This window comes from Streptomyces sp. NPDC039423, from assembly GCF_055598725.1.
Map to the genome: position 1 here is coordinate 960,683 of NZ_JBVKAH010000002.1, position 56,085 is coordinate 1,016,767.

General features: G+C 72.9%; 44 protein-coding genes. 31 read left to right on the forward strand and 13 right to left on the reverse strand.

The genetic code is table 11. The annotated features are described in order from the left end of the window. The first annotated feature begins 123 nt into the window (after nucleotides 1-123). Together ACZ7LK_RS10370 and ACZ7LK_RS10375 are read left to right on the forward strand one after the other, a co-directional pair. Nucleotides 124-309 carry a hypothetical protein gene (locus tag ACZ7LK_RS10370; protein ID WP_392271880.1) on the forward strand — a complete coding sequence of 62 codons (186 nt, stop codon included), beginning with the start codon at nucleotides 124-126 and terminating at the stop codon, nucleotides 307-309. A 69-nt stretch (nucleotides 310-378) separates the two neighbouring features. Further along, nucleotides 379-3,426 (forward strand): helix-turn-helix transcriptional regulator, encoded by a 3,048-nt coding sequence (locus ACZ7LK_RS10375; RefSeq protein WP_469464460.1) that lies wholly within the window; start codon nucleotides 379-381, stop codon nucleotides 3,424-3,426. Nucleotides 3,427-3,498: 72 nt separating this feature from the next. Here the strand turns inward: ACZ7LK_RS10375 and ACZ7LK_RS10380 are convergent, their stop codons facing one another. The 3 genes from ACZ7LK_RS10380 to ACZ7LK_RS10390 all read right to left on the reverse strand — a co-directional run bounded on the left by ACZ7LK_RS10380 (nucleotide 3,499) and on the right by ACZ7LK_RS10390 (nucleotide 5,979). Continuing rightward, nucleotides 3,499-3,663, reverse strand: a complete 165-nt coding sequence (locus tag ACZ7LK_RS10380; RefSeq protein WP_392271878.1) for a DUF6191 domain-containing protein — start codon at nucleotides 3,661-3,663, stop codon at nucleotides 3,499-3,501. A 22-nt stretch (nucleotides 3,664-3,685) separates the two neighbouring features. Continuing rightward, nucleotides 3,686-4,852 (reverse strand): PQQ-dependent sugar dehydrogenase, encoded by a 1,167-nt coding sequence (locus ACZ7LK_RS10385; RefSeq protein WP_471139485.1) that lies wholly within the window; start codon nucleotides 4,850-4,852, stop codon nucleotides 3,686-3,688. A gap of 104 nt (nucleotides 4,853-4,956) precedes the next feature. Continuing rightward, nucleotides 4,957-5,979, reverse strand: a complete 1,023-nt coding sequence (locus ACZ7LK_RS10390; protein ID WP_392271876.1) for an aldo/keto reductase — start codon at nucleotides 5,977-5,979, stop codon at nucleotides 4,957-4,959. Between the two features lie 47 nt (nucleotides 5,980-6,026). Between ACZ7LK_RS10390 and ACZ7LK_RS10395 the strand changes: the two genes are divergently transcribed. From ACZ7LK_RS10395 to serA, 6 genes are all read left to right on the forward strand, one after another. Further along, nucleotides 6,027-6,977 (forward strand): 2-hydroxyacid dehydrogenase, encoded by a 951-nt coding sequence (locus ACZ7LK_RS10395; RefSeq protein WP_392271875.1) that lies wholly within the window; start codon nucleotides 6,027-6,029, stop codon nucleotides 6,975-6,977. Nucleotides 6,978-7,304: 327 nt separating this feature from the next. Continuing rightward, a complete protein-coding gene (locus ACZ7LK_RS10400; protein ID WP_471139489.1) occupies nucleotides 7,305-10,553 on the forward strand; it encodes a putative bifunctional diguanylate cyclase/phosphodiesterase in 3,249 nt (1,082 codons plus the stop codon). A gap of 213 nt (nucleotides 10,554-10,766) precedes the next feature. Beyond that, complete coding sequence (locus tag ACZ7LK_RS10405) at nucleotides 10,767-12,626, forward strand: acetolactate synthase large subunit (RefSeq protein WP_392271873.1); 1,860 nt, start codon at nucleotides 10,767-10,769, stop codon at nucleotides 12,624-12,626. A gap of 21 nt (nucleotides 12,627-12,647) precedes the next feature. Next, complete coding sequence (ilvN, locus tag ACZ7LK_RS10410; RefSeq protein WP_019889675.1) at nucleotides 12,648-13,172, forward strand: acetolactate synthase small subunit; 525 nt, start codon at nucleotides 12,648-12,650, stop codon at nucleotides 13,170-13,172. 74 nt (nucleotides 13,173-13,246) lie between these two features. Then, a complete protein-coding gene (ilvC, locus tag ACZ7LK_RS10415; RefSeq protein ID WP_392271872.1) occupies nucleotides 13,247-14,248 on the forward strand; it encodes a ketol-acid reductoisomerase in 1,002 nt (333 codons plus the stop codon). 238 nt (nucleotides 14,249-14,486) lie between these two features. Continuing rightward, complete coding sequence (serA, locus tag ACZ7LK_RS10420; RefSeq protein ID WP_471139494.1) at nucleotides 14,487-16,088, forward strand: phosphoglycerate dehydrogenase; 1,602 nt, start codon at nucleotides 14,487-14,489, stop codon at nucleotides 16,086-16,088. Between the two features lie 135 nt (nucleotides 16,089-16,223). On the opposite strand, the gene ACZ7LK_RS10425 is transcribed toward serA, so the two are convergent. Then, complete coding sequence (locus ACZ7LK_RS10425) at nucleotides 16,224-17,582, reverse strand: PucR family transcriptional regulator (protein ID WP_471139496.1); 1,359 nt, start codon at nucleotides 17,580-17,582, stop codon at nucleotides 16,224-16,226. Nucleotides 17,583-17,754: 172 nt separating this feature from the next. On the opposite strand from ACZ7LK_RS10425, the gene ACZ7LK_RS10430 reads away from it, so the two are divergent. The 7 genes from ACZ7LK_RS10430 (at nucleotide 17,755) to ACZ7LK_RS10460 (ending at nucleotide 24,355) form a co-directional block, all read left to right on the forward strand. Continuing rightward, a complete protein-coding gene (locus ACZ7LK_RS10430) occupies nucleotides 17,755-18,681 on the forward strand; it encodes a proline dehydrogenase family protein (RefSeq protein ID WP_392271869.1) in 927 nt (308 codons plus the stop codon). 16 nt (nucleotides 18,682-18,697) lie between these two features. Continuing rightward, nucleotides 18,698-20,329, forward strand: coding sequence for an L-glutamate gamma-semialdehyde dehydrogenase (gene pruA, locus ACZ7LK_RS10435; RefSeq protein ID WP_471139498.1), 1,632 nt, complete (start codon nucleotides 18,698-18,700; stop codon nucleotides 20,327-20,329). A gap of 135 nt (nucleotides 20,330-20,464) precedes the next feature. Then, nucleotides 20,465-20,854: a hypothetical protein gene (locus ACZ7LK_RS10440; protein ID WP_392271867.1), complete on the forward strand. Its 390-nt coding sequence runs from the start codon at nucleotides 20,465-20,467 to the stop codon at nucleotides 20,852-20,854. 139 nt (nucleotides 20,855-20,993) lie between these two features. Continuing rightward, a complete protein-coding gene (locus ACZ7LK_RS10445; protein WP_392271866.1) occupies nucleotides 20,994-21,539 on the forward strand; it encodes a GNAT family N-acetyltransferase in 546 nt (181 codons plus the stop codon). 236 nt (nucleotides 21,540-21,775) lie between these two features. Continuing rightward, on the forward strand, nucleotides 21,776-21,916 hold the full coding sequence (locus ACZ7LK_RS10450) for a hypothetical protein (protein ID WP_392271865.1): 141 nt from the start codon (nucleotides 21,776-21,778) through the stop codon (nucleotides 21,914-21,916). Between the two features lie 63 nt (nucleotides 21,917-21,979). Continuing rightward, the gene (locus tag ACZ7LK_RS10455; RefSeq protein ID WP_392271864.1) at nucleotides 21,980-23,023 is read left to right on the forward strand and encodes a 3-isopropylmalate dehydrogenase; all 1,044 of its coding nucleotides are present in this window, start codon (nucleotides 21,980-21,982) and stop codon (nucleotides 23,021-23,023) included. A gap of 240 nt (nucleotides 23,024-23,263) precedes the next feature. Further along, a complete protein-coding gene (locus tag ACZ7LK_RS10460) occupies nucleotides 23,264-24,355 on the forward strand; it encodes a branched-chain amino acid aminotransferase (protein WP_392271863.1) in 1,092 nt (363 codons plus the stop codon). Nucleotides 24,356-24,423: 68 nt separating this feature from the next. Here ACZ7LK_RS10460 and ACZ7LK_RS10465 read toward each other — a convergent pair whose 3' ends face one another. Continuing rightward, a complete protein-coding gene (locus ACZ7LK_RS10465; protein ID WP_471139504.1) occupies nucleotides 24,424-25,854 on the reverse strand; it encodes a cytosine permease in 1,431 nt (476 codons plus the stop codon). Nucleotides 25,855-25,985: 131 nt separating this feature from the next. Between ACZ7LK_RS10465 and ureA the strand changes: the two genes are divergently transcribed. The 6 genes from ureA to cimA all read left to right on the forward strand — a co-directional run bounded on the left by ureA (nucleotide 25,986) and on the right by cimA (nucleotide 32,567). Further along, nucleotides 25,986-26,690, forward strand: coding sequence for an urease subunit gamma (ureA, locus tag ACZ7LK_RS10470; RefSeq protein ID WP_392271861.1), 705 nt, complete (start codon nucleotides 25,986-25,988; stop codon nucleotides 26,688-26,690). After that, entirely contained in the window at nucleotides 26,687-28,408 is a 1,722-nt protein-coding gene (locus tag ACZ7LK_RS10475) for an urease subunit alpha (protein WP_469464465.1), read from the forward strand. Before ureA ends, ACZ7LK_RS10475 begins: the two co-directional genes overlap by 4 nt. A 13-nt stretch (nucleotides 28,409-28,421) precedes the next feature. Next, nucleotides 28,422-29,441: an agmatine deiminase family protein gene (locus ACZ7LK_RS10480; protein WP_392271859.1), complete on the forward strand. Its 1,020-nt coding sequence runs from the start codon at nucleotides 28,422-28,424 to the stop codon at nucleotides 29,439-29,441. Nucleotides 29,442-29,481: 40 nt separating this feature from the next. Then, nucleotides 29,482-30,009 carry a hypothetical protein gene (locus ACZ7LK_RS10485; RefSeq protein WP_471139507.1) on the forward strand — a complete coding sequence of 176 codons (528 nt, stop codon included), beginning with the start codon at nucleotides 29,482-29,484 and terminating at the stop codon, nucleotides 30,007-30,009. Continuing rightward, the gene (locus ACZ7LK_RS10490; protein ID WP_471139510.1) at nucleotides 30,006-30,653 is read left to right on the forward strand and encodes a TetR/AcrR family transcriptional regulator; all 648 of its coding nucleotides are present in this window, start codon (nucleotides 30,006-30,008) and stop codon (nucleotides 30,651-30,653) included. Before ACZ7LK_RS10485 ends, ACZ7LK_RS10490 begins: the two co-directional genes overlap by 4 nt. Nucleotides 30,654-30,932: 279 nt before the next feature. Then, nucleotides 30,933-32,567, forward strand: coding sequence for a citramalate synthase (gene cimA, locus ACZ7LK_RS10495; RefSeq protein WP_392271856.1), 1,635 nt, complete (start codon nucleotides 30,933-30,935; stop codon nucleotides 32,565-32,567). A gap of 102 nt (nucleotides 32,568-32,669) precedes the next feature. On the opposite strand, the gene ACZ7LK_RS10500 is transcribed toward cimA, so the two are convergent. Genes ACZ7LK_RS10500 through ACZ7LK_RS10510 form a run of 3 tightly spaced genes read right to left on the reverse strand, consistent with a single transcriptional unit; the run spans nucleotide 32,670 to nucleotide 35,157 of the window. Beyond that, nucleotides 32,670-33,074, reverse strand: a complete 405-nt coding sequence (locus ACZ7LK_RS10500; protein WP_392271855.1) for an STAS domain-containing protein — start codon at nucleotides 33,072-33,074, stop codon at nucleotides 32,670-32,672. Beyond that, the gene (locus ACZ7LK_RS10505; protein ID WP_392271854.1) at nucleotides 33,068-34,354 is read right to left on the reverse strand and encodes a PP2C family protein-serine/threonine phosphatase; all 1,287 of its coding nucleotides are present in this window, start codon (nucleotides 34,352-34,354) and stop codon (nucleotides 33,068-33,070) included. Before ACZ7LK_RS10505 ends, ACZ7LK_RS10500 begins: the two co-directional genes overlap by 7 nt. Further along, nucleotides 34,351-35,157, reverse strand: coding sequence for an alpha/beta fold hydrolase (locus ACZ7LK_RS10510; protein ID WP_471139515.1), 807 nt, complete (start codon nucleotides 35,155-35,157; stop codon nucleotides 34,351-34,353). The genes ACZ7LK_RS10505 and ACZ7LK_RS10510 overlap by 4 nt, the downstream gene beginning before the upstream one ends. An 84-nt stretch (nucleotides 35,158-35,241) precedes the next feature. On the opposite strand from ACZ7LK_RS10510, the gene ACZ7LK_RS10515 reads away from it, so the two are divergent. Further along, nucleotides 35,242-36,579 carry a hypothetical protein gene (locus ACZ7LK_RS10515; RefSeq protein WP_471139517.1) on the forward strand — a complete coding sequence of 446 codons (1,338 nt, stop codon included), beginning with the start codon at nucleotides 35,242-35,244 and terminating at the stop codon, nucleotides 36,577-36,579. 21 nt (nucleotides 36,580-36,600) lie between these two features. On the opposite strand, the gene ACZ7LK_RS10520 is transcribed toward ACZ7LK_RS10515, so the two are convergent. After that, nucleotides 36,601-37,353, reverse strand: a complete 753-nt coding sequence (locus ACZ7LK_RS10520; protein WP_471139520.1) for a transglutaminase domain-containing protein — start codon at nucleotides 37,351-37,353, stop codon at nucleotides 36,601-36,603. Between the two features lie 32 nt (nucleotides 37,354-37,385). Here ACZ7LK_RS10520 and ACZ7LK_RS10525 point away from each other — a divergent pair, with 32 nt between their 5' ends. Beyond that, nucleotides 37,386-38,534 carry an acyltransferase family protein gene (locus tag ACZ7LK_RS10525; RefSeq protein WP_471139523.1) on the forward strand — a complete coding sequence of 383 codons (1,149 nt, stop codon included), beginning with the start codon at nucleotides 37,386-37,388 and terminating at the stop codon, nucleotides 38,532-38,534. Here ACZ7LK_RS10525 and ACZ7LK_RS10530 read toward each other — a convergent pair. Both ACZ7LK_RS10530 and ACZ7LK_RS10535 read right to left on the reverse strand, forming a co-directional pair. Further along, complete coding sequence (locus tag ACZ7LK_RS10530) at nucleotides 38,518-40,233, reverse strand: D-glucuronyl C5-epimerase family protein (protein ID WP_392271849.1); 1,716 nt, start codon at nucleotides 40,231-40,233, stop codon at nucleotides 38,518-38,520. The two genes, ACZ7LK_RS10525 and ACZ7LK_RS10530, sit on opposite strands and share 17 nt — an antisense overlap. 249 nt (nucleotides 40,234-40,482) lie before the next feature. Beyond that, nucleotides 40,483-42,246, reverse strand: a complete 1,764-nt coding sequence (locus ACZ7LK_RS10535) for a D-glucuronyl C5-epimerase family protein (protein ID WP_471139526.1) — start codon at nucleotides 42,244-42,246, stop codon at nucleotides 40,483-40,485. 343 nt (nucleotides 42,247-42,589) lie between these two features. Between ACZ7LK_RS10535 and ACZ7LK_RS10540 the strand changes: the two genes are divergently transcribed. Next, nucleotides 42,590-43,351: a class I SAM-dependent methyltransferase gene (locus ACZ7LK_RS10540; protein WP_471139529.1), complete on the forward strand. Its 762-nt coding sequence runs from the start codon at nucleotides 42,590-42,592 to the stop codon at nucleotides 43,349-43,351. A 4-nt stretch (nucleotides 43,352-43,355) separates the two neighbouring features. On the opposite strand, the gene ACZ7LK_RS10545 is transcribed toward ACZ7LK_RS10540, so the two are convergent. Further along, the gene (locus tag ACZ7LK_RS10545) at nucleotides 43,356-43,964 is read right to left on the reverse strand and encodes a YceI family protein (protein ID WP_392271846.1); all 609 of its coding nucleotides are present in this window, start codon (nucleotides 43,962-43,964) and stop codon (nucleotides 43,356-43,358) included. Nucleotides 43,965-44,153: 189 nt separating this feature from the next. On the opposite strand from ACZ7LK_RS10545, the gene ACZ7LK_RS10550 reads away from it, so the two are divergent. The 5 genes from ACZ7LK_RS10550 (at nucleotide 44,154) to ACZ7LK_RS10570 (ending at nucleotide 50,617) form a co-directional block, all read left to right on the forward strand. After that, nucleotides 44,154-44,663, forward strand: coding sequence for a hypothetical protein (locus ACZ7LK_RS10550; RefSeq protein ID WP_392271845.1), 510 nt, complete (start codon nucleotides 44,154-44,156; stop codon nucleotides 44,661-44,663). Between the two features lie 107 nt (nucleotides 44,664-44,770). After that, nucleotides 44,771-46,120: a hypothetical protein gene (locus ACZ7LK_RS10555; protein ID WP_471139533.1), complete on the forward strand. Its 1,350-nt coding sequence runs from the start codon at nucleotides 44,771-44,773 to the stop codon at nucleotides 46,118-46,120. 235 nt (nucleotides 46,121-46,355) lie between these two features. Continuing rightward, nucleotides 46,356-47,597, forward strand: coding sequence for an AAA family ATPase (locus ACZ7LK_RS10560; protein ID WP_471139535.1), 1,242 nt, complete (start codon nucleotides 46,356-46,358; stop codon nucleotides 47,595-47,597). Next, nucleotides 47,594-49,069 (forward strand): vWA domain-containing protein, encoded by a 1,476-nt coding sequence (locus ACZ7LK_RS10565; protein ID WP_471139538.1) that lies wholly within the window; start codon nucleotides 47,594-47,596, stop codon nucleotides 49,067-49,069. The genes ACZ7LK_RS10560 and ACZ7LK_RS10565 overlap by 4 nt, the downstream gene beginning before the upstream one ends. Nucleotides 49,070-49,186: 117 nt before the next feature. Beyond that, nucleotides 49,187-50,617 carry a WD40 repeat domain-containing protein gene (locus ACZ7LK_RS10570; protein ID WP_392271841.1) on the forward strand — a complete coding sequence of 477 codons (1,431 nt, stop codon included), beginning with the start codon at nucleotides 49,187-49,189 and terminating at the stop codon, nucleotides 50,615-50,617. A 162-nt stretch (nucleotides 50,618-50,779) separates the two neighbouring features. On the opposite strand, the gene ACZ7LK_RS10575 is transcribed toward ACZ7LK_RS10570, so the two are convergent. Further along, nucleotides 50,780-52,018, reverse strand: a complete 1,239-nt coding sequence (locus ACZ7LK_RS10575; protein WP_471139541.1) for a glycoside hydrolase family 64 protein — start codon at nucleotides 52,016-52,018, stop codon at nucleotides 50,780-50,782. A 569-nt stretch (nucleotides 52,019-52,587) separates the two neighbouring features. Here ACZ7LK_RS10575 and ACZ7LK_RS10580 point away from each other — a divergent pair. Beyond that, nucleotides 52,588-54,894: a polysaccharide lyase 8 family protein gene (locus tag ACZ7LK_RS10580; RefSeq protein ID WP_471139592.1), complete on the forward strand. Its 2,307-nt coding sequence runs from the start codon at nucleotides 52,588-52,590 to the stop codon at nucleotides 54,892-54,894. A 153-nt stretch (nucleotides 54,895-55,047) separates the two neighbouring features. Then, the coding region (locus ACZ7LK_RS10585; RefSeq protein ID WP_471139543.1) for an acyl-CoA carboxylase subunit beta at nucleotides 55,048-56,085 on the forward strand (1,038 nt) is incomplete at its 3' end.

Sequence of the window (56,085 nt, forward strand, 5' to 3'; positions counted from 1 at the left end):
TCAGGACGCGCCTAAGGAGCCCCCGCCACCCACAATGCGGCACTCTCCCGATGTGGCCGGACCCCCTGGGGAACGAGACTCGAGGCATCAAGGGAACGCCCCGAACACACCAGGGAGAGAACGATGTTCGCGTACGAACTCCAGCAGGCCCGTCACGCCGAGCTCATCCGCCGGGCCGACGCCCAGCGGCTCGCCAACCGCGCCCGGGCCGCCCACAAGGCCGGCCGGCTCCTCGGCCGCCGGTCCGGGCGCCACGCCGCCGAAGGGCAGGTGAACACCGACCCCGGCCGCTTCACCACGGCGGCCTGACGGCCGGCCGGCACCCACGCCATGGCCGTCGTGCCGAAATCCGGTGCCCCGCTGTCGGAAGGCTGTGCGATGCTCGGCCACGTGGAGAACAGGTCCGTCAGCCCCGTGTTCGTCGGCAGAGCCGGTGAACTGACCACCCTCACCGAAGCGCTCTCCCGCGCCACCGCGGGAGAGCCACAGGCGTTGCTCGTCGGAGGCGAGGCGGGGGTCGGCAAGACCCGCCTGCTGGAGGAGTTCCTCGGCGAGGCGTGCGCCCAGGGGGCCGTGGTCGCGGTCGGAGGATGCGTCGAGATCGGCGCCGACGGACTGCCGTTCGCGCCGTTCTCCACCGCGCTGCGCGCCCTGCGCCGCACCCTCCCCGACGAGCTCGCCGCCGCCGCGGAGGGCCAGGAGGGCGAACTGGCCCGGCTGCTGCCCGAACTGGGCGACGCGGCCGGGCCCGAGCCGTACAACGAGGACAGCACCGCCCGGCTGTTCGAGCTGACCGTCCGCCTCCTGGAGCGCATCGCCGCCGACCGCACGGTCGTCCTCGCCCTGGAGGACCTGCACTGGGCCGACACCTCCACCCGCCACCTGCTCGCGTACCTCTTCCGCACCCTGCACCGCGGCCGGCTCGTGGTCGTCGCCACCTACCGCGCCGACGACATCCACCGCCGCCACCCGCTGCGTCCGCTGCTCGCCGAGCTGGACCGGCTGCGCACGGTCCGCCGCATCGAGCTGCCCCGGTTCAACCGCACCGAGGTGCACCGCCAGTTGACCGGCATCCTGGCCGCCGAACCCACCGCCGCGCTCGTCGACGACGTCTTCCGCCGCTCCGACGGCAACGCCTTCTTCGTCGAGGAGCTCGTCGTCTGCCAGGAGGGCGGCGGCGAGCCGGGCGGGCTGAGCGAGTCCCTCCGCGACCTGCTCCTCGTGCGCGTGGAACGGCTCTCCGAGGACGCCCAACGGGTCGTCAGGACCGTTGCGGAGGGCGGCTCCACCGTCGAGTACGGCCTGCTCGCCGCCGTCGCCCGGCTGCCCGAGGACGACCTCATCGAGGCGCTGCGCGCCGCCGTCAACGCCAACATCCTGCTCGCCGTGCCCGACGGCGAGGGTTACCGCTTCCGCCACTCCCTGGTGCGCGAGGCCGTCAGCGACGACCTGCTGCCCGGCGAGCGCTCCCGCCTCAACCGGCGCTACGCCGAGGCGCTGGAGGCCGACCCCGGTCTCGTGCGGGCCGACGAACGCACCACCCGGCTCGCCAGCTACTGGTACCACGCGCACGACGCCGCCAAGGCCCTGCCCGTCGTCCTGCGGGCCGCCGTCGAGGCCCGCAAGCGGCACGCCCACGCCGAGCAGATGCGCCTGCTGGAGCGGGCCATGGAGCTCTGGGACGACGTGCCCGAGGACGTCCGCGCCTCCCTGCGGCCCATCGACTACGCCGAGGCGTACCCGGCGTGCGGCTGCCCCGAGACCACCCCGCTGCGCTACCTGGACCTGCTGGCCGAGGCGGCGGTGGCCGCGCGGCTGTGCGGCGAACGCGAACGGGCCCTGAAGATCGTCAAGCGGGCGCTGCGGCTGCTGGACGAGGAGGGCGACCCGGCCGCCGGCTCCGCCGACAAGGACCCCCAGCGCGCGGCCTGGTTCTGGACCGAGCGCTCCCGGCTGATGTCCAACCTCGGGCGCGGCGACGGCTGGACCGAGATCGCCACCGCCCAGGAGCTGGTGCGCGGTCTCCCGCCGTCCGCCGTCCACGCGCAGGTCCTGGCGGTGGCCGCCGGCTGGGGCATGCTGCACGCGCCCGGCCTGGAGAGCCTGGCCGCCGCCGAACGGGCCGTCGAGTACGCCCGGCTGGTCAAGGCCGAGCCCATCGAGCTGAACGCCCGGCTCACCCTCGGCGGCCTCATGGTCGACTCGGGCGACGTCGAAGCGGGCTTCGCCGAGATGTACGCGGTGCTGGAGCGGACCCTCGACCTGTGCCTGCGCACCGAGTCCGGACGCGCCTACGTCAACATCTCCTCCTGCCTGGAGGGCGTCGGCCGCTCCCGGGAGGCGGTCCGGATCGCCACCGAGGGCGTGGAGTTCTCCCGGAAGCGGGGGCTCCTGGACAACAAGGCCTGGGTCCTCGGCAACCTCGTCGAGTCCCAGATCTCGCTGGGCCACTGGGACGAGGCCGCCGAGGGCGCCCAGCGGCTCCAGCGCGTCGCCTACAGCTCCAGGCCGCGCGCCGGGGCGCAGTTGCGGCGGGCCCAGCTCGCCGGGCTCCGGGGCGAGCTGGAGGTCTGCGCCGAGTACGCGGCCCGGGCCCGGGAGACGTACGGCACGCACGATCCGATGCACCAGTACCTGCTGCCCCTGGCGCAGACGGAGCTGGGGATCGCCGCCGCGCAGGGCCGTCTCGCCGACGTGCGGACGGGCCTGGTCGAGGCGGCGGGACGCGGCTTCCCGATCGGCAGCCAGCGGTACGCCTGGCCGCTGCTGCTCACCGCCGCCACGGCCGAGGCGGAGGCCCGCGGGCTGCCCGCGGCGGCGGAGGGCCGCGCCGAGGCGGTGGCGCTGATCCGCTCGTACGCGCGGCAGCTCGCCACCCCGGTCCCGGTGTGGCGGGCCCACGCGCTGTTCACGGCCGCCGAGCTGGCCCGCGCCGAGGGCCGGGACGACGCCGACCGGTGGGCGGAGGTGGTGGACGCCTTCGGCCCCCTGGAGCGCCCCTACGAGCTGGCCCGCGCCCGGCACCGCTGGGCGGACGCCCTGCTCGCCCGGGGCGGCAACCGGGACCGGGCCGCGGAGCTGGCCCGCGAGGCGCACCAGGTCGCCGTGCACCTGGGTGCCCGTCCCCTGCGCGAGGAGCTGGAACTGCTGGCGGCCCGGGCCCGCCTGTCCCTCACGGCCCCGGCGGCCGTCCCGGCACCGGAGCCGGACGGCGAGGGCTTCGGGCTCACACCCCGCGAGCAGGACGTGCTCCGGCTGGTCGCGGTGGGCCGCACCAACCGGCAGATAGCCGAGGAGCTGTTCATCTCACCGAAGACGGCGAGCGTGCACGTCTCCAACATCCTGGCCAAGCTCCGCGTCTCGGGCCGCGGCGAGGCCGCCGCCCTCGCCCACCGCCTCCGCCTGCTCCCCGAGGTTCCCGTCTGACACCGCCGGCCCCGCCGCACGCGCCCGGCGTGCACCCGCACCCGGCCCACCGGCCCGGCGCCCCCGAGGGGCTCAGGAGCCGGAGGGGCGGGGCGCGCGGATGGTGACCGTGCCGGACGCGAGGTCTATGGGGCCGCGGGCGGGGTCGCCGTCATTCTGGTCCTCCCGCGTCAGCTCCAGCCGCCGTTGCTCGTCGTCCGTGTGCTTGCGGCCCGGCGCGAAGAGTTGCTCCATCATGTTGAACACTGGCTGCCACCTCTCAGGTCACCTCCAGGCGGAGGATCCGGTCGTCTCCCGCCTCCGGTGTGCCCCGGCCGTCCGTCTCGCTGGTGACCAGCCACACCGCGCCGCCGCCCGCCGCCAGGACCGTGCGCAGCCGGCCGTACCGCTCCTGGAGGAACGGCTGGGGGGCCGCCGAAGGTTCCGCCCCCGCCAGCGGGACCCGCCACAGCCGCTCGCCCCGCAGTCCGGCCACCCAGACCGAGCCCTCCACGACGGCGATGCCGCTCGGGGAGGCGTCGGCGGTCTTCCACTGGGCCACCGGGTCGGCGAAGCCGGGCCGGCCCTCCTCGCCCTCCACCTTGGGCCAGCCGTAGTTGCCGCCCGGCCGGATCAGGTTCAGCTCGTCCCAGGTGTTCTGCCCGAACTCGGCCGCCCACAGCCGCTTCTCGGAGTCCCAGGCCAGCCCCTGCACATTGCGGTGGCCGTACGAGTAGACGACCGAGTCGGCGGAGGGGTTGCCGTGCACCGGCCGGCCGTCCGGGGTCATCCGCAGGATCTTCCCGCCCAGGGAGGCCTTGTCCTGGGCCAGGCCGGTGTCACCGGTCTCGCCCGTGCCCGCGTACAGCATCCCGTCCGGGCCGAAGGCGATCCGCCCGCCGTTGTGGATCGACCCCTTGGGGATGCCCCGCAGGACCGTGTCGGGCGCCCCGAGCTGCTGGCCGGGCGGTCTCTTCTCGTCGTACAGCATGCGGGCGATGCGGTTGTCGGACTCGGTGGTGAAGTACGCGTACACCAGGTGGTCCGAGGCGTACGACGGCGACAGCGCCAGCCCCAGCAGCCCGCCCTCGCCCGCGGGGGCCACCCCCGGCACCGAGCCGATCACGGTTTTGGCGCCGCTCTCCCCGTCGACCCGGGTGATCGTCCCCTCGTCGCGCGAGGAGACCAGCAGGTCGCCCTCCGGCAGGGCGGCCAGGCCCCACGGCGACTTCAGCCCCCCGGTGAGCGTGGACACGACCTTCACCATGCCCTTCGCGGGCGGACCGGAGGGCCCGGAGGGGGACGGCGACCCCGACGGCGATCCCGACGGCGGGGCGGAGGCGGCGGGCGGCGACCCCGGGCTCCTCGCGCCCGCGGGGCGCCCGCCCCCGTCCGCCGAGCACCCGGTCGCGAGGAGCAGGGCGCCGGCGGCCAACACGGCCGTCACAGCAGGACGTTGCACAGTTCCGATCCCTTCAACGGCGTGTGAGCTGCGTGCCCACCCTTGATACACCGCCCGGGCCGGTCACCGCCGAGGGTCCGGCGGGGGAGTCAGTCCCACGATCCGCGGGCCGGCGGCAGCGCGGCGATCTCCGCGAGGTCCTCGGCGGTCAGCGACAGCTCCGCCGCCCGCGCGTTCTCCACCGCCCACCGCTCGTGCTTCGTCCCCGGCACCGGTACGACGTGCCGACCCCGTCCCAGTACCCAGGCCAGCGCCACCTGTGCCGGCGTGACCCCCGCCGCCGCACCGCCGTGCCGCTCCGCCACCCGGCGCAGGCCCACCACGAGCGGCTGGTTCGCGGCCATCATCTCGGCCGTGAAGCGGGGGTGCCGGGCCCGCAGGTCCTCGGGCTCGAACCCGCTGCCCGGGGTCAGCGTCCCGGTGAGGAAGCCGTTGCCGAGCGGCATCGCCGCCAGGAACCCCACGCCCCGCGACGCGCACCACGGCAGCAGCCGGCGCAGCGCCTCGGGCGACCACACCGACAGCTCGGCCTGCACGGCGCTCACCGGGAACACCTGCTGCACCCGCTCGAGCTGCTGAATCGTTCCGTCGTACAGGTCCGCCCGGGACGCCCCCGCCGCGCCCCGGCGCGGCGCCCTGACGGCCATCGCGCACAGCCCCAGGGCCCGTACCTTGCCCGCCGTCACCAGCTCCGCCATCGCGCCCCAGGTCTCCTCCACGGGCACCTCGGGGTCGGCGCGGTGGAGCTGGTAGAGGTCGATCACGTCCGTCTGGAGCCGCCGCAGCGAGGCGTCGCACGCCCGGCGCACGTACCCGGGCCGCCCGTTGGCCACGATGTGCTGCTCCCCGACGAGCAGCCCGCACTTGGTGGACACGAACGCCTCCGCCCGCCGCTCCTTGAGCACCCGGCCCAGCAGCAGCTCGTTGGTGAACGGCCCGTACATGTCGGCGGTGTCGAGCAGGGACACCCCGGCGTCGAGCGCGGCGTGCACGGTGCGCAAGGAGCGGTCACCACGCTGTCGCGAAGCGCTGTAGGCCCAGCTCATCGGCATGCAGCCGAGGCCGACCGCACCTACTTCGAGCGCCGTCGCCCCGATCGTCCTGCGCTCCAACTCCCCGTACCCCTCCTCGTGCCGCTCCCCAAACTAACCTCCTGACCATGACTGCTGACGTGTGGCTCCCCATTCCGGCCGACGAGATGGACGGGCTCCCCGCCCCTGCCGAGTCGGGCCTGACCTACCGCTTCTGGGACGGCGGCCCGGACTTCCCGGCCGATCCGGCCGACTGCGTGTTCTACGTGGTGCCGTACATGAAGGGCAGCGAGATCGCGGTGCGCCCGATGGCCGCCATGACCTCCGTACGCGTCGTCCAGACGCTCTCGGCCGGGATCGACCATGTGACGCCGGGGCTCGGCGTCCTGCCGTCCGGGGTGACGCTGTGCAACGCCAAGGGCGTCCACGAGGCCAGCACGGCCGAGCTGACGATCGCGCTGACCCTGGCCTCCCTCCGGGGCATCCCCGGCTTCGTGCGCGGCCAGGACGCGGAGGAGTGGCGGGCCGGCTTCTACCCGGCGCTGGCCGACAGGTCCGTGCTCATCGTGGGCTACGGATCGATCGGCGCGGCCATAGAGGACCGGCTCGCGCCCTTCGAGTGCGCGCGGGTGGCGCGCGTCGCGCGCTCCGAGCGCACCACTGCGCGCGGTCCAGTGCAGCCGCTCACCGATCTGCCCGCCCTCCTGCCCCGGGCGGACGTCGTCATCCTGTCCACGCCCCTCACCCCCGACACCCACCACCTCGTGGACGCCGCATTCCTGGCCCGGATGAAGGACGGCGCCCTGCTGGTGAACGTCGCCCGCGGCCCCGTCGTCGACACGGAGGCGCTGCTGGCCGAGACACGGACCGGCCGGATCACCGCCGCGCTCGACGTCACCGACCCCGAGCCGCTGCCCCCCGGTCACCCGCTGTGGCACGCGCCGGGCGTACTGATCAGTCCTCACGTCGGCGGTTCGACATCGGCGTTCATGCCCCGCGCGAAGCGTCTCGTCGTGGGTCAGGTCACCCGGTTCGCCGAGCGCGCGGAGATGCGGAACATCGTCCTCACCACCCCCTGACCACGCTCTGAAGCGAAATGGGCGCCCTCCGTGCCCATTAGCCTGATGATCGTCACGGAGCGTAGAGCACCCCTGTCCCTGAGTGACGATCCTGGTGTATCGTCCCGATCTGGGGGCCGCGTCGAGCATCAACCGGCGCTGGGGAGCGACGTGATGGCCGATCAGAATCCGAGGGGGGCGACGGGCGATGCACGGTCGATGGATGAACGAACCGGCGCGACGGGGCGGCCGACTGCGAGGCGTGACCGCCTCCCGGCCACCGGAGCCGACGCGGACGCGGCGGCAGCCGTCGCCGCACCACTTCGAGCCGCACACCGAGGTGTCCCCGTGAGCGCCCCGGGCGTGCTCATCGAGCGGCCGCCCGTCACCGGTGCGAGCACCGGCGGCACCACGAGCGGCAGTGCGGCGGGCGGTGGCGCGGCCGGCCGCGGCGCGGGCGGCTCCGGCGGCCTGGCGTGCCAGCTCCTCCTCGCCGCGCTGTGCGCGAGCTACGCGGCCGGTGCCGCCGTCGGCTGGGGCTCCGAGGAACTGGCGCTGATCATGGGCGACTTCGGCCTCAGCGCCGCCGCCCTGCTCGCCGCCGTCTCCTGCTTCGTGTACGCACGCACGCGTGGCAGCCGGTTCCGGCCCGCCTGGCTGCTGTTCGCCTTCTCCTCCGCGATGGCGGCCGGCGGCAACACCGTCTGGGGCTGGTACGAGGTCGTGCTCGAGCGCGAGGTGCCACAGCCGTCCTTCGCCGACCTGTTCTTCCTGCTCTTCGCACCGCCCGCCATCGTCGGGCTGCTCGTCCTCGCCAAGCGGCCGGTCACCCGCGCCGGATGGACCTGCCTCGCGCTGGACTCCTGGCTGATCGGCGGGTCGCTGCTCACGCTGTCCTGGAGCCTCGCCCTCGCCCACACCGCCCGCTTCGAGGGCGAGAGCGTCGCGCGGGCCGCGCTGTCGCTCGCGTACCCGCTCCTGGACATCGTGCTGGTGAGCATGGTGCTGGCGCTGCACTTCCGGCGCTCCCAGACCAACCGCTCCGCCGTCCACACCGCGATCGCCGCCCTGGCGCTGACCGTGCTGTGCGACGCCCTGTTCACCTCACCGCTGCTGCGCGAGCACTACCGCTCGGGCCAGCTCCTCGACGCGGGCTGGTTCGCCGGCTCGCTGCTCCTGGCCTACGCCCCCTGGGGCGCCAACCGCCTGGCCGAGAGCCAGGCCCCGGCGCGCGGGCCCCGTCAGGCCAGTCGTCCCATCGCCGGGTCGCTGGCAGCCCTCACGCCGTACCTGGCGGCGGCGGTCTGCACGCTCGGCATCCTCTACAACGTCATCGAGGACCGCACGGTGGACCGCGTCGTCGTCTTCACCGGATGCACGGTCGTGCTCGCCCTGGTCGTGCGCCAGGGGATCATGCTCCTCGACAACATCGCCCTGACCCACGAACTGGCCCAGAAGGAGAACCACTTCCGGTCCCTGGTGCAGGGCTCCAGCGACGTGATCATGATCGCCGCCCCCGACGGGGTGCTGCGGTACGTCAGCCCGGCGGCCTCCGGCGTCTACGGGCGGGACGCCGACGAGCTCATCGGCTCGGAACTCGCGGCCCTCATCCACCCCGAAGACCTCGGCGGCGTGGTCCACGAGGTCCGGCGCTTCCTGACGGCGCCCCCCTCCGAGGAGCCCACGACCCGCATCGAGTGCCGCTTCAGGTCCGGCAGGGGGGAGTGGCTCAACGTCGAGTCGACAGTCAACCGCCACCAGGGCGGGCTGATCTTCAACAGCCGGGACGTCACCGAGCGGGTCCGCCTCCAGGCGCAGCTCCAGCACAACGCGGAACACGACCCGCTCACCGACCTGCCCAACCGCGCGCTGTTCACCCGGCGCGTGCGCCAGGCCCTCAGCGGCCGCCGCGCGGGCGACGCGGGCACGGCCGTGCTCTTCATCGACCTGGACGGCTTCAAGGGCGTCAACGACCGGCTCGGCCACCAGGCCGGCGACGAGCTGCTCATCCAGGCCGCCCGCCGGCTCCAGGACTCGGTGCGGGCCGGGGACACCGCGGCCCGTCTCGGCGGTGACGAGTTCGCCGCCCTGATCCTCGGGGACGGCAGCCGCGACCCGTCGGCCCGCGAGCCGCAGGTCCAGGAGATCGCCGACCGGCTGCGGCTCACGCTCTCGCAGCCGTACCGGATCGAGGGCCAGGAGGTCCGGGTCGCCGCGTCCATCGGCGTGGCCTTCGCCGAGGCGGGCATCAGCGCCGGGGACCTCCTCCGCAACGCGGACCTCGCCATGTACCGCGCCAAGGCGGGCGGCAAGAACCGCGTCGAGCTGTACGCGCCCCAGATGCAGTCCGACGTCGTGCGCCGCACGGACCTGGCCCGCCGCAGCCGCCCCCCGTCACCGGACGGCGAGTTCGTGCTGCTCCACCAGCCCGTGGTGGACCTCGCCACCGGCCGGATCACCGCCGTCGCCGCCCAGGCCCGCTGGCGGTCCGCCCAGGGCATCCTGTTCACCCCGGGGGAGTACCACCGGGTCGCCGAGGACGCCGAGCGCACCGCCGAGGTGAGCGGCCGGCTCCTGGAGGAGGCCGTCGAGCAGGCCGCGGAGCGCGGCCGGCTCGGCCACCGGGTGCCCGTCACGGTCCGCTTCCCGGCGCGCCGGCTGGTGGACCGGTCCATGCCGCTCGGCACCGTCGAAGCCCTGCTCACCAAGTACGAACTCCCCTCCGGGTCGCTGATCATCGAGCTGGCCGACAGCGACCCCCGGATCTCCTTCGACGAACTGGAACAGCGCCTGGCCGGCCTGCGCAGGCTCGGGGTGCGCATCGCGCTCGACGGATTCGGCAGCGGATATGCCGCGATCAACGCGCTCCGGCGGCTCCCGGTGGACATACTGAAACTGGACAGGGGCCTGGTCGAGGGTGTCGTCGAATCGGCCCGGCTGCACAAGATCACGAGTGGGCTGCTCCGCATCGCCCGTGACCTCGGCATGCAGTGTGTGGCCGACGGGGTCGACATGCCGGAGCAGGTCCTGGCGCTACGCGCGATGGGGTGCACGCATGGGCAGGGAACGGCCTTCTCGGGCCCCCTGGACGAGTACCGGCTCCGCCGTGCCCTGGTGCGGGACGCGTTCCCGGTGCCCGGCGGGACCGTCCTGCCCGCGGTCTCCGGGGGCACCCGTCAGGGCACCCTCCCGGGCGTCCTGCCCGCCACCTTCCGCGGCACCCTCGTCGCGGGCGCCCGCCCGAGCGCCGTCCCCAGTGCCGTCCCGAGCGCCGCGCCCGGCGGCCCCCCGCCCGGCCCCGCGTCACCCGGCGCCGTGTCCGGCGGCACCCCGGCCGCCGGCACCCCGGCCGCCGGCACCCCGGCCGCCGGCACCCCGCCCGGCGGTACCCCCGGCGGCGTGCCCGGGGCCGGGTCCGGTGCCCGCCCCGGTGCCCTGCCGGGCGCCCTCGCCGGCACCGTGCCCCACGTCCTCCCGGCGCCCCTCCCGGTCGCCCTTCCCGGCAGCCTCCCGACCACCCTGCCGGGTGTCCTCCCGGGCATGCGTTCCCCCCACCCGTCCCGCTCACATAGTGAGACTCGCGTCCCACCCACTTGACACTGACGGTGCGCCGGAGGGAGGGTCATTGCCATGCGCACCCGAATTCTCGTACTTGGAAAGCGCGTCGGCTGAGCACGGCCCGATGACGGCCCTGCAGACCCACACCGGCGCGCTCCCCTCGCTTGCCTCACGGCACGAGGGGTTTTTTGTTGCACTGGCACCGAGCCAAACCAGCTAAACCTCGCGAAAACCCTCAGCTTCGAGAAGAGAATGCCGATGACCGAGCAGGCCTCCGGGGCCCACCATCCGCAGCCGCGGGCCCGTAGCGGCGGACAGCCCTCCACCACCGTTGAGCACGTCACGGGTGCGCAGTCCCTCATCCGTTCTCTCGAGGAAGTGGGCGCCGAGACGGTCTTCGGCATCCCCGGCGGCGCCATCCTCCCCGCGTACGACCCGATGATGGACTCCACCCGGGTCCGCCACGTCCTCGTCCGCCACGAGCAGGGCGCCGGCCACGCCGCGACCGGTTACGCCCAGGCGACCGGCAAGGTCGGCGTCTGCATGGCCACCTCCGGCCCCGGTGCCACCAACCTGGTCACCCCGATCGCCGACGCGCACATGGACTCCGTCCCGCTGGTCGCGATCACCGGTCAGGTCGCCTCCAAGGCGATTGGCACGGACGCCTTCCAGGAGGCGGACATCTGCGGCATCACGATGCCGATCACCAAGCACAACTTCCTGGTCACCAAGGCCGAGGACATCCCCAAGACGATCGCCGAGGCGTTCCACATCGCCTCCACCGGCCGCCCCGGCCCGGTCCTGGTCGACATCGCCAAGGACGCCCTCCAGGCCCGGACGACCTTCAGCTGGCCGCCGCAGCTCGACCTGCCCGGCTACCGCCCGGTGACCAAGCCGCACGCCAAGCAGATCCGGGAGGCCGCCAAGCTCATCACCCAGGCCAAGCGCCCCGTCCTGTACGTCGGCGGCGGCGTCCTCAAGGCCGGTGCCACCGCCGAGCTGAAGGTCCTCGCCGAGCTGACCCAGGCCCCGGTCACCACCACGCTGATGGCCCTCGGCGCGTTCCCCGACAGCCACCCGCTGCACGTCGGCATGCCCGGCATGCACGGCGCCGTCACCGCCGTCACCGCGCTCCAGAAGGCCGACCTGATCGTCGCCCTCGGCGCCCGGTTCGACGACCGCGTCACCGGCAAGCTGGACAGCTTCGCCCCCTTCGCCAAGATCGTCCACGCGGACATCGACCCTGCCGAGATCGGCAAGAACCGCGCCGCCGACGTGCCGATCGTCGGTGACGCCCGCGAGGTCATCGCCGACCTGGTCCAGGCCGTCCAGGCCGAGCACAACGAGGGCAACGCCGGCGACTACACCGCCTGGTGGAAGGACCTCAGCCGCTGGCGCGACACCTACCCCCTGGGCTACGAGCAGCCCGAGGACGGGTCCCTCGCCCCGCAGCAGGTCATCCAGCGCATCGGCCGGCTCGCCCCCGAGGGCACCATCTTCGCGGCCGGCGTCGGCCAGCACCAGATGTGGGCCGCCCACTTCATCGACTACGAGAAGCCCGCCACCTGGCTGAACTCCGGCGGCGCCGGAACGATGGGCTACGCCGTCCCGGCCGCCATGGGCGCCAAGGCCGGCATGCCCGACCGCACGGTCTGGGCCATCGACGGCGACGGCTGCTTCCAGATGACCAACCAGGAACTGGTCACCTGCGCGCTGAACAACATCCCGATCAAGGTCGCCATCATCAACAACGGCGCGCTCGGGATGGTCCGCCAGTGGCAGACGCTCTTCTACAACCAGCGCTACTCCAACACCGTCCTGCACTCCGGCCCCGACGCGGACGGCAAGCAGCCCAGCGCCGGCACCCGGATCCCGGACTTCGTGAAGCTGTCGGAGGCCATGGGCTGCGTCGCGCTGCGCTGTGAGCGCCCCGAGGACCTGGACAAGGTCATCGCCGAGGCCAACGCGATCAACGACCGCCCGGTCGTCGTCGACTTCATCGTCCACGAGGACGCCCAGGTCTGGCCGATGGTCGCCGCCGGGACGTCCAACGACGAGGTCATGGCCGCCCGGGGCGTCCGTCCCGACTTCGGCGACAACGAAGACGACTGAGAGAGAGCCGAGTCAACCATCATGTCCAAGCACACGCTCTCCGTCCTGGTGGAGAACACGCCCGGCATCCTCGCCCGGATCGCCGCCCTGTTCTCCCGGCGCGGCTTCAACATCGACTCGCTCGCCGTCGGTGTCACCGAGCACCCCGACATCTCCCGCATCACCATCGTGGTCAATGTCGAGGACCTGCCGCTGGAACAGGTGACCAAGCAGCTCAACAAGCTGGTCAACGTCCTGAAGATCGTCGAACTGGAGCCCAGCGCCGCCATCCAGCGCGAGCTCGTCCTGGTGAAGGTCCGCGCCGACAACGAGACCCGGTCCCAGATCGTCGAGATCGTCCAGCTCTTCCGCGCCAAGACCGTCGACGTCTCGCCCGAGGCGGTCACGATCGAGGCAACAGGTTCGAGTGACAAGCTCGACGCGATGCTCAAGATGCTGGAGCAGTTCGGCATCAAGGAGCTCGTCCAGTCCGGCACCATCGCCATAGGGCGTGGCGCCCGGTCCATCACGGACCGCTCGCTGCGGGCCCTGGACCGTTCCGCGTAGCGAGACCCCCCGACCTCCCCGCCCCCGCCCGCCGTACGGTGGGACGCAACATCAGCACACCAAGGAGAAACCCAGTGGCCGAGCTGTTCTACGACGACGACGCCGACCTGTCCATCATCCAGGGCCGCAAGGTCGCGGTGATCGGATACGGCAGCCAGGGCCACGCCCACGCGCTGTCGCTCCGTGACTCGGGTGTCGACGTCCGCGTCGGTCTGCACGAGGGCTCCAAGTCCAAGGCGAAGGCCGAGGAGCAGGGCCTGCGCGTCGTCACGCCGACCGAGGCAGCCGCCGAGGCCGACGTCATCATGATCCTGATCCCGGACCCGATCCAGGCCCAGGTCTACGAGGAGTCCATCAAGGACAACCTGAAGGACGGCGACGCGCTGTTCTTCGCCCACGGCTTCAACGTCCGCTTCGGCTTCATCAAGCCCCCGGCCGGCGTCGACGTCGCCCTCGTCGCCCCCAAGGGCCCCGGCCACCTGGTCCGCCGTCAGTACGAGGAGGGCCGCGGCGTCCCGGCGATCGCCGCCGTCGAGCAGGACGCCACGGGCAACGCGTTCCAGCTCGCCCTGTCGTACGCCAAGGCCATCGGCGGCACCCGTGCGGGCGTCATCAAGACGACCTTCACCGAGGAGACCGAGACCGACCTGTTCGGCGAGCAGGCCGTGCTGTGCGGCGGCGCGTCCGCCCTCGTCAAGGCCGGCTTCGAGACCCTGGTCGAGGCCGGTTACCAGCCGGAGATCGCGTACTTCGAGTGCCTCCACGAGCTGAAGCTGATCGTGGACCTCATGTACGAGGGCGGCCTGGAGAAGATGCGCTGGTCGGTCTCCGAGACCGCCGAGTGGGGCGACTACGTCACCGGCCCGCGGATCATCACCGACGCCACCAAGGCCGAGATGAAGAAGGTCCTCTCCGAGATCCAGGACGGCACGTTCGCCAAGAACTGGATGGACGAGTACCACGGCGGGCTGAAGAAGTACGACGAGTACAAGACGCAGGACTCCGAGCACCTGCTGGAGACCACCGGCAAGGAGCTGCGCAAGCTCATGAGCTGGGTGGACAACGAGGAGGCGTAGGCCTCACGGGGGCGGGTCCGGACGCGCTGTCCGGGCCCGCCCGTCCTCCTTGGACCGAGTGTCCAACCACGGACGGGTGATCCTTCCGCCGAGGCGGAAAAGATGTCATCCACCCCCACTACACTTCTGAACACATACGCGTCAGGCCCACAGCGTCGTGCGTCTTCCACGCGGCAAGCCCCCTCCACCGCCTGCGGCCGTCGGGACGGCCGTCCGCACTGGACTTGTGAGGACCCACGTGAGCTCGCATCCCCCCAAAAAGCCGGTCGTACTGATCGCCGAGGAGCTGTCGCCGGCCACCGTCGACGCGCTCGGCCCCGACTTCGAGATCCGGCACTGCAACGGCGCCGACCGAGCGGAGCTGCTGCCCGCCATCGCGGACGTGGACGCCGTCCTGGTGCGCTCCGCCACCAAGGTCGACGCCGAGGCCATCGCCGCCGCGACCCGGCTGAAGGTCGTCGCCCGCGCGGGTGTGGGCCTGGACAACGTCGACGTCTCCGCCGCCACCAAGGCCGGCGTGATGGTCGTCAACGCCCCGACGTCCAACATCGTCACCGCCGCCGAGCTGGCCTGCGGTCTGCTGGTCGCCACGGCGCGGAACATCCCGCAGGCCAACACCGCCCTCAAGAACGGCGAGTGGAAGCGCAGCAAGTACACGGGCGTCGAGCTCAGCGAGAAGACCCTCGGCGTCGTCGGCCTCGGCCGCATCGGCGTCCTGGTCGCGCAGCGCATGTCGGCCTTCGGTATGAAGATCGTCGCGTACGACCCCTACGTGCAGCCGGCGCGGGCCGCGCAGATGGGCGTCAAGCTGCTGACGCTGGACGAGCTGCTGGAGGTCTCCGACTTCATCACCGTCCACCTGCCGAAGACCCCCGAGACGCTCGGCCTGATCGGCGACGAGGCGCTGCACAAGGTCAAGCCGACCGTCCGCGTCGTCAACGCCGCGCGCGGCGGGATCGTCGACGAGGAGGCGCTGTACTCGGCGCTCAAGGAGGGCCGGGTCGCCGGCGCGGGCCTGGACGTGTACGCCAAGGAGCCCTGCACGGACTCCCCGCTGTTCGAGCTCGACCAGGTCGTGTGCACCCCGCACCTGGGCGCGTCCACGGACGAGGCGCAGGAGAAGGCCGGTATCGCGGTCGCCCGCTCGGTGCGCCTGGCCCTCGCGGGTGAGCTGGTCCCGGACGCGGTCAACGTCCAGGGCGGCGTCATCGCCGAGGACGTCAAGCCGGGTCTGCCGCTCGCCGAGCGGCTCGGCCGGATCTTCACCGCGCTGGCGTGCGAGGTCGCGGTCCGCCTCGACGTCGAGGTGTACGGCGAGATCACCCAGCACGACGTCAAGGTGCTGGAACTGTCCGCGCTCAAGGGTGTCTTCGAGGACGTCGTGGACGAGACGGTGAGCTACGTCAACGCGCCGCTGTTCGCGCAGGAGCGCGGTGTCGAGGTCCGTCTGACGACGTCGAGCGAGTCCCCCGACCACCGCAACGTGGTCACCGTGCGCGGCACGCTCTCGGGCGGCGAGGAGGTGGCGGTGTCCGGCACGCTGGCCGGCCCCAAGCACCTCCAGAAGATCGTCGCCGTCGGTGACTACGACGTGGACCTGGCGCTCGCCGACCACATGATCGTCCTGCGGTACGAGGACCGTCCCGGTGTCGTCGGCACCGTCGGCCGGGTCCTCGGCGAGGCCGGTCTGAACATCGCGGGCATGCAGGTCGCCCGCGCCGCGGAGGGCGGCGAGGCGCTCGCGGTCCTCACAGTCGACGACACGGTCCCGCAGCAGGTGCTGACGGAGGTCGCCGAGGAGATCGGCGCGACGTCCGCCCGCTCGGTCAACCTCACCTGACCGTTCGTACGACCGTCAGGGGACCGGCCCGGTGCGTCAGCGCACCGGGCCGGTCTCGTTCATGAGGCGGGCGCGTCCCGCTCCGTGACGCCTCGGTCCAGGTGGTGCGCCCCGCTGGGACGGTGACCCGGTGCTTCACAGGCGGGCCGCCTTCAGGGCCATGTGCAGCAGGAGCCGGTCCTCGCCGTCGTCGAGGTCGAGGCCGGTGAGGTTTTCGACGCGCGAAAGGCGGTAGTAGAGCGTCTGGCGGTGGATGCCGAGGGCCGCCGCCGTGCGGCCCGCCTGGCCCGCGCTGTCGAGGAACACCTCGGCGGTGCGGGCCAGTTCCGTGTGCGCGGGGGCGAGCAGGGCCGCGGCCGCCCGGTCGTGCGGCGGGACCGGGGGGAGCGCGGTGAGCAGCCGGTACGGGCCGATCGCCGACCACCGGGCGACCGGGCCGAGCCGTGGCTGGGCCAGGGCCGCCCGGGCGGCGGAGGCCGCCTCCCGCCAGGCCTCCCCGAGGTCGCCCACCCCCCGCCGCGGATCGGCCACCCCGGCGACGGCCACCCCGGCGGGGTCGCCCCCCGGGCCGCCGCCGCGCGCCGCCCAGGCCGCCGTGGGCGGGGCGCCGGGCGGGGTACCCCCCGGGCCGCCGGGCGCGGTGCCGCCCGCCGCGTCCCGCAGGCGCGCGGCCGCCGAGAGCGCCGGGGCGGGCGCGTCGGCCGAGCGCAGCCGGACCAGGGCGGCGAGACCGTGCCCGGCCCCGATGGCCCCACCGGGCCCGACGACCCCACCGTGCCCGCCGCCCCCGGGGCCGTCCGCCGTTCCCGGGGCGCCCGTGCCCGGCGTGCCCGGCCCGTCGGCGTGCGGGTCCCGCGGCGCCCGGCCCGGCCAGGGCACCGTGCACAGGGCGGCCACGCCGGGCGCGGTGCGGATCGACGGGGTGCCGGCGACCGGCCAGGGGGCGACGCACACCAGGGCGTGCAGGCCGTCCGCGTCCCGGCCGAGTGCCGTGCGGAGGGCCGCGAGCGCCATGTCGTACTGCCAGCCCCGCTCGGCCGTCAGCACCGCGCGCAGCTCGCGCGAGAGGTCGGCGTCCGCCCGTTCCTCGTCGGCCAGCAGCGCGCCGATCCGCTCGGCCACCCCCATGGCCGCCGTCAGCCGGTCGGGCGAAGGCCCCGGATCGGCGTCGAGGAGCCACACGTATCCGAGGACGACGCCCCGGTGGCGTACCGGGAGGCAGATCCGGCCCCGGAGTACGCCCGCGTCCGGGGCGGCGGGGATACGGACCGGGCCGGTCGCCCGGGTGATGCCGAAGCCCTCGAACCAGGCCCGCACCGCGGGGGTGGACTTCCTGGTCAGGATCGACCGGGTGCGCACCGGGTCCATGGCGGAGTCGTCGTCGCTGTCGTGGGCCCCGAAGGCGATCAGCCCGAAATCGCGGTTCTCCAGCGTCGCCGGGGCGCCCAGCAGCGCCGAGACCTCGTCGACCAGCTCTTGGTAATCGGCCTTCACCCGGACATTCTGCCACCCCTTCAGACATCTGTATGAGAGGACGGCCGAGGATGCGTGACAGGTGTCGATGGCCGAGCATCGGAGCGATCCTTAGGTTTCACGGTGGTTCTCCGTGCCGTTCCGGATCCTTCCGCTATGGCCCCCTTCAACCCGTGTTCCGTGGAGGTGCCCCGTGCTGGGTCCCGTGATCCTCGCCGCGTCGCGCAGTGACAAGATGCGCCGCTTCGTCTCTGCCGCTCCGGGCACCAAGCAGGTCGTCAGCCGGTTCATCGCCGGTGAGACGGTCGAGCAGGTCGTCCCGATCGTCCGCGAGGCGACGGGCCGGGGCCTGGAGGTCACCCTGGACGTGGTGGGCGAGGACATCACCACCCCGGAGCAGGCCGCCGCCGCGCGGGACGCGTACCTGGAGCTCATCGAGCACCTGAAGGGGCTGGACCTCGGCACCAGGGCCGAGATGTCCGTCAAGCTGTCGATGTTCGGCCAGGCGCTGGACGGCGGCCACGAGCTGGCCCTCGCCAACGTCCGGCCGGTCGTCGAGGCCGCCGCCGCGATCGGCACCACGGTCACGCTCGACGCCGAGGACCACACCACCCTGGACTCGATGTTCGCCATCCACGAGGAGCTGCGGAAGGACTTCCCGCAGACCGGCTGCGTCATCCAGGCGTACCTCTTCCGCACCGAGGAGGACGCCCGCCGCCTCGCCGCGAGCGGCAGCCGCGTGCGGATCGTCAAGGGTGCCTACAAGGAGCCCGCCACCGTCGCGTACCAGGACAAGGCGGAGATCGACAAGGCGTACGTCCGGATCCTCAAGATCCTGATGGAGGGCGACGGCTACCCGATGATCGGGTCCCACGACCCGCGTCTGATCGCCGTCACCCAGGAGCTCGCGCGCCGTGCCGGGCGCAAACTGGACGAGTACGAGTTCCAGATGCTGTACGGGATCCGCAGCGACGAGCACGTGCGGCTCGCCGCCGAGGGTCACCGGATGCGCGTCTACACCGCGTACGGAACCGACTGGTACGGGTACTTCATGCGCCGCCTCGCGGAGAAGCCGGCCAACCTGCTGTTCTTCGTCCGCTCGATGATCACCAAGAACTGAAGGAGTTACGGAACTCATGGACGCTGTGACCCAGGTCCCCGCTCCGGTCAACGAGCCGGTCCACACCTATGCCCCCGGTTCGGCCGAGCGCGTCCGCCTGGAGGCCAAGCTCAAGGAGCTGGCCGAGAACCCCATCGACCTGCCGATGACCATCGGCGGCGTCAAGCGGATGGGCGGCGGTGAGCGGGTGGACGTCGTGCAGCCGCACAACCACGCCAAGGTCCTCGGCACCTTCGCCGGCGCCACCCACCAGGACGCGCAGGACGCCATCGACGCGGCCCTCGCCGCCGCCCCGGCGTGGCGGGCGATGTCCTTCGACGACCGCGCCGCGATCATTCTCCGCGCCGCCGAGCTGCTGGCCGGCCCGTGGCGCGAGACCATGGCCGCCTCGACCATGCTGGGCCAGTCGAAGACCGTCCAGCAGGCCGAGATCGACACCCCCTGCGAGCTCGTCGACTTCTGGCGCTTCAACGTCAAGTACGCCCGCGACCTGCTCGCCGAGCAGCCGCCGGCCAACGCCCCGGGCGTGTGGAACCGTCTCGACCACCGTCCGCTGGAGGGCTTCGTCTACGCGATCACGCCCTTCAACTTCACCGCCATCGCGGGCAACCTGCCCACCGCCCCGGCCCTCATGGGCAACGTGGTGGTCTGGAAGCCGTCCCCGACGCAGACCCACGCCGCCGTGCTGCTCATGGAGCTGCTGGAGGAGGCCGGCCTGCCCAAGGGCGTCATCAACCTGGTGACCGGCGACGGCATCGCCGTTTCCGACGTGGCCCTGGCGCACCCGGAGCTCGCGGGCATCCACTTCACCGGTTCCACCAAGACCTTCCAGCACCTGTGGAAGACGGTCGGCGCCAACATCGAGAAGGCCCGCGGCTACCCGCGCATCGTCGGCGAGACCGGCGGCAAGGACTTCGTCGTCGCGCACCCGAGCGCCGACCGCGCCGTGCTGAAGACCGCGCTGACCCGCGGCTCCTTCGAGTACCAGGGCCAGAAGTGCTCGGCGTCCTCCCGCGCGTACATCCCGGCCTCGATCTGGAACTCCGGCTTCAAGGAGGAGTTCGCGGCCGAGGTCGACGGCATCCGGATGGGTGACGTCACCGACCTGACGAACTTCATCGGCGCCGTCATCGACGAGCGGTCCTTCGCCAAGAACAAGGCCGCCATCGACCGCGCCAAGGCCGACCCGGCCTGCACGATCGTCGCCGGCGGCAGCTACGACGACTCGGTGGGCTACTTCGTCCGCCCGACCGTCATCGAGTGCACCGACCCGGCCAACGAGGTCTTCACGACCGAGTACTTCGGCCCGATCCTCGCGGTGTACGTCTACGAGGACGACCAGTACGACGCCATGCTGGAGCAGATGGAGTCGGTGTCGGCGTACGCGCTGACCGGTTCGGTCATCGCCAACGACCGCGCGGCGGCCGCGTACACGATGGAGAAGCTGCGGTACGCCGCGGGCAACTTCTACATCAACGACAAGTCGACCGGTGCCGTCGTCGGCCAGCAGCCCTTCGGCGGCGGCCGCGCCTCCGGCACGAACGACAAGGCGGGCGCCCCGCAGAACCTGATGCGCTGGACGCTGACCCGCGCCATCAAGGAGACGCTGGTCCCGCCGACGGACTACACGTACCCGCACATGGGCTGACGTCCGTCCCGCGAACACCGCCCCCGTCCCGGCCCCCACGCCGGTGCGGGGGCGGTTCCGTACCCGCGCTTCCCGTACCGCCGCACGGTGAACCGCCGTCAGTTTGAGGGTCGCGCGGGCGGTTACACGCTCCCCATGGCTGAGACGACGAACAAGACGACGACGGCAACGAAGGACCGTGCGCAGAGCGCGGCCAAGAGCACGGCGCAGGGCGCCAAGGATGCCTCGCGCGGGGCGTCGCAGTCGGCGCGCAGCGGCAAGGAGGCGCTCGCCGGGATCGGCGGGGCGACCACGGAGAAGGCCAGGTCGGCCGCCCGGACCGTCCAGTCGGCCGTCAGTACGGCCGCCGGGCAGACCGTCGGCAAGGCGGGTGTGGCCTGGACGCTGGTGAAGGCCAGGAAGGCCATTGCCGCCGGTGCGAGCGCGGGCGTGGTGACGGTGGTGGCGTCCTCGTACGCCCTCGGACGCCGGGCCGGACTGCGTCAGCGCGGTCCGCTGTCCCGGCTGACCGGCGGTCGCCTCTGACCGCCCCGGCCGTCGGCGCGCACCACGGATGAGCGCGCCGGCGACGAGGCGGTACGGCGGCTCCGGTGGTACGGCGACGGGGCGCGGACGGTGGCCGGTTAGGCACCCCGCGCCCCGTCGGCGCTGCCACAGTGGGCCCATGACCGACTCCTTCCGCACGGCTCACACCTACGAGCTGGCCCCCGCCGTCCTCGCCGGGATACGGGCGATGCTGGACGCCGCCTTCGACGGGGACTTCGACGACCGGGACTGGGACCACGGGCTCGGCGGCGTCCACGCGTACGCCGAGGACGCGCAGGGCATCGCCGCCCACGGCAGCGTGATCATGCGCCGGGTGGCGCACGCCGGCCGCTCGTACCGCGTCGGGTACGTGGAGGGGGTCGCCGTCCGTGCCGACCGCCGCCGCCAGGGGCTGGGCGGGCGCGTGATGGCCGCGCTGGAGGAGGTCGTCGACGGGGCGTACGCGTTCGGCGCGCTGTCCGCGTCCGACGAGGGCGCCGAGCTGTACCGGGCGCGCGGCTGGCAGCTCTGGAACGGCCGCGTCGAGGCGTACGGCCCGGACGGGGTGGTGCACCTGCCGGACGAGGAGGACTCGACGTACCTCCGGCCGGCGGCCGGGCGCCCGCTGCCCGCGGCGGACGCGGGCGCGCTGCTCTTCGACTGGCGTGACGGTGACGTGCTGTGAGTCTCCGGCCCCCGTTCCAGCGGCTCTCCACCGGCGCCCGTCTCAGATAGTAGGAAGTCCGAGTAATTGTGGAGACAGACGCTCCATGACGGCTTAGCTTTGTAGGAGCCGAACGTCTCGCTCCATCCAGCGAACGGCGGACCCGAGCGCCGTGCCCCCGGCAGGCAACCCCTGCGGCCGCGCTCCCCGCCCTTTCCGGCGCCTCGAATCGTTCTGATCTCAAGGAGTCGATCGTCATGGCCGCTGAGACCGTCGTCCGCCGTGTCCGTCACACCGCCCGCCCCTCTGACACCGAGCGCCGCAACGCCGCCGCCGCCCTCCAGCGCGCCCTGGACCGCCGGGACAACGGCGGGGCCACGGGTCACCCCGCCGGCTGAACCGGGCGTCCACATTCCGGAACGCTCATGTCAGGCTCTGGGACGCAGGAGTAGGGTGCGGACATGTCTCGCAGCATCAATCTCGCAGTGGTTCCCGGTGACGGCATCGGCCAGGAGGTCGTGGCCCAGGGCTTGAAGGTCCTTCGCTCCGTCCTCCGTGAGGACGTGAAGCTGGAGACCAAGGAGTACGACCTGGGCGCCCGGCGCTGGCACCGCACCGGGGAGACCCTCCCCGACGCGGAGCTGGAGGCCCTCAAGGGCCACGACGCCATCCTGCTCGGCGCCATCGGCGACCCCTCCGTCCCCTCCGGCGTGCTCGAGCGGGGGCTGCTGCTCAAGCTGCGCTTCGCCTTCGACCACTACGTCAATCTGCGTCCGTCGAAGCTCTTCCCGAACACCGCCACCCCGCTGGCCGGCCGTCCCGACATCGACTTCGTCGTCGTCCGCGAGGGCACCGAGGGCCCGTACACCGGCAACGGCGGCTCGCTGCGCACCGGCACCCCCGCCGAGGTCGCCACCGAGGTCAGCGTCAACACGGCGTACGGCGTGGAGCGAGTCGTCCGGGACGCCTACGAGCGCGCCAAGGCGCGGCCGCGCAAGAAGCTGACGCTGGTCCACAAGAACAACGTCCTCGTCTACGCCGGCCACATGTGGAAGAACATCTTCGACCGGGTCGGCCAGGAGTATCCCGAGGTCACCACCGACTACCTGCACGTCGACGCCGCGACGATCTTCTTCGTCACCCAGCCCGAGCGCTTCGACGTCATCGTCACCGACAACCTCTTCGGCGACATCCTGACCGACCTCGCCGCGGCCGTGACCGGCGGCATCGGCCTGGCCGCGTCCGGCAACATCAACCCGACGGGCGAGTTCCCGTCGATGTTCGAGCCCGTCCACGGCTCCGCGCCCGACATCGCGGGCCAGGGCAAGGCCGACCCCACCGCGACCGTCCTGTCCGTCGCGCTGCTCCTGCGCCACCTCGGGTACGAGGCCGAGGCCGTCCGCATCGAGCGGGCGGTCGCCGCCGACCTGGCGGAACGGGACGCCTCGGCGCCGCGGACGACGGACGAGATCGGCGACGCGCTCGCGGTACGCGTAGCGAGCTGACCCGCCGACTGAGGACCACCAGACACAGCCGCCGGGTCGCACACGCACCCGGCGGCTTCTCCTGTGCGGCCCCGGGTGCCACCATCAACCCTGGACCGCACTCCAGCCGTTTCATTGCACCGGCCACGCGCGCGATAATCGAACGCGGGGCCGCGGCATGCGGGAAAGCTCGGACGTCCTAGCAGATGTAGCGGCGTGAGCGCGGTCCGTCACACACACACGGTGAAGGACACAGCACTCATGACGACGACGCCCACGATCGAGCTCAAGCCCTCCTCGAACCCGCTGTCCGACGCGGAGCGCGAGGCGATCCTGGCCAACCCCGGTTTCGGCCGCCACTTCACCGACCACATGGTGACGATCAAGTGGACGGAGGGGCGTGGCTGGCACGACGCCGAGCTGACGCCGTACGCACCGCTGTCGATCGACCCTGCGAACATGACCCTGCACTACGCGCAGGAGATCTTCGAGGGGCTGAAGGCCTACCGCCGCCCCGACGGCTCGATCTCGATGTTCCGCCCCGAGGCCAACGCCGAGCGGTTCCAGGTCTCGGCCAAGCGCCTGGCCATGCCCGAGCTGCCGGTCGAGACGTTCGTCGCCGCCTGTGACGCGCTGGTCCAGCAGGACCAGGCCTGGGTGCCGCCGCACGGTGGCGAGGAGTCGCTCTACCTGCGGCCGTTCATGATCGCCAACGAGGTCGGCCTGGGCGTCCGCCCCGCCAACGAGTACCTCTTCATCGTCATCGCCTCGCCCGCCGGCGCGTACTTCCCCGGCGGGGTGAAGCCGGTGTCCATCTGGCTCTCGGAGGACCGCGTCCGCGCCGTCCCGGGCGGCATCGGCTTCGCCAAGACCGGCGGCAACTACGCCGCGTCCCTGCTCGCCCAGGCCGAGGCCGCCGCCAAGGGCTGCGATCAGGTGGCCTACCTCGACGCCGTCGAGCACAAGTGGGTCGAGGAGCTCGGCGGCATGAACCTGTACTTCGTGTACGAGGACAGGATCGTCACCCCGGAGCTCACCGGCTCCCTCCTCGCGGGCATCACCCGCGACTCGCTCCTCCGGCTCGCCGCCGACCTCGGGTACGGGGCGGAGGAGGGGCGCGTCTCCATCGACCAGTGGCGGGCCGACACCGAGAACGGCACGCTCAAGGAGGTCTTCGCCTGCGGCACGGCCGCGGTGATCACCCCGGTCGGCCGGGTCAAGTCGGCGAGCGGTGAGTGGACCCAGTCCGGCGGCGAACCGGGCGAGGTCACGCTGAAGCTCCGCAAGGCGCTGCTGGACATCCAGACCGGTGCCGCGGACGACCCGCACGGCTGGACCCACAAGGTCGGCTGACCCCCAGGACGTACGGAAGCGCCCGCGCCCCCCGCTCGAGGGCGCGGGCGCTCCCGCGTCGCCGCGCCTCAGGACGCGGCGGTCCCCGCTCCGGGCGCCGCGAGGGCGTCCGGAGCCGGAGATACGGAGCCGGCGGTCAGCACCGCGTACGCCCCGCCGCCCACCAGGCCGGACAGGACGAAGCTCACGTCGACGCCGCCGGTGAGCGCCAGCAGCGGCCCCTCGTAGAGCGGTGTCGAGACGGCCGCCAGGCCCACGGCCGCGCCCAGGGCCCAGGACGCCGTGGCGCGCGGGTGCCAGCCGGCCCGGAACCAGTAGGCCCCGCCCCTCGCCCGCCGGTTGAAGACCTGGAGGGCGTCCGGGTCGTAGCGGCCGCCGCACCGCACGTGGCCCATGAGGGTGATCACCGCCCAGGGCGTGCCGATCGCGGTGAGCAGCAGCACGAACGAGGTCATCGCCGACCGCGCGTCCCACACGAAGTGGCCCGCGAACACGAACGCCGTCGCCACGGCGGCCACCACCAGCGTGGCGGTGGCCCGCCCGGCGCGCGGCACGACGGCGTCCAGGTCGAGGCCCATCGAGTAGAGCATCAGACCCGCGTTCCCGACCGACCCCGCGCTCGCCGCGACGAGCAGCGGCAGCAGGTACCAGGGCGCGGCCGTCGCGACCAGCGGCCCCGCGAAGTCCGCGCCGGCCCGCGCGGCCAGCGCCGTGAACGTACCGAAAAGCTGCGGCACCAGCAGCCCGGCGAACAGGCCCAGGCAGGTCGCCCGCCACACCGAGCGCGGCCGGTGCCGCTCCGGCGAGACGTACCGCGTGTAGTCGCCGAGCAGGGTGATGAAGGCGACCGGCCCGCTCAGGCCCGCGGCCACGGCGGACAGCAGCCACGTCGGCCAGAAGGAGCCCAGCAGGTACGGGGTGTCCGGCGGGGGCGCGGTCGTGAAGTCGCCCGCGTAGGCGAGGACGCCGAGCAGGAGCAGCAGGGTCATGCCGACGGCGAGGTACCGGCTGAGCCGCAGCAGCAGCCGGTAGCCGAACACGGCGGCGACGACCGTGCCGCCGGCGAGCAGCACGTACACGAGGGCGTGCGGCACGGGACCGGTCGGCACGTCGAACAGCCGTGCAAGGGTGCCCAGCATCACGTCCCCGCCGATCCACAGGGTCAGCGCCGTGTAGCCGAGCGACAGCAGCAGCCCCACCACCGAGCCGACGAGCCGGCCGCGCACGCCGAAGAAGGCACCGCTGGAGGTCGACAGGTTGGTCGCCGTCCGCAGCGAGACCAGCGCGAGCGGGGCGGTGACGGCGACGCCGGCGACCGTGCCGGCGACCACCGAGGTGACCGCCGGCCACAGGCCGAGCCCGAAGGACACCGGCAGCCAGCCGAAGACGATCACTCCGAGGCACAGGTTCGAGCCCAGCAGGATCGAGACGAGGTCTCGCGGCCCGCTGGTGCGCTCCGCTTCCGGGATGGTGTCGACTCCGCGCTGTTCAATCGGCATGGGCGCTCCCTCACTGTGCTCGTCGACTTTTAGAGTGACGCTCAATGTGGCTCATGCCTTCTGCCCACGTCAATGGTTTCACTACTGGATTCCTATGGTTAGAGTGATGCTCAAACAGGAGGTGTGGTGACGTGCGACTGACCCCCACGGAACGCGACCGGCTGCTGATCTTCGGTGCCGCCGAGCTCGCCCGGGCCCGCCGGGCCCGCGGTCTGCGGCTCAATGTCCCCGAGGCGACCGCCCTGATCGCGGACACCGTCTGCGAGGCGGCCCGCGACGGGCGCCGGCTCGCCGAGGCCGTCGAACTGGCCCGCTCGGTGCTCGGCCCCGACGACGTCCTGCCGGGCGTCGCGGACGTCGTGACCGAGGTCCACGTGGAGGCCGTCTTCGACGACGGCTCCCGGCTCGCCGTGGTCGCCGACCCCCTCGGCGGCGGCCTGGGCGACCAGGGCCCCGGCGCGCTGCTGCCCGGACCGGAGCACGCGGCCCCGGAGCCCGTGGTACGACTGCGGGTCACCAACACCGCGGGCGTCCCGGTCTCCGTGACCTCGCACTTCCACTTCTTCGAGGCCAACCCGCGGCTCGACTTCGACCGCCCCCGGGCCTACGGCATGCGGCTCTGCGTCCCCGCCGGATCGTCCGTGCGCTTCGGACCCGGCGAGAGCGACGAGGTCGGCCTGGTGCCGATCGGCGGCGACCGGATCGCCATTGGCTTCGCCGGGCTGGTCGACGGGCCGCTGGACGCCCCGGGCGCCCGCGAGGAGGCACTGCGCCGCGCCGCCGCCTGCGGCTACCTCGGCGTACCGCACACCACCGAGCAGGAGGCCGACCGATGAGCCGCCCCGGAGGCCACCCCGCCGAAGCGCGCCGCCTCACGCCCTACGAGTACGCCGCCACCCACGGCCCCCGCGCGGGCGACCGCGTCCGGCTCGGCGACTCGGGCCTCACCGTCCGGGTCGAGTCCGACGCCCAGAAGCCCGGCGACGAGTTCCTCGCCGGCTTCGGCAAGACCGCCCGCGACGGACTGCACCTCAAGGCCGCCGCCGTCCGCGACACCTGCGACGTCGTGGTGAGCAACGCAATTGTCATCGACGCCGTCCAGGGCATCCGCAAGGTGTCCATCGGCATCCGCGAGGGCCGTATCCACGCCATCGGCCGCGCCGGCAACCCCGACACACTCGACGGCGTGGACGTCGTCGTCGGCACCGGCACGTCCATCGTCTCCGGCGAGGGCCTCATCGCCACCGCCGGAGCGGTCGACACCCACGTCCACCTGCTGTCACCGCGCATCATGGAGGCCTCCCTCGCCTCCGGCGTCACCACGATCATCGGCCAGGAGTTCGGCCCCGTCTGGGGCGTCGGCGTCAACTCGCCCTGGGCGCTGCGCCACGCCTTCAACGCCTTCGACGCCTGGCCCGTCAACATCGGCTTCCTCGGCCGCGGGTCCTCCTCCTCCGACGCCCCGCTGGTCGAGGCGCTCGCCGAGGGCGGCGCCTCCGGCTTCAAGGTCCACGAGGACATGGGCGCCCACACCCGCGCGCTCGACACCGCGCTGCGCGTCGCCGAGGAGTACGACGTCCAGGTCGCCCTGCACAGCGACGGCCTGAACGAATGCCTCTCGGTCGAGGACACCCTCAAGGTCCTCGAAGGCCGCACCATCCACGCCTTCCACATCGAGGGCTGCGGCGGCGGCCACGTCCCCAACGTCCTGAAGATGGCGGGCGTCCCCAACGTCATCGGCTCGTCGACCAACCCCACCCTCCCCTTCGGGCGGGACGCGGTCGCCGAGCACTACGGAATGATCGTCTCCGTACACGACCTGAAGACCGACCTGCCCGGCGACGCGGCCATGGCCCGCGACCGGATCAGGGCCGGGACGATGGGCGCGGAGGACGTCCTGCACGACCTCGGCGCGATCGGGATCACGTCGTCGGACGCGCAGGGCATGGGAAGGGCCGGCGAGACCGTACGCCGGACCTTCGCCATGGCCGGGAAGATGAAGGCCGAGCTCGGCCCGCTGGAGGGCGACGGGGACGGCGACGACAACGCCCGCGTCCTCCGCTACATGGCCAAGCTCACCATCAACCCGGCGATCGCCCACGGCCTCGCGCACGAGGTCGGCTCGATCGAGGTCGGCAAGCTCGCCGACATCGTGCTGTGGCGGCCCGAGTTCTTCGGCGCCAAACCGCAGCTCGTCCTCAAGTCGGGCTTCCCCGCGTACGGGGTCGTGGGCGACCCGAACGCCGCCACCGACACCTGTGAACCGCTGGTCCTCGGACCGCAGTTCGGGGCGTTCGGCGCCACCGCCGCCGACATCTCGGTGGCCTTCGTCTCCGGTGCCGCCGCCCAGGCCGGCAACGACCTGATGCCCACCCGCCGCCGCCGGGTCGCCGTGCGCGGCACCCGCGGCATCGGCCCCGGGAACCTGCTCCTCAACTCCCGCATCGGCGAGGTCGCGGTCGACGGCCGCACCGGACTCGTCACCCTCGACGGCGATCCGGTCCGCTCGGACCCGGCCGACTCCGTCTCCCTCAACCGCCTCTACTTCCTCTGAGGACACCCACCCCATGAGCACCTTCCGCATGCCCGCAGAGTGGGCACCGCACGAGCGCACCTGGATGGCCTGGCCGGGCCCGAACCCGACCTTCACCAACGACGAGGAGCTGCGCGAGGCCCGCGAGGCATGGGCGTCGGTCGCCCGCGCCGTACGCCGCTTCGAACCGGTGACCGTGGTCCACGCCCCCGGCGACGAGGCGTCGGCCCGCGCGCTCCTCGGCCCGGACATCGAGCTGGTCGAACGCGACCTGGACGACGCCTGGATGCGCGACATCGGTCCCACCTTCGTCACCGACGGGACCCGACTGGCCGCCGTCGACTGGGTGTTCAACGGCTGGGGCGCGGCCGACTGGGCCCGCTGGGAGCACGACGCCAAGATCGCCCGCCATGTCGCGGACCTCGCCGGAGTGCCGGTGGTGAGCAGCGCACTTGTCAACGAGGGCGGCGCCATCCACGTCGACGGCGAGGGCACCGTCCTGCTCACCGACACCGTCCAGCTCGGCCCCGAGCGCAACCCGGAGTGGACCCGCGAGCAGGTCGAGGCGGAGATCCACGCCAAGCTCGGCACCACCAAGGCGATCTGGCTGCCCCGCGGCCTGACCGGCGACTACGGCATGTACGGCACCCGCGGCCACGTCGACATCGTCGCCGCCTTCGCCCGCCCGGGCGTCGTCGTCGCCCACACCCAGCCCGACCCGTCCCACCCGGACCACGAACTGTGCAAGGCCAACGTCGACCTGCTGCGCAAGCAGACCGACGCCAGGGGCCGCCGGCTGGAGGTCGTCGAGGTCCCGGCCCCCACCGTCCTCCAGGAGGACGGCGAATGGGTCGACTACTCCTACATCAACCACTACCTCTGCAACGGCGGCGTGGTGCTCTGCGCCTTCGACGACCCGCGCGACGAGATCGCCGCGGGGATCTTCCGCCGGCTCTTCCCCGACCGCACGGTCACCCTCGTGGACGCCCGCACGATCTTCGCCGGCGGCGGCGGCATCCACTGCATCACCCAGCAGCAGCCGAAGACCGCATAACCGCTCGGCACGCGCGGGGCGGCCGTGGCACGCTGCGGCCATGACCGCCACCGCCCGCGACGGCTACTCCGTCACGACCCTGTACTCCAACCCCGACGACGCCTGGTACCTGGAGCTGTGCCACTCCGGAAGGATCCTGGTGACGGCGATCGTCCCGGACGAGGACCCCGAGCGGGAGCCGACGGTCTGCTGGAACGAGCGGGCCGGGCACCACGAGGTGCCGTACGAGGTCATGCGCCGGTTCATGGAGCAGGTCGCCGAGGAGATCCGCACCAACCGGTGGTGGATGAAGCTGCGCCCCGGACTGGTGGAGATCATCCGGCAGTTGTACGCGGTGTTCGGCGGCGTCGTTCACGACGAGGAGTACCCGGCCCTGCTGGTGGTGCTGCGGGAGCTCGTCGGCGAGGAGGAGCTCGCCCAGGTGCTGGAGGGCGCCTTCGGCGCGGGACTCGACCCGCACCCGCCCGCACCCCCGGCCGCCCGCGTGGCGGCCCTGCGCGAGCGGCTGGCCGAGGAGGGCTGGACGCTCCCCGGGGACCCGGAAGGATCAGGTACAACGTACGAGTGAACGAACCGCGTACGACACCGGCCGCACGGCGGCGCAACAGCGCGCCGCCCCGGGAGCAGCTTCTCGCCGCCGCCATGGCGACCATCGCCGAGCGCGGACTCGACGGGCTCACCATGGCGGGGCTCGGCCGCGAGGTCGGCATGAGCAGCGGCCACCTCCTCTACTACTTCCGCACCAAGGACGAGCTGCTGCTCCAGACCCTGGAGTGGAGCGAGGGCCGCCTCGGCGCCGAGCGCGGCGCACTGCTGTCCCGCCCCGCCCCCGTACGCGAGCGGCTCGGCGCCTACGTCGACCTGTACGTGCCCGACGGCCCGCGCGACCCGCACTGGACCCTCTGGCTGGAGGTCTGGAACCGCTCGCAGAACGCCGACGACGACGCCCGCGCCCGCCAGGCCGCCATCGAGGGCGCCTGGCACCGCGACCTGGTGGCCCTCCTCGCCGAGGGCATCTCGCGCGGCGAACTGCGCCCCGTGGACGCCGACCGCTTCGCGGCCCGGCTGCGCGCCCTGCTCGACGGCTTCAGCGTCCACGTGGCCGTCGGCATACCGGGCACGGGCCGCGACGCCGTCCTCACCCACGTACGGGAATTCATCGAGGACACCCTGACACCTACGGCCCCGGACGCGGGGCCGACCGCATCGTGAGATCCGGGTCCACCGGCCTGCACATCTGTGGCAGACTGCGGGCGTGCTTGCTACCGCCATGATTATGGGCAGCAGCGCGCCGGTCCGCAGTGACCACTGAATCGCGGCAGAACCCCCGCGGCAGTGGAACCGTGTCTCAGACCCGCGCGCAGACCTCTCGCACCCGCGAGGGGTCTTTTCGTTTTCCGGCCCCACCTCGGCCGGGGACGGCGGCGCGCGAGAATGGGGGCAGGTGGAGCCAGCCTTCCGGAGCCAGATCCGACAGGAGCCAACACAGTCATGACCACGGAGACCGACAGTCTTCATACCGTCGCCGGTGCCGCCGCCGTCGACGACAGCTTCCACGTCTTCGACACGACGCTGCGCGACGGCGCCCAGCGGGAGGGCATCAACCTCACCGTCGCCGACAAGCTGACCATCGCCCGGCACCTGGACGACTTCGGCGTCGGCTTCATCGAGGGCGGCTGGCCCGGGGCCAACCCGCGCGACACCGAGTTCTTCGCCCGCGCCAAGCAGGAGATCCGCTTCCGGCACGCCCAGCTCGTCGCGTTCGGCGCCACCCGCCGGGCCGGGGCCACCGCCGCGGAGGACCCGCAGGTCAAGGCCCTCCTCGACTCCGGCGCCCCTGTCATCACGCTCGTCGCCAAGTCGCACGACCGGCACGTCGAACTGGCCCTGCGCACCACCCTCGACGAGAACGTCGCCATGGTCCGCGACACCGTCGCCCACCTGCGCGAGCAGGGCCGGCGCGTCTTCGTCGACTGCGAGCACTTCTTCGACGGCTACCGGGCCAATCCCGAGTACGCCAAGGCCGTCGTCCGCGCCGCCGCCGAGGCCGGCGCCGACGTGGTCATCCTGTGCGACACCAACGGCGGCATGCTCCCCGCCCAGGTCCAGGCCGTGGTCTCCACCGTCCTCGCCGACACCGGCGCCCGCCTCGGCATCCACGCCCAGGACGACACCGGCTGCGCCGTCGCCAACACCCTCGCCGCCGTCGACGCGGGCGCGACCCACGTCCAGTGCACCGCCAACGGCTACGGCGAGCGCGTCGGCAACGCCAACCTCTTCCCCGTCGTCGCCGCGCTGGAGCTGAAGTACGGCAAGAAGGTCCTCCCCGAGGGCGCCCTGAAGGAGATGACGCGCATCTCGCACGCCATCGCCGAGGTCGTCAACCTGACCCCCTCCACCCACCAGCCGTACGTCGGTGTCTCCGCCTTCGCCCACAAGGCGGGCCTGCACGCCTCGGCCATCAAGGTCGACCCCGACCTCTACCAGCACATCGACCCCGAGCGGGTCGGCAACACCATGCGGATGCTGGTCTCCGACATGGCCGGACGCGCCTCCATCGAGCTCAAGGGCAAGGAACTCGGCGTCGACCTCGGCGGCGACCGCGCCCTGGTCGCGCGGGTCGTCGAGCGGGTCAAGGAGCGGGAGCTCAAGGGCTACACGTACGAGGCCGCCGACGCCTCCTTCGAGCTGCTGCTGCGCGCCGAGGTCGAGGGCCGCGCCCGCCGCTACTTCCGTACCGAGTCGTGGCGCGCGATCGTCGAGGACCGCCCCGACGGCACCCACGCCAACGAGGCCACGGTCAAGCTGTGGGCCAAGGGCGAGCGGATCGTCGCCACCGCCGAGGGCAACGGCCCGGTCAACGCCCTCGACCTCGCGCTGCGCGCCGGCCTGGAGCGGATCCACCCGCAGCTCGCCAAGCTGGAGCTGGTGGACTACAAGGTCCGCATCCTGGAGGGCAAGCACGGCACCCAGTCCACGACCCGGGTCCTGATCACCACGTCCGACGGCGAGGGCGAGTGGGCCACCGTCGGTGTCGGCGAGAACGTCATCGCCGCCTCGTGGCAGGCGCTGGAGGACGCGTACACCTACGGCCTGCTCCGGGCGGGCGTCGACCCGTCCGAGTAGCCCGCGCGGGCACGGCTCCCGCGGCGCCGCGGCCCCGCGCGTCAGCGCGCGGGGCGGCCGGTGCGGGGCGGCCGGTGCGGGGCGGCCCGCCCGGCCCGCCCGTCAGGCGCTGTCCGCCCCGGCGCGGTGGGGCCGGCCGGTCCGGCCGGCCCCGTCCAGCCCGGTGTGTGCGGTGTGTTCGGTGTATCCGGCGGGTGCGGCCGGCTCGATGGGGAAGACCTGGTCCAGCCCGACGATGCGCAGCACCCGGAGCGTGCTCTCCGGGACCGCCGCCAGGGAGACGTCAGCCCTGGCCGACGCCGCCAGGTTGCGGGCGACCAGCAGCGCGGTGATGCCGCTGGAGTCGCAGAACCGGAGGCCGGCCAGGTTCAGCACGAGCCGCTGCCCGGGCAGCAGGACCACGCCCTCCAGCGTCCGCCGGAAGGAGGGGACGGTGTGGAAGTCCAGGTCGCCGTGGACGTCCAGGACCGGCCCGGCGGGGGTGGTCCGTGTGGTGGTGTTCAGCATGGTGGTGTCGGGTTCTCGTGAGCGCGGGCGGGGACGCCCAGGGCGAGGAGGGCGGTGTCGTCGTCGAGACCGCTGCCGAAGCCCTCCAGCAGGTCGATGAGCGCCTTGACCGTCGGCTCGGCACCCGAGGGGGCCAGGCCGGAGACGAAGGCGAGCAGTTCTTCGTCACCGTACCGTCCGGACGCGGTGCGGGCCTCGGTGAGTCCGTCGGTGTACAGCACCACGGTGTCCCCGGGCCCCAGCCGGGTCCGGGTGACGGCCACGTGCGGGGAGGACAGGACGCCGATGAGGACCCCGCCCGGGGTGTGCAGGTGGGCGGCGGTGCCGTCGTCGCGCAGCAGCAGCGCCGGGGGGTGCCCGCCGCCGGCGAGGGTGATGTCGAAGCCGCCCCCGCCCGCGGCCGACGGTTCCAGGAGCCCGAAGACGACCGTGCAGTAGCGGGGGTCGTCCCCCGCGTACCCCTCGACCAGGACCGCGTTCAGGGTCTGGAGCACCGCCACGGGGTCGGGGTCGTTCATGGCGGCGGCGCGCAGGGTGTAGCGGGCCAGCGAGGTGACGGCGGCCGCCTCGGGCCCCTTGCCGCACACGTCGCCGAGGAAGAACGCCCAGCGCCCGCCGCCCAGGGAGAACAGGTCGTAGAAGTCGCCGCCCAGGCGGTCGGGGGACGCGGTGTGGTAGTGGGCAGCCGTCTCCAGGCCGGGCACCGGCGGGAGCGACGGCGGCAGCAGGCTCCGCTGGAGGACGGCGACCACCTGGTGGAGGTGCTCCCGGCTGCGCTCGGTCTCCTGGTGGGCGGCCTCCGCGGCCCGTCGGGCGCGGAGCAGTTCCTGCTCGTAGCTGCGGCGGTCGCGGGCCTGGATCACCGTCGTACGGATCAGCAGCGGTTCGCCCGCCGCGTCGGTCTTGACCGCGGAGGTGACCATCACGGGCAGCCGGGCGCCGTCCGCCGCCTTCAGCTCCATGGCGATGCCGTGCACCTCGCCCTGCATCTGGAGCAGCGGCGCGAAGTGGGTCTCGTGGTAGAGCCTGCCGCCGACGGTCAGCAGGTCGGCGAAGCGCCTGCGGCCGACCAGGTCCTCGCGGCGGTACCCCAGCCATCCGAGCAGGGTGCCGTTGACCTTGGTGAGGGTGCCGTTCATCAGGGTGGAGACGTAGCCGCACGGTGCGTTCTCGTACAGGTCCTCGGCGGAGTCCTCCAGCAGCGGGGCGACCGCGGCGGCCTGTTCCGCGGGGACGTCCCCGGCGTCCGGGCGGCGGCGGCCCGGCTCCCGCGGGCTCATCGGTCCTCGTCCCGGAGGAAGGCGAGGATCGCCTCCGCGGTCGCCCCGGGCGCGCTGAGCTGGGGACAGTGCCCGGTGGCGTCCAGGGTGACCAGCCGGCTGCCGGGGATGGCGGCGTGGACGTACGCGCCCACCTCGCGCGGTGCGATCACGTCGGAGGCGCACTCCACCACCAGCGTCGGCAGGCTCACCCGGGCCAGGTCGTCCCTGCTGTCGCTCAGGAACGTGGTGCGGGCGAACACCCGGGCGATGGCCGGGTCGGTGCGGCAGAAGCTGTTGGTGAGCTCCTCGCCCAGCTCCGGGCGGTCCGGGTTCCCCATGATCACCGGCGCCATCACGCCGGACCAGCCGAGGTAGTTCGCGTCCAGGGACTCCAGCAGCTCGTCGATGTCGTCCCTGCTGAACCCGCCCCGGTACCCCTCGTCGTCGATGTAGCGGGGGGACGGCGTCAGCAGGACCAGTTTCCCGAACCGCCCGGGCTCCCGCTCGGCGGCCATCACCCCGGCCATGGCGCTCACCGAGTGGCCGACGAAGACGGCGTCCCGCAGATCGAGCTCCCGGCACACGTCCAGGACGTCCTCGGCGTAGCCGTCGAGGGTCGAGTAGCGCTCGGCGCTCCAGGCGGACGGGTCCGAATCCCCGGCGCCCACGTAGTCGAACAGCACCACCCGGTGGTCCTCGGCCAGTACGGGCGCCACCAGGCGCCACAGGTTCTGGTCGCAGCCGAAGCCGTGGGCGAGCAGCAGGACGGGCCCGTCTTCGCGGCCGATGACCGAAACGTTGTTCCTGCGACGGATGTCCATCCGAGCATCCTCCCACTCGGCTGGATTTCCCTTGTCCTGCGCGATTATGTCTGCTTTACCACCATTTGGGGTAGCGTCGATGGTATGAGGACAAGGCCGCTCACCCTCCTGTCGGTCCTGTCGGCGCTCGCGGGGCTGGCAGTGGCGCTGCTCCTCGCCCTGGCGCCCGGCGCCGGGGCCAAGGCCACGGGGCTCCAGGACGCGGCCGCCGCCCTGAAGCAGGGCCCGGTGTACGTCCATCCCGACGCCAGGGGCCAGATGTCCGCCGCCGAGGCCGACGCCCTGGCGGACAAGATCCGCGACGCGGACAAACCGGTGTTCGTGGCCGTCCTGCCCGCCACGGCGGAGTTCCCGCAACAGGGCCTCCTCCAGAACCTGCGCACCCAGACCGGCATCACCGGCCTGTACGGCGTACGCCTCGGCGACCGGTTCGCCGCCGGCGCGGACCGGGCGGTGATGTCGGACCAGGCCGTCCAGAACGTCGTCCAGTCCGTCCGCCAGCCCGGCGTGGACACCGTCACCGAGCTGAACAACTTCGTCGACCAGGCCCTCCCGCAGGTCCGCGGCGACGCCCCGTCGAGCTGGTCCGGCGTCCCCGGTGAGCGCGCCCCCGTCGCCGGACTGATCGCGATCGGCGCACTGGCCGCGGCCGGCGGCGCCACTGCCCTCACCGTCACCCGCCGGCGGCGCCGGCAGGCGGAGCGGCAGGAGCGGGAAGCCCTGGACAAGCTCCGGGTCGTCGTCGACGAGGACATCACCGCCTACGGCGAGGAACTCGACCGGCTGGACTTCCACCCGGCCGAGAAGGGCGCCGACGACGCCATGCGCGCCGACTACGAACGCGCCCTCGACTCGTACGACAGGGCGAAGTCACTGATGGGCCAGGCCCGGCACCCCCACGACGTACGGGGCGTGACCGAGGCCCTCGAGGACGGCCGCTACGCCCTGGCCGTCCTCACCGCCCGCCGCGAGGGCCGCCCGCTTCCCGAGCGGCGGGCACCCTGCTTCTTCGACCCGCGCCACGGCCCGGCCGCCACCGAGGCGGAGTGGGCGCCGACCGGCGGCGCGGTGCGCGAGGTGCCGGTCTGCGCGGCCGACGCGGCACGCCTGGCGGAGGGTGAGGACCCGATGGCCCGCACGGTCGACACCGAGGACGGCCGCCGCCCCTACTGGGAGGCGGGACCCGCGTACGGCCCGTGGGCCGGCGGGTACTACGGCGGTGGCCTCCTGCCCGGCCTGCTGATGGGCACCATGCTCGGCTCGATGCTCTCCTCCCCCGCGTACGCGGGGGAGTACGGCGGCGGGTACGAGGGCGGCGACTTCTCCGGCGGCGACTTCAACGCCTCGGACTTCGGCGGCGGCGGAGGCTTCGGCGGCGGCGACTTCGGTGGCGGCGGCGACTTCGGCGGCGGCGGGTTCTGACGCGCCGCGCGCTCCGTCAGGTCACGCGGGCCTCACCCGTCCGAGCAGCGCGCCACCGGCGATCCGGGCGGGCAGGCACAGGGTCTGGCCGTGCACGGCGAACAGCTCGTCACGGGAGGAGAACCGGCCCAGGTCCCGCCGGACCATCGCCGACAGGTCGTACGAGGCGCAGCCGTCGGCGCCGCACACGGAGCCGTCCCAGTCCACGGCGGTGGACGACAGGGCCTCGAACAGGGTCTGCGGCCCGCTGTTGGTGAATCCCCGCGGATCGCGCGCCCCCAGCTCGTCGAGCGGCCCGTACAGCTCCGACACGTTCACCCAGGCCCCGTCGAGGCGGAACTCCGGCCACGCCAGGACGACCGCGTCCGGCACGAGCGGGCGCAGCCGCGGGAAGCGCGGGTACCAGAACGTGCCGTCCACCAGCAGCCCGCGCACCCGGGTGGGCACACCGGCCGCCCGGGCCACCGCCTCCAGGACGGCCAGCCGCTGACTGCACGACCCCCGGCCCCTGGCCAGGGTGCGGGAAGCGGGCCGGGTGTCGTCCATCGCGTACACGGGCCGGACCCGCTCGCCGATCAGCCGGTGCGCGGCGAGCAGCACGGGGCGTTGCCCACCACCGGCCGCGGCGCCCCGCGCGTCCTCCAGCAGCCGCTGGATCCCGGCGTGCCGCCAGTCCAGGATGCGCGTCGCCGCCACCGACCCGCGGGCCCCGGCCCCGTCCCCGGGCGCCGGCGACCGGCGCTTCCACCACGGAGTCAGCATGGCGCTCGTCATGAGCGGATGCTAAGGCACCGCATAATCGCGGGATGCGCCCGCCCGCCCCCACCGGTCCCCTGGGCAGGGACCGGCTCCCCTCCCTCACCGGCCTCCGGTTCTGGGCCGCCCTGCTGGTGGTGCTCTACCACCTGTCCCGGCAGGCCGGTGAGCTGCCCGGCATCAGCGAGGCGGCGTGGTACGGGCGCAGCGGGGTGACGTTCTTCTTCGTGCTGTCCGGCTTCGTCCTGGCCTGGACGTACGACGGCAAGCGCGTCCCCGCGCCGGTCTTCCTGTGGCGCCGCTTCGCCCGGATCTGGCCGCTGCTCGCCGCCACGACCGCGCTGTCGGTGGGCGCCTGGCTCACCCTCGGCCAGGACGTGCCGGCGAAGGCGGTGGCCGCGTCCCTGCTGCTGGTCCAGGCCTGGGCACCCGACCCGGTCGTCCTCCGTGGCGGCAATCCGGCGGCCTGGTCGCTCAGCGACGAGGCGTGGTTCTACCTGCTCTTCCCGCTGCTGATGGCCCTCCCCGCCGTGCGCTCCGGGCGCGGCCGTCGCCGGACCGCTGCCGCGGCGTGCGCGGGCGCGGTCCTGCTGTGGCCGGCCGGCGCGCTGATCGCCGACGCCGCCACCCGCACCTGGGCGCTGGACTACCTGCCCCCGACCCGGACCTTCCAGTTCCTTCTGGGCGTGGTGACCGGGCTCGCGGTGGCCCGCGGGTGGCGGCCCCCGGTCGGGCTGTGGCCGGCGGTGGCACTGGTACTCGGCTGGCACCTGGCGCTGGTGCCCTGGTCGGCCGCCGTGCCGGATGCCCTCTGGTACAGCCCGTACTCCGCCTCCCAGTTGCTGGCCACCCCGCTCTTCGCCCTCCTGGTCGCCGCCGCCGCCCGCGCCGACCTCGACGGCCGCCGCACCGGCCTCGGCGGCACCTGGTCGCTACGGCTCGGCCACTGGTCGTACGCCTGGTACCTGATCCACGAGATCGCCATCCGCCTCTGGCTGGGGTACGCCGGGAAACCCGACGGCCCGACCGCCACGGCAGCGGTCTGGTCGCTCGTCCTGGCCGTCAGCCTCACGGCGTCGGCCTGCGCCTACCACTGGGTGGAACACCCTCTGGAACGGCGGCTGCGCGCACTGGGGCCGGGTGCGGGATCCCCCACACCCGGCCCCGGCGCACGGCCCCGGATCAGCGGCCGTCGGTGACGACCTGGTTGGCCGGCAGCCAGTGGCCGGTCAGTTCGCCGGCCGCGATACGGCACATCGCCCGGCCGTTGACGATCGCGCGGCGGTCGAACGTGAAGCTCTGCTGCTCCGCCGACTTGAGCGTCCGGGTGGTCCCCGCCGCGTTGGTCCCGAAGTCGTAGGCGGTGACCTCACGGCCCGCCGGGATCGTCAGCGTGCGCTGGACGCGGTAGGTGAAGGGCTGGTGCTCCCCGCGCAGGAAGACGTTGGGCCAGGACTCGCCGATCCACATGCCCTTGTACGCACCGGCGCTGATCCGGTACCAGATGCCCGCGCCGATGATGCGGCGACGCTTGTCCACCGGGGCCTGGGTGGCCTTGGCGAACGTGACCTTCTTGGTGCCGAGGATCTTGTCGAACCCGGTGCCGGCCTTCTCGTTCTCGTAGTACTCGCCGGTGTCTTCCTTGGTGCCGTTGGCGAGCGTCACGACCTTCGTGTCCACCCGGTAGAGGGTGTGCGTGCCCTTGCCGATGGCGATCGACGAGCCGGGCTTCACGCCGGACGGCGGGACGTCGTCCGTCAGCTGGTCGAGCTGGTTGGCGAAGACCACGCTGTTGGTGTGCCAGTGGAGCTGCATCCACAGCGTGATGTGGTGGTGGTGGTACGTGGGGGCCGGGATGCGGTGCGTCTGGCAGTAATACGAGAACTTCTTCTCGTTGCGCAGCAGCGGGAAGTACCGGGCGATGGTCGAGCAGGCGCCGTCGTAGAGCTGGGCCGCCAGCTCGTTGCCGGTGAGCTGGAAGTAGTCCCACAGGCCGAACATCGCGAAGATCATGCCGTTGTAGGTGTAGTCACCCGTGCCCGGCGTCTTGAACGGGTACTCCTGGATCCACAGGTAGCCGGCCCGGTCCTTGTTCACGACCCACGGGTAGGCGTTGTCGGCCCGCAGCAGCGAGGCGAAGGCTCCGCCCGCGGCCGTCGTGTAGAGCGTGCGCTCCTGCTCGGTGACGCCGTCGAGCTGCGCGAGCTGGGCGAAGAGGCTGATCGCCTCGCCCTGAGCCATGCCGGAATACCAGGGGGCCTTGTAGGCGACCCCGCTGTGCTCGGCGTGGGTGTAGTCCCACGGATAGGGGAAGTACCAGGCCCCGCGCGTCTCGACGCGCTTGGTGATCAGGCGGTTCGCCTGGTCCTTGGCGCGCTTGAGGAACAGGGCCTTGCGGGTGGGGTCCTGCTCGGTGCGGTAGCTGGCTATGCAGCCGAGACCGAACTGGATCTGGCCCACCGGGTGGTCGTAGCCCACTCCGCCCGGCTTGGTGCTGCCGGGAGCGGGCTTGTAGTACATGTACACACCCTGGGAGTTCAGGTGGTACACCGACGACGCGGGCGGAGTCACGTTCGCCCAGGCCGTCGGACGGTTGCGCCACGGGCGCAGGGACTCCGGGAGGTCCTTGACGATCGTGTAGCCGTTCCTCTTGAACTCGAACGGCAGGGTGGTCGGTATGTCCTTCTCGACCGCCCGGGGGTCCGGCTTGCCGTCCGCGTACGGGATGCGGCGCGGCGAGCTCGGTATGGAGGCGGTGCCGTCGTCGAGGGGGTCCGGCAGCGGCGGCAGCGGTATCTCGTAGGCGCCGCCGCTTCCGCCGGGCAGGCTCAGTGCGAGCGAGCGGGGCATGTTGGCGAACGGGTCCGGCGTCGGGTTGTCGAAGACCCCCGTGGCCATCGCGGTGAAGGTACCGCCCCCCACGGCGGCCACACCGGCGGCCGTACCACCGGCCAGACGTATGAACCGTCTGCGGCCGACGGCGGCGCGCCTCTTCCCTGACATGACTGAGTACCCCCCAAGGGCATGAACGATGGTGAATGTGGATCGTATGTGAAAGGTGGGAAGATCCCATAGTCGGTTCGGCCTCGCACAAACAAGCTGGCCGAAAGCCGATCTGACGGCCCGTCCGGGCCGTCCCCGGGTGTGTCAGGAGCCGGTTCCATCGGCGGTGACGCTCGTTGCGGCCACCCAGTAACCGGTCAGAGCGCCCGCGGCGATCCGGTACATCGGGCGTCCGTTGACGATGGCGCGGCGGTCGGCCGGGGCGTTGGACGGGGTCGCGAAGGAAACCGTCTTGATGCTCGCCGCCGTGCCGTCCTCCGTGAAGCGGTAGACATCGACGTCCCTTCCACCGCCGGGGAAGGTGAGCGTGCGCTGCGGCCGGTACGCGGTCGCCAGGTACTCGCCCCGGAGGAACGAGGTCGGCCACACCTCGCCGACCCACCATCCGGTGTAGGCGCCGGCGCTGATGCGGTAGTAGATGCCACGCCCCTGGATGCGGCGCCGCATGGACGCGGCCGCCTGCGTCGCCCGGTCGAAGGTGACCTTCTTCACCTCCAGCTGTGCGTCTTCTTTCGCTTTGTCCCAGCCTCCGTCCGCCTTCGTGTCCAGCCGGTACAGGGTGTGGGTGCCGGCCGCGAAGGCGACCGTGGACCCCTCACGCAGGAAGGGTGAGGGGAAGTCGTCGGTGAGCACGTCGGTGTGGTGGGCGAAATCGGGGCTGCCGGTCTGCCAGTGCAGCTGACGGAACAGGTTGATGTGGTGCTGGTGGTACGTCGGCGCCGGTATCCGGTGCGTCTGGCAGTAGTAGGAGTGCCAGCGCACGTTGCGCAGCAGCGGGAAGTACCGCGCGATGGTGGTCGCCGAGCCGTCGTACAGCGCCAAGGCCAGGTCGTTGCCGGTGGCCGCGTAGTAGTCCCACAGGCCGAACATGGCGAAGACCATGCCGTTGTACGTGAAGTCACCCGTCCCGGGCTGTGCGCCGGGGTACTCCTGGATCCACAGGTACCCGGAGGGGTCCTTGTGCACCGCCCACGGGTACCCGTCGTCCCCGCGCAGCAGTGACGCGAAGGCGGCGTCGGCCGCCTGCCGGTACAGGCCCCGCTCCTCCTCGGTGACGGTGCCGGTGTCGAACTGTGAGAGCTGGATGAACAGGCTGATGGCCTCGCCCTGCGCCATGCCCGAGTACCAGGGTGCCTGGTAACTGACGCCGGTGTGGGTCTCGTGCGTGTAGTCGAACGGGTACGGGAAGTACCACGCCCCGCGGGCCTCGACCCGCCGGTCGATCAGCCGCTTGGCCTGGGCCTTCGCCCGGGTGAGGAACAGCGCCTTGCGGTCGGCGTCGGTCTCGGTGCGGTAGCTGGTGAGGCAGCCGAGCGCGAACTGGATCTGCGTCACGGGCTGGTCGTATCCGGGCCGGCCGAACCCCTCGCGCACCTGCACGACACCCTCGGCGTCGAGGAACTGCTTCTCGGTGTCGGGAGTGATGTCCTCCCAACGCTTCGGCCGGTCACGCCACGGCCGCAGGGCCTCCGGGAGGTCCGTGACGATCCGGTACCCCGCCCGGTTGAACACGAACGGCAGCGTGGTGGGTACGTCCTCGCCCGCCACCCGAGCCGAGGGCTTGCCCTGTGCGTACGGGATACGGCGGCTCGGCCGCGAGATCCGGGCCCCGTCCATCTGGTCGGGCAGCGGCGGGAGCGGGGCGTCACCGTTCACCCGGCGCGGCACGCTCAGCGCCAGGGAACGCGGCATGCCGCGCAGCGGATCAGGTCCGGGGAGCGGCGCGGCGACCGCGGTCGCCGCGCTCCCGACGAACGTCCCCCCGGCGGCGACGGCCGCACCCGCTATGGCCCCCTTGGCGGCCAGACGTATGAGACCTCGGCGGTCCATGGAGCGGTACTCGGACATGACGATGTCGCCCTCGCTTCTTCGGAGTGGGTACACGACGAGGCAGGGCCCGCCGATGGGCGGGCCCTGCCTCGACTGTCAGTTGGAGGAGCTGAGGACCTCGGTGGCGCCGAACGACCGGGCGCCGGCGTGGTGCACGCTCGCGCGTGACGAACTCGGTCTCACGGGAAGGGCACCCCTCTTGCATGCCGTCCGGCTGCTCTCCATGGACGGTGGCGGTCATCAGCCCCGACAGCCTAGGGGCGCACGTCGCGCACTTGAGCGATTTGTAGCCAGCGCCCGCATCGGGGGCGGGGGAGCGGAGCCTTGGCGAGGTCGTGTCGAGGCTTCGTAGAGTGACGGTATGTCACGAACGTTCGAAGAGCTCATCGCCGAGGCCGAGGCGGTCGACGTCTCCGGGTGGGACTTCTCCTGGCTGGAGGGCCGGGCGACGGAGGAGCGTCCCTCGTGGGGGTACCAGCGCCTGATGGGGGAGCGGCTGGCCCGGGCGTCGGCCGGTCTGGACGTCCAGACGGGCGGCGGCGAGGTGCTGGCGGGTGCGGGGACGTACCCGCCGGTCATGGTGGCGACCGAGTCGTGGCCGCCGAACGTCGCCAAGGCCACCGGGCTGCTGCACCCGCGCGGGGTGGTCGTGGTCGCGGATCCGGACGAGCCGCCGCTGCCGTTCGCGGACGGGGCGTTCGACCTGGTCACCAGCCGTCATCCGGCCACCGTGTGGTGGGGCGAGATCGCCCGGGTGCTGCGGCCGGGAGGGACGTACTTCGCGCAGCACGTCGGGCCGGAGACGGTCTTCGAGCTGATCGAGTTCTTCCTGGGGCCGCTCTCCGCCGAGGTACGCAGGCTGCGGCACCCGGACGAGGAGACGGCGGAGGCGCGCGCGGCGGGGCTGGAGGTCGTGGACGTCCGCATGGAGCGGCTGCGGATGGAGTTCTTCGACATCGGCGCGGTCGTCCACTTCCTGCGGAAGGTGATCTGGACCGTGCCGGGGTTCACCGTGGGGGAGTACCGGGAACGACTGAGGGACCTGCACGACCTCATGGAGGCCGAAGGTCCCTTCGTCGCTCATTCGTGCCGGACCCTCATCGAGGCCCGTAAGCCGCGGTGAGCCGTCACTCGGCGGTCTTGATCGCGGAGATCTCGAACGTCAGCTTGATCTTGTCGCTGACCAGGACGCCACCGGTCTCCAGCGCGGCGTTCCAGGTCAGGCCCCACTCGGAACGCAGCAGCTCCGCCTTGCCCTCGAAGCCGACGCGCTCGTTGCCGAAGGGGTCCTTGGCGGCGCCGTTGAACTCCAGGTCGATGGTGATCGGCTTGGTGACGCCCTTGATCGTCAGGTCGCCGGTGATGCGGTAGTCCGTGCCGCCCAGCGCCTCGGCGCTCGTGGAGCGGAACGTCATCAGCGGGAACCGCTCGGCGTCGAAGAAGTCGGCGCTGCGCAGGTGGCCGTCGCGGTCGGCGCTGCCGGTGTCGATGGAGGCGATCGTGACGTCGATGGAGGCGCTGGAGGCCGCGGGGTCCGAGCCGTCCAGATCCAGGGTGCCCTCGTACTCGGTGAAGGCGCCGCGCACGTTGGTGACCATGGCGTGGCGGGCGGTGAAGCCGATGCCGCTGTGCGAGGGGTCGATGGTGTACGTACCGGTCAGGGCGGCCAGGGCCGGGTCCACGGCGGCGGAGGCGGTGGGGAGGGTGGCGGTGCTGGTGCGGCTGAAGAGACCCATGATGACGTTCTCCTTCGTGGTTGGTTTAACCTTCAACAAGTTCGACTGTAGACCCATTCCGTTCAACTTTCAACCACTCTCTCGGGTCGTCCTCGCCGGACCCCTGGCGTACGCCCGGCCCGCTCCGGCACCATCTGTCTGCTCCACCTGCACGCGCACCGTCAGCCCCGGTATCCGCAGGAGGAAACGATGAAGCTCCGCCCCGTCCTGACCGCCCTGGTCCTGCTCCTGGGAGCGCTCTTCGCCCCGGGCTTCGGCGTCGTCAGCGGCGCGACCGACGCCCACGCCGTCACCAAGATCAGCCACGCCACCGCGACCTCGATGTTCCGCTCGTCCGGGATCACCTGGTCGTCCTCGGGCGGCTGCTCGGACCGCAACAACCCCACCTGTACGTCCTTCGAGCAGCTCAACCTCGCCACCGCCCAGGGCGCCCAGACCCTCCGGAGCGCCAGCGGCTGCGCGCTCAACATCACCGGCGGCACCGAGACCGGCCACGCCGGCGGCACGTACTCGCACTGGAACGGCTACAAGCTCGACTACAGCAAGTACACGTGCATCGGCGGCTACATCAAGAACACCTTCACCTACATCGGCCTCCGGGGCGATGGCGCCCCCCAGTGGAAGTCCGGCTCCGGCAACGTCTACGCCGACGAGGGCAACCACTGGGACGTGACGTACTACAACTGCGGCGGCTGCTGACCGCCGCCGAAACGGCACTGACAGGTCATCACCGGCGTGGTTAAGATGCCCGCGATGACTACCTCCTCGTACGGATTGGGGGCTTCGTTCGCTCAGGGTGAGTGCTGATGGCACATCACACCGCGAACGGACTTCCTCCCCACCTGCTGATGTGGCAGCGCGTACGCGAGTACGCCGTGCCACCGTCCATGATCGAGACCGCGACCGCCCGACGTGCGGCCGGCGACTGGGCGGGGGCCTGCGCCGCCGCCCGGATCGACGTCGACCTCGATCTGCGCGCCGTGCGCGACCGCCACGGCACCGACCTCGTCACCCGTCTCCGTGCCGACCTGCGCCGGCTGGCCCCGGACCTGCTGCGCTGGCACATGCCCCGGATCGCCCCCGACGGGCGGCTCCGGCCCGGCCTCACCGTCCCGCTGGCCCGCTACCCCGCGCGGGCCGGCGGCACGGCGCACCTGGTGGTGCGGACACCGCCCGCCCGCGCGGAGGCGGGGCAACGGATGTCCCTGGCCCTCTGGGACGGCACAGCCCCGTGCATCCCGCACCCCCATCCGCGTCCCGACCGGCGCTTCCGGCTGGACCTCCACCGGCACCTCTGGGACGCCACGCGCAGCGGCGAGCTGGCCCGGCGGTGCGGCGATCCTGCCGACGGCCCCTGGGCGGTGACGCGCTGGGCCGCCGAGGCCGAGTTGCTGCTCCGGGCGGAGGGGCGCCCGCGCGGGGCCTTCACCGTGCGGCTCGGCGCGCGGAGCCGGGCCGTGTTCCACCTCGTCGCCCCCGACGAGACCCACGCCCCGACGTTCCGGCCGCTGCCCGGGGCGCTGCCCCCGCAGGTGGTGGCGGCGCTCCCCGTACTGCCGGAGGCGGCGGCCCGCGTCCTGCCGGACCTGGAGCTGCTACGGGCCGGGCTGGTCACGCCCGGGCGGCTGCACCCCCTGGTCGCCACCGCGCTGGGGAGGTCCGGACCGGCACCGGCGGGCGGCCCCGTTCCCGAGCACGATGACCCGCACCGGGTGGAGTGCCGGGGCGAGGTCCACCGGATCGCCCTGCGCGACGGCGTCCTGACCGCGGTCGACCACGCCCCGGACCAGTTGCGTCGCGAGGACCTGCTGGTGGCGCTCGGCGGACCGCCGCTGCCCTGCCTGCGGGCCATCGACGCGGTGCACCGCGACCCCGAGGCGCTGCCCGCCGTCCGCGAACGGCTCCGGCATGGGGACGTCGGCGGGGCGCTGGCCGTCGTCGAGGGGCTGCTCGGCCCCCGCGCCGTCCTGCGTGACGGCCCGCTGAGGGACGAACTGGAGTCGGCCGCCCTCCGCCGCGTCGAGCACGGGCTCTTCCGCTCGGGACCGGCCGCCGCGCCACAGGGCCACCGGCTCCGGCTCGACCGCCGTACACCCCCCGCCGTACGCCGCAAGCGCGGCACCCGGTCCCGGCCCCGTACCGCCCTGACCGACTGACGGCCCGTCCTGGCCGGCGGTCCGTCCTGACCGCCTGACCGCCTGACCGCCTGACCGCCTGACCGCCTGACGCTCCGCCCTGGCCGCCTGACGGTGTCCGCGGACGCCCGACGGCCGGGGCGGGTGCCCGCACGCCCCACGATCCGCGGCCGGCCGGCCGCGTCCCGCGCCGCACGGCCCCATGACCTCCGGGACGAGCCGTCCCGTTCCCTCTCACACACCAGGTGATGCCCACATGACGTCCTCCGCCCAACTCTCCCTCGCCGACGACCTCCTGACCCTCCTCCGCACGACCACCACCGAGCCGCGCCCCGACGAGCAGCTCGAAGCGCTCACCGTGGCCGTCGCGGCCGACCTGCCCGTCCTCCTCTGGGGCGAGCCGGGGATCGGCAAGACCGCGGCCCTCACCCAGCTCGCCACTTCCCTCGACCTGCCCCTGACGACCGTCATCGCCAGCGTCCACGAGCCGTCCGACTTCTCCGGACTGCCCATCGTGGGCGACGACCCGGCCGTCCAGGGCGTGCCCATGGCACCACCGCAGTGGGCCGTCGAACTCGTGCGGGCCGGGCGGGGCCTGCTGTTCCTGGACGAACTGTCCACCGCCACCCCGGCCGTCCAGGCCGCGCTGCTCCGGGTCGTCCTGGAGCGGAGGGTCGGCGCGCTCCGGCTTCCCCCGGGCGTACGGATCGTGGCGGCGGCCAATCCGCGCGCGTCGGCGGCGGACGGGTGGGAGCTGAGCCCGCCGCTGGCCAACCGGTTCGTGCACCTGTACTGGGTGCACGACCGGGAGGTGGTGGTGCGCGGGCTCGGCGGTGTCTGGCCCCGGGCGGAGCTGCCCCGGCTCGACCCGGAACGGCTCCCGGAGGCGGTCGCCCTCGCCCGCCGGGCGGTCTGCGGCTTCCTGAAGGCCCGGCCCACGCTGATCCACCGGCTCCCGAGCAGCGAGACGCGGCGCGGCGGTGCCTGGCCCTCGCCCCGGAGCTGGGAGGCCGCGCTGACCCTGCTGGCCTTCGGCACGGCTGCCTCCGTCTCGCGGGAGGTGCTGGCCCTGCTGGTGAGGGGCGCCGTGGGGGACGGGCCCGGGCTCGAACTGCTCGCCCATCTGGACCGGATGGACCTGCCGGACCCGGAGTCGCTGCTGGCCGACCCGGCCGCCGCCGAACTGCCCGAGCGCGGGGACCTGCGGCAGGCCGCGCTGGAGGCGGTCGTGGCCGCCGTCGGGGCGCGGCCGGAGCGCGAGCGCTGGGAGGCGGGCTGGGCGGTGCTGGTACGGGCGCTGGAAACCGGCGCCCCCGACCTGCTGGTCGCCCCGGCGACGGCGCTCGCCGGGCTGCGGCGCGACGACTGGGAGGTGCCGGAGGCGGTGGAGCGGCTCGCCGGGGTGGTCGGCCTGGCCGAGCGCGCGGACCGGTCGGTGGGCCGGGCCACCGCGCCGGCCGGCGCCGGCGCCGGGCGTACGGCGGGAGCACGCCGATGACGGCGCCCGCGCGGCACCCGCGCCCGGGCCCCCGCCCGCTGCCCCGCCCCATGCCCCCGCCCCCGCCGCCGCGCCCTGTGCGGCCCACGATCCCCGGCCCGCCGCCCGGCAGCACCACCCCCGCCATCCCCACGACCGCCCCCGTCCCCGCCCGCGGACCTGCCACCCCCACCACCCCCACCACCCCCACCACCCCCACCACCCCTGGCCACCCCGGCGACCACCCCCGCGTCCGTCCCCACGACCACCCCGTACCGTCACTCGACACCGAGAAGCTGCTGGCCGCCCGGCTGCACGCGGTGAAGGTCCGCCCCTACCTGGCGGCCGCGCTCTTCGCGCTGCACGTCGTCGAGGACCGGTCGGTGGGGACGATGGCGGTCGACCCGTACTGGCGCTGTTACGTCTCACCCGCCTTCGTGGCCCGGATGCCGCTGGAGGAGCTGGCGGGCGTCTGGGTGCACGAGGTCTCCCACCTGCTGCGGGACCACCACGGGCGGGGCGAGCGGTACGCCCGCGAGCGCGAGGAGTACGGACCGGGCGAGCGGCTGCGGCGGAACATCGCCGCCGACTTCGAGATCAACGACGACATCTACGGGGACGGCCTGCCCGTGCCGACCGGGGTCGTGCGCCCCTCGCTGCTCGGACTGCCCGACGGCCTGTTGATGGAGGAGTACCTGCGCCGCTCGTCGATGTCGGGGCTCGCCCCGGAGCTGGCCTGGCTGGACTGCGGCAGCGGAGCGGACGGCGGGGCCCGGCCCTGGGAGCTGGGCGCCGATGGGGCGCACGGGCTGACCCGGCAGCAGCGGGACGCGGTCCGCTTCCGGGTCGCGGAGGGCATCAGGGGCCGGCCGGGCGAGGCGCCCGAGGGGTGGCGCCGGTGGGCGGACGAGGCGTTCCACCCGCCCCAGCCGTGGCGGCGGTTGCTCGGCGCGGCGGTCCGCTCGGCGGCCGGCGCGCCGGGGGTGGGCGAGGACCACAGCTACCGGCGGCCGTCCCGCCGCTCGGCGAGCGTGCCCGGGGTGCTGCTGCCGAGCCTGCGCCGTACACCGCCCCGGGTCTGCGTCGTGATCGACACGTCCGGGTCGGTGAGCGACGCCGAGCTGGGCAGCGCGCTGCTGGAGGTGGCGGCGATCTCGCGGGCGGTGGGCGGCCGGCGCGACCTGGTCTCGGTGATCTCCTGCGACGCGGCGGCCGGGGTGGCCGTCCCCCTCTGCCGCGCCGAGAACATCGAGCTGGTCGGCGGCGGGGGCACGGACCTGCGCTCCGGGTTCGCCCGGGCCCTCCGCTCCCGTCCGCGCCCGGACGTCGTCGTCGCCCTGACGGACGGCCAGACGCCCTGGCCCTCGGCGCCGCCGCCGTGCCGTACCGTCGTCGGGCTCTTCCCCCGTCCGGCGGGCGCGGTGGACGAGACGAACCCCGCGTACGTGCCGGACACCCCGCCGTCCTGGGCGCGGGTGGTCACCATCGGCTGAGGCCCCGGGGCGTGTGGCGGGACCGTGAAGAGCGCCGGGGACCCGTCAACGGCCGTGAGCGCGGGGCCCTATGCTGCCGTGAGCATTTCAAGAACACCAGCGGAAACCAACGGGGACATGAACAAGTACACAGTGATGGCCGCCGGTCTCGTCCTGTCGCTCGGGCTCGTCACGGGCTGCTCCTCCGGCGACGGCGCCGGCGCCGGCGACGGCGACGGGCGGACCGTGGCCAAGCCCGGGGACGGCGGCGCGGCACCCAAGGGTCCGGTCTACGCCGGTCCCGCGATACCCGGGCTCGCCGCCCGGCCCGCGTGGAGCCTGCCGGCCGCCCACGCCATCGACCTCGGCGAGACGCTGCTGTTCGTCAAGGACGCCCAGGGCGCGTACGCCACGGGCGAGGGGTACAACACGGAGCCGGTCGACGGCTCGGTCGGCACCCTGCACTTCAGCAACGATCCGGAGCCGGCCACCCTGGAGTTCCGGGACGTGAGGACCGGCGCGGTGCGCACGTCCCTCAAGGTGACGACCGACCGGGTGGCCGCCACGACCTGGCACGGCGGGGTCCCGGCGGTCGCGGTGTTCGCGGGCGCCACCAAGGAGTCGGACGGCCTGAGCGCCGAGAAGACCACCACCACGGTCACGGTCTACGGGAGCGACGGCACCGAGCTCGGCAAGGCGCAGCGCGAGGGCGACACGTTCCACGTCGGCGAGGGCCACATCATCGAGCAGGAGGAGGACCAGGACGAGAGCCTGAAGCTCACACCCGTCGAGGGCGGGGCGACCCGCACGGTCACCTGCACGGGGCTGCTGGCGAGCTGCGGCTACGACCCGCGCAGCGGCGAGATCGACGGCGGCCAGGCCCACGCCCCCCTGATCACCGGGACGTACGCCTTCCACGTGGAGAACGCGTCCACCTACGAGAGCGAGCCCGAGCAGCTCGTCATGACGGAGCTCGCCACCGGCAAGAAGGTGTGGAGTTCGGCGGACGTCACCCCGCCGGCCGGTGTTGAGGTGAAGGACGGCAAGCGCACCAGCGGCGCCCTCCGGGTCCTCGACGTGCGCGACGGCAAGGTCCTCACCGCCTGGGGCGCGGGCGCCCTTTCGCCGGACACGTGGGTGACCGCGACGTACGACGTGGCGAGCGGCAAGCAGATCGGCGGGTCCTCGACGTACTCCTACGAGGACAGCCCGAACGACACCGTCAACACCGAGGGCTCCTCCGTCTTCACCCCCGACCACGCCCTCGCCGCCGCCCACACGAAGAGCGGAACCGCCGTCTGGCAGCCCGCCGACGGCAAGGAGGTGTGGGCGCAGAAGGGGGGCGAGAAGGCGATGCAGCCGCTGCGCTTCTCCCCGACCGGGGTGCTGTACGGCAGCACCAAGGAGGACGGCTTCAGCGAGACCGAATTCCTGGCGGTGGACGGCCGCACCAAGAAGGTGCTGGCGAAGAGCCTGCCGGAGGAGAACGTCCCGCTGTTCACGGAGAAGACCGGGTACGGCTACCTCAGCACCGAGAAGGGCTTCTTCGTGTTCCCCTCCCAGGGCTGAGCACCCGAAGCACCCGTACCACCGCGGCCACTCCCACCCCCACCGCCCCCGTACCGCCCGCGACATGGAGAAGCCGGAGAGGCCCGCCCGGGATGCGGGCCCCTCCGGCCGTTGTGGACCGCACGCGCCGCCATGCCCCCTCCGGCCGTGCGGGGGAGGGCGTCAGCCCACCGTCAGGGTGAACCGGCGCGGGTTGCCGTCGTGGGCGGCGCCGGAGACGTCCGGCCGGCCGTCCGGACGGACGTCGTCGTACGGGAAGGCGTACCCGATCGGCGTGTTGGCGTGGACCACCCGGGAGAAGTGGTTGGTGGACGGGTCGCGGTAGTAGTCGGAGGGCGCCGGGCCGTTCGGCTGGTCGGGGTGGGTGAGGAGGGTCGTCCGGTTGAAGCCGGCGGCGAGGCGGGCGAGCAGCGCCTTGCGGTCGTCGGAGTCGTGGGGGTTGTTGGCGAAGGGCCCGTGGTTGCAGGTGAAGACGTCCTTGGAGGTGGGGCGGGTGAAGCTGTGGCCGCCGGTGAAGGTGAGGACGTCGCCGTCGACCCGGCCCACCCGGACCCCGCGCCCGCCCTGGAGGTCGATGCGCAGGTCGGTGGTGCGGTACTTCTGCCAGACACGGTCGATGTAGCCGGTGAACGCGGTACGGAAGGGCATCCGGTCGGGGCGGTCGAAGTACGGCGCCATGAGGTTCTGCGGGGAGATCACCCGCAGCACCGAACCGTTCGGGGCGCGGACGACCAGCTTGTCCCACGGCTGGCCGTCCCGCGCGGCCTGGGCGACGAGCCCGTCCGCGATCCGCTGGAGGGCGCCGGCCGGCAGCGGGGCGACGGTGTGGGTGGCGTCGCCGGTGAGCGTGAGGCCGATGGGCAGGGCGGTCACCAGGTCGACGTAGCTGATGTTGGCGTACAACTGCTGCGGGTTGAAGGTGAATTCGGCGAACGACCAGATCCGGCCGTAGTTGGGATCGGCGGAGGTGGCGAAGGCGGGTTCGACCAGGGCGGGGCCGGGATTGAGGAAGAAGTCGAGCTTGTTGTCCCGGACGAAGTAGACCCGGGCGCCGTACATCTGGGGAAGCGTCAGGACGACCGGGCCGGCGCCCGCCGGGCGCAGCGGTATCGCGCAGTCGACGGGCAGGGGGGTCATCGGGGCGCCGGGGGAGTCCGGGCGGTAGACGCCGCCGCCCGGGCGCAGCAGCACCCAGCGCCCGGTGCCCTGCTCGTGTCCGGTGACGTAGGCGCGGACGGTGCCGGGCAGGGACCGGTTCTCCAGGGCGAGTTCGCAGGTCGCGGGTGCGGCGGAGGCGGTCGTCGCGCCGCGCGGCCCGAGGGCGGTGGCCGTGGCGGCGGCCGCCGCACCGGTGAGGAGGGCGCGCCGGGAGAGCGTGCGGGGGGAGGCGTGTGACGCCATGGTGCACTCCTGGGGAGTGGGGGGTGGGGTGCCGCTCACTCTGGCGCTGCCCGAAAGTGACGTCAAGACATAGGAGTGAGAGCGCTCTCAGTTTGTGTGTTCCTTCAGAACGTGATGGTGTGCAGGGCCACTTGGACAACCGCGGCGGTGTTGTTGGACCGGAATCGCCGTGCTCGGCCCGTGCCGTTGACGACATCGCCGGCCGACCGGTACGTCAGGTGGGGTGACATCGAGCCGCTTCCCCGCCCGCGGCCCCGGACGCCTCCGTACAGGTGACGGCGACCGGGTCGGTACCGCGGTCGCGGGCGGCGCCGGGCACGCTGGGGGCGGTCCACCGGGCGGCGGCGCGGGCCGCCGGGCGGTGCGGCCCACCCGGGCGGCGGCGCGGCCCCCAGGACGCCGGAGCGGCCGCCCGGGCGTCCAGGCGGGCGGGCGGCCAGTCATCCGGCCGTCCGGGTCGTGCTCACCGCAAGGTTCCGTCGCCGAGCCTCCAGGAGGCCCCCGTGCCCACCCCGCCCCCGCCCCACCGGTCCCGCCGCGCCTTCCTCGCCTCCACCTCCACCGCGGCCCTGGCGATCGCCGCGGCCTCCACCGCAGCCCTGGGAACCGCCGTGCCCGCCCACGCCTCGCCGGCCGCGGACGACTTCGACACGCTGCGGCTCCGCTGGGCCGCCCTCCAGCTCGGCACCGGCTACGACCCGGCCGCCGAACCGTACGCCTCCCGCCTCGCCGGGACCGGCGACCTCGCCGCCCGGTACCGCGCCACCATGGCCCCCACCGCCACCTCCCTGTGGCCCGGGTACTCCTTCGACCCGCCCTCCGGGATCACCCAGAGCTACCACCGCCTGTGGACCATGACCCAGGCGTACGCCCAGCCGGGCACCGGCCACACCGGCGACCCCGGCCTCCTCGCCGACGTGCTGCGCGGCCTCGACCACCTCTCCGAGCGGATCTACCACCCCGGAACCATCCGCTACGGCAACTGGTGGGAATGGCAGATCGGCAGCCCCCGCCTCCTCATGGACATCGTCGCCACCCTCCACGACGCCGTCGGCCCGGCACGCGTCCAGGCCGCCTGCGCCGCCGTGGACCACTTCGTCCCCGACACGGTGCTCGGCGACTACAGCGGCACCTCCACCGGAGCCAACCGCGTCGACCTGTGCCGGTCGGTCGCGCTGCGCGGCGTCCTCGGCAGGGCACCGGCCAAGCTCGCGCTCGCCCGCGACGCCCTCTCGCCGGTCTTCCCGTACGTCACCCGGGGCGACGGGCTCCACGCCGACGGGTCGTTCGTCCAGCACACCTGGGTCGCCTACTCCGGTACGTACGGACAGGTCCTGCTGGACGGGCTCGGCCGCCTGTTCGCCCTCCTCGCGGGCTCGCCCTGGGAGGTCACCGACCCCAACCGGAGGATCGTCCTCGACAGCGTCGAGCGGGCCTTCGCGCCCCTCATCCGCAACGGCCTGATGATGGACAGCGTCAGCGGCCGTGCCATCAGCCGGGGCATCCTCCGCAACGACCCGCTCGGGACCCTGCGCGGCGACCACTTCCACGGCCAGGGGATCATCGCCGCCATCGCCCTCCTCGCGGGCGGCGCCCCGCCCGCCGAGCGCGACCGGTGGCACGCGCGCGTGAAGGGCTGGATCGAGCGGGACACCGTCAGCCCGGTCCTCACCGCCTCCCAGTACGGCGTCGCCGACCTCGCCCGGCTGCACGCGGTCGCCGCCTCGCCCGTCCCCGCCGCGCCCGAACCGGTCGGCCACACCCTCTTCGCCGCCATGGACCGGGCCGTGCACCGCCGCCCCGGCTGGGCGGCGAACATCGCCATGGCGTCGGACCGCATCGCCCACTACGAGTGCGGCAACGGCGAGAACCCGCGGGGCTGGCACACGGGCGCCGGGATGCTCTACTGGTGGGGGCCGGGACCCCGGGGCGACGCCCAGTACACCGACTGGTTCTGGCCCACCGTCGACCCCTACCGGCTGCCCGGCACGACCGTGTCCACCACGCGGCTCCCGGACCGGGCGGGCGGCGAATGGGGCGAGCCGAAACCCGCCGTGCGGTGGGTCGGGGGAGTGACGGACGGCGAGTTCGCCGCCGTGGGCCAGCACCTGAAGGGCCTCGGCTCCACCCTGGAGGCCCGCAAGTCCTGGTTCTGCGCCGCCGACACGGTCATCTGCCTCGGCGCCGGGATCCGCTGCGCGGACGGCGTCCCGGTCGAGACGGTCGTCGACAACCGGAACCTGGGGGAGGCGGGCGACGAGCCGTTCACCACCGGGACGGGCGGGCGCTGGGCGCACCTGGAGGGGCACGGGGGCTGGGTCTTCCCGGGCGGTACGGACCGGCTGCGCACCCTGGAGGAGGACCGCACCGGGGCCTGGCGCGACATCAACGCCACGTCCACCACCGAGCGCCGCACCCGCCGGTACCGGACGCTCTGGCTCGACCACGGCACCGACCCGGTGGACGCCTCGTACGCGTACCTCCTGATGCCGGGCGCCGCGCGGCGGACCGTCGCGGCCCGGGCGTACGACCCCCACTGGCTGGAGGTCCTCGACAACACCGCCGCCCGCCAGGCCGTCACCGTGCCCTCGCTCGGGCTGACCGCCGCGAACTTCTGGCAGCCCGGTACGGTGGGGCCGCTCACCGCGACCGCCCCGGCGAGCGTCCTCGTCCGCCGGCGGGGCCGCGAGGTGACGGTCCGAGTGAGCGAGCCGCCGCGCACCGGACTCCCCCTGGACCTCACCTGGCACCACCCGGTCCGTCGCGTCACCGCCCATGACCCCTCCGTCGAGGTGCTCGCGACGGGCCGCGCGCTCCGGCTGCGTATCACCCCCGGCACCGCGTGCGCCGGACACGGCTGCACGGTGATCATCTGATCCGTTTGTAGAATGTCCACAACGCGCGGGCTGTTCGGCTGGCAGTTCGACTGCACCGGGGAACGGTTCTGTCCAGGGCTCACAGCAGATGGGTCGGGAGACTGTACAGAGTCGACGGCGGGTTTTCCTTGGTCGACTTCGTAGGGTCGATGCATGACCGTTGTGGACGAAACCCAGGGCGAGCCGACCGATGCCCGTGGGCGTGTGGCCGAGCTGCACGCCCTGCGCGAGGAAGCCCTGCGTGGCCCGAGTGACCGGGCGACGGAGGCGCAGCACGCCAAGGGCAAGCTGACCGCTCGTGAGCGGATCGAGCTGTTGCTGGACGCGGGCTCGTTCCAGGAGGTCGAGCAGTTGCGGCGGCACCGGGCGACCGGGTTCGGTCTGGAGGCGAAGCGCCCGTACACCGATGGTGTCATCACCGGTTGGGGCACGGTCGAGGGCCGGACGGTGTTCGTCTACGCGCATGACTTCCGGATCTTCGGTGGTGCGCTGGGCGAGGCCCACGCCACGAAGATCCACAAGATCATGGACATGGCGATCGCGGCCGGTGCGCCGCTGGTGTCGCTGAACGACGGTGCCGGTGCCCGTATCCAGGAGGGCGTGTCCGCGCTCGCCGGGTACGGCGGCATCTTCCAGCGCAACACCAGGGCGTCGGGTGTCATCCCGCAGATCTCGGTGATGCTCGGTCCGTGCGCGGGCGGCGCCGCCTACAGTCCGGCGCTGACGGACTTCGTGTTCATGGTCCGTGAGACCTCGCAGATGTTCATCACCGGTCCGGACGTCGTCAAGGCGGTCACCGGTGAGGAGATCACCCAGAACGGCCTCGGTGGCGCGGACGTGCACGCCGAGACCTCGGGCGTGGCGCACTTCGCCTACGACGACGAGGAGACCTGCATCGCCGAGGTCCGCTACCTCCTGTCGATGCTGCCCTCCAACAACCGCGAGAACCCGCCCACCCACCCCAGCGAGGACCCCGCCGACCGCCGCTCCGAGGTCCTGCTGGACCTGGTGCCGGCGGACGGCAACCGGCCGTACGACATGGCCAAGGTGATCGAGGAGCTCGTCGACGACGGGGACTACCTGGAGGTCCACGAGCGGTGGGCGCGCAACATCATCTGCGCGCTGGCCCGGCTGGACGGCCAGGTCGTGGGCATCGTGGCCAACCAGCCGCAGACGCTGGCGGGTGTGCTG

What these genes read in the sequence shown, in the direction of transcription:
- ACZ7LK_RS10370 (WP_392271880.1), top strand. Translation starts at nt 124, where the DNA reads ATGTTCGCGTACGAACTCCAGCAGGCCCGTCACGCCGAGCTCATCCGC.
- ACZ7LK_RS10375 (WP_469464460.1), top strand. Translation starts at nt 379, where the DNA reads ATGCTCGGCCACGTGGAGAACAGGTCCGTCAGCCCCGTGTTCGTCGGC.
- ACZ7LK_RS10380 (WP_392271878.1), bottom strand. Translation starts at nt 3,663, where the DNA reads ATGATGGAGCAACTCTTCGCGCCGGGCCGCAAGCACACGGACGACGAG.
- ACZ7LK_RS10395 (WP_392271875.1), top strand. Translation starts at nt 6,027, where the DNA reads ATGACTGCTGACGTGTGGCTCCCCATTCCGGCCGACGAGATGGACGGG.
- ACZ7LK_RS10405 (WP_392271873.1), top strand. Translation starts at nt 10,767, where the DNA reads ATGCCGATGACCGAGCAGGCCTCCGGGGCCCACCATCCGCAGCCGCGG.
- ilvN (WP_019889675.1), top strand. Translation starts at nt 12,648, where the DNA reads ATGTCCAAGCACACGCTCTCCGTCCTGGTGGAGAACACGCCCGGCATC.
- pruA (WP_471139498.1), top strand. Translation starts at nt 18,698, where the DNA reads ATGGACGCTGTGACCCAGGTCCCCGCTCCGGTCAACGAGCCGGTCCAC.
- ACZ7LK_RS10440 (WP_392271867.1), top strand. Translation starts at nt 20,465, where the DNA reads ATGGCTGAGACGACGAACAAGACGACGACGGCAACGAAGGACCGTGCG.
- ACZ7LK_RS10445 (WP_392271866.1), top strand. Translation starts at nt 20,994, where the DNA reads ATGACCGACTCCTTCCGCACGGCTCACACCTACGAGCTGGCCCCCGCC.
- ACZ7LK_RS10450 (WP_392271865.1), top strand. Translation starts at nt 21,776, where the DNA reads ATGGCCGCTGAGACCGTCGTCCGCCGTGTCCGTCACACCGCCCGCCCC.
- ACZ7LK_RS10455 (WP_392271864.1), top strand. Translation starts at nt 21,980, where the DNA reads ATGTCTCGCAGCATCAATCTCGCAGTGGTTCCCGGTGACGGCATCGGC.
- ACZ7LK_RS10460 (WP_392271863.1), top strand. Translation starts at nt 23,264, where the DNA reads ATGACGACGACGCCCACGATCGAGCTCAAGCCCTCCTCGAACCCGCTG.
- ACZ7LK_RS10465 (WP_471139504.1), bottom strand. Translation starts at nt 25,854, where the DNA reads ATGCCGATTGAACAGCGCGGAGTCGACACCATCCCGGAAGCGGAGCGC.
- ACZ7LK_RS10475 (WP_469464465.1), top strand. Translation starts at nt 26,687, where the DNA reads ATGAGCCGCCCCGGAGGCCACCCCGCCGAAGCGCGCCGCCTCACGCCC.
- ACZ7LK_RS10480 (WP_392271859.1), top strand. Translation starts at nt 28,422, where the DNA reads ATGAGCACCTTCCGCATGCCCGCAGAGTGGGCACCGCACGAGCGCACC.
- ACZ7LK_RS10485 (WP_471139507.1), top strand. Translation starts at nt 29,482, where the DNA reads ATGACCGCCACCGCCCGCGACGGCTACTCCGTCACGACCCTGTACTCC.
- cimA (WP_392271856.1), top strand. Translation starts at nt 30,933, where the DNA reads ATGACCACGGAGACCGACAGTCTTCATACCGTCGCCGGTGCCGCCGCC.
- ACZ7LK_RS10500 (WP_392271855.1), bottom strand. Translation starts at nt 33,074, where the DNA reads ATGCTGAACACCACCACACGGACCACCCCCGCCGGGCCGGTCCTGGAC.
- ACZ7LK_RS10505 (WP_392271854.1), bottom strand. Translation starts at nt 34,354, where the DNA reads ATGAGCCCGCGGGAGCCGGGCCGCCGCCGCCCGGACGCCGGGGACGTC.
- ACZ7LK_RS10510 (WP_471139515.1), bottom strand. Translation starts at nt 35,157, where the DNA reads ATGGACATCCGTCGCAGGAACAACGTTTCGGTCATCGGCCGCGAAGAC.
- ACZ7LK_RS10515 (WP_471139517.1), top strand. Translation starts at nt 35,242, where the DNA reads ATGAGGACAAGGCCGCTCACCCTCCTGTCGGTCCTGTCGGCGCTCGCG.
- ACZ7LK_RS10520 (WP_471139520.1), bottom strand. Translation starts at nt 37,353, where the DNA reads ATGACGAGCGCCATGCTGACTCCGTGGTGGAAGCGCCGGTCGCCGGCG.
- ACZ7LK_RS10525 (WP_471139523.1), top strand. Translation starts at nt 37,386, where the DNA reads ATGCGCCCGCCCGCCCCCACCGGTCCCCTGGGCAGGGACCGGCTCCCC.
- ACZ7LK_RS10530 (WP_392271849.1), bottom strand. Translation starts at nt 40,233, where the DNA reads ATGGCCACGGGGGTCTTCGACAACCCGACGCCGGACCCGTTCGCCAAC.
- ACZ7LK_RS10535 (WP_471139526.1), bottom strand. Translation starts at nt 42,246, where the DNA reads ATGTCCGAGTACCGCTCCATGGACCGCCGAGGTCTCATACGTCTGGCC.
- ACZ7LK_RS10540 (WP_471139529.1), top strand. Translation starts at nt 42,590, where the DNA reads ATGTCACGAACGTTCGAAGAGCTCATCGCCGAGGCCGAGGCGGTCGAC.
- ACZ7LK_RS10545 (WP_392271846.1), bottom strand. Translation starts at nt 43,964, where the DNA reads ATGGGTCTCTTCAGCCGCACCAGCACCGCCACCCTCCCCACCGCCTCC.
- ACZ7LK_RS10550 (WP_392271845.1), top strand. Translation starts at nt 44,154, where the DNA reads ATGAAGCTCCGCCCCGTCCTGACCGCCCTGGTCCTGCTCCTGGGAGCG.
- ACZ7LK_RS10555 (WP_471139533.1), top strand. Translation starts at nt 44,771, where the DNA reads ATGGCACATCACACCGCGAACGGACTTCCTCCCCACCTGCTGATGTGG.
- ACZ7LK_RS10560 (WP_471139535.1), top strand. Translation starts at nt 46,356, where the DNA reads ATGACGTCCTCCGCCCAACTCTCCCTCGCCGACGACCTCCTGACCCTC.
- ACZ7LK_RS10565 (WP_471139538.1), top strand. Translation starts at nt 47,594, where the DNA reads ATGACGGCGCCCGCGCGGCACCCGCGCCCGGGCCCCCGCCCGCTGCCC.
- ACZ7LK_RS10570 (WP_392271841.1), top strand. Translation starts at nt 49,187, where the DNA reads ATGAACAAGTACACAGTGATGGCCGCCGGTCTCGTCCTGTCGCTCGGG.
- ACZ7LK_RS10575 (WP_471139541.1), bottom strand. Translation starts at nt 52,018, where the DNA reads ATGGCGTCACACGCCTCCCCCCGCACGCTCTCCCGGCGCGCCCTCCTC.